The organism is Flavobacterium sp. FlaQc-52 (assembly GCF_044007495.1).
Taxonomy (GTDB): domain Bacteria; phylum Bacteroidota; class Bacteroidia; order Flavobacteriales; family Flavobacteriaceae; genus Flavobacterium; species Flavobacterium cupriresistens.
Genome location: NZ_JBIPCV010000002.1, coordinates 230,687 through 287,578 on the forward strand (window position 1 = coordinate 230,687; position 56,892 = coordinate 287,578).

58 protein-coding genes (2 of these 58 only partly in view) are annotated in these 56,892 nt (G+C 33.6%); 30 read left to right on the forward strand and 28 right to left on the reverse strand.

Translation table 11 applies throughout. From position 1 onward, the window contains the following. The 13 genes from ychF to ACHRV5_RS04785 form a co-directional block, all read left to right on the forward strand. A protein-coding gene (gene ychF / locus ACHRV5_RS04725; RefSeq protein ID WP_047776258.1) for a redox-regulated ATPase YchF crosses the window boundary here: on the forward strand, positions 1-69 show its end. 1,026 nt of this gene lie to the left of the window's left edge; the window shows 69 of its 1,095 coding nt (coding positions 1,027-1,095); the start codon falls outside the window, past its left edge; it ends in the stop codon at positions 67-69. Positions 70-434: 365 nt separating this feature from the next. Further along, a complete protein-coding gene (locus ACHRV5_RS04730) occupies positions 435-1,100 on the forward strand; it encodes a hypothetical protein (RefSeq protein ID WP_395425959.1) in 666 nt (221 codons plus the stop codon). A 253-nt stretch (positions 1,101-1,353) separates the two neighbouring features. Beyond that, positions 1,354-2,268 carry a YihY/virulence factor BrkB family protein gene (locus tag ACHRV5_RS04735; RefSeq protein WP_395425960.1) on the forward strand — a complete coding sequence of 305 codons (915 nt, stop codon included), beginning with the start codon at positions 1,354-1,356 and terminating at the stop codon, positions 2,266-2,268. A 160-nt stretch (positions 2,269-2,428) separates the two neighbouring features. Next, positions 2,429-2,953, forward strand: coding sequence for an NADPH-dependent FMN reductase (locus ACHRV5_RS04740; RefSeq protein WP_047776252.1), 525 nt, complete (start codon positions 2,429-2,431; stop codon positions 2,951-2,953). 3 nt (positions 2,954-2,956) lie between these two features. Further along, positions 2,957-3,937: a transglutaminase domain-containing protein gene (locus ACHRV5_RS04745; RefSeq protein WP_395425961.1), complete on the forward strand. Its 981-nt coding sequence runs from the start codon at positions 2,957-2,959 to the stop codon at positions 3,935-3,937. Positions 3,938-3,979: 42 nt separating this feature from the next. Then, positions 3,980-4,963: a transglutaminase domain-containing protein gene (locus ACHRV5_RS04750; RefSeq protein WP_395425962.1), complete on the forward strand. Its 984-nt coding sequence runs from the start codon at positions 3,980-3,982 to the stop codon at positions 4,961-4,963. A 74-nt stretch (positions 4,964-5,037) separates the two neighbouring features. Next, on the forward strand, positions 5,038-6,213 hold the full coding sequence (gene pncB, locus ACHRV5_RS04755; RefSeq protein WP_395425963.1) for a nicotinate phosphoribosyltransferase: 1,176 nt from the start codon (positions 5,038-5,040) through the stop codon (positions 6,211-6,213). A 163-nt stretch (positions 6,214-6,376) separates the two neighbouring features. Further along, positions 6,377-8,248, forward strand: coding sequence for a DNA topoisomerase IV subunit B (locus ACHRV5_RS04760; RefSeq protein WP_047776245.1), 1,872 nt, complete (start codon positions 6,377-6,379; stop codon positions 8,246-8,248). A 232-nt stretch (positions 8,249-8,480) separates the two neighbouring features. Beyond that, positions 8,481-9,605, forward strand: coding sequence for a DUF3696 domain-containing protein (locus ACHRV5_RS04765; protein WP_395425964.1), 1,125 nt, complete (start codon positions 8,481-8,483; stop codon positions 9,603-9,605). Continuing rightward, positions 9,595-10,638, forward strand: coding sequence for a hypothetical protein (locus ACHRV5_RS04770; RefSeq protein ID WP_395425965.1), 1,044 nt, complete (start codon positions 9,595-9,597; stop codon positions 10,636-10,638). The genes ACHRV5_RS04765 and ACHRV5_RS04770 overlap by 11 nt, the downstream gene beginning before the upstream one ends. Further along, a complete protein-coding gene (locus tag ACHRV5_RS04775; RefSeq protein WP_395425966.1) occupies positions 10,635-12,287 on the forward strand; it encodes a DUF262 domain-containing protein in 1,653 nt (550 codons plus the stop codon). The genes ACHRV5_RS04770 and ACHRV5_RS04775 overlap by 4 nt, the downstream gene beginning before the upstream one ends. 19 nt (positions 12,288-12,306) lie before the next feature. Continuing rightward, positions 12,307-15,030, forward strand: a complete 2,724-nt coding sequence (locus ACHRV5_RS04780; RefSeq protein ID WP_395425967.1) for a DNA gyrase/topoisomerase IV subunit A — start codon at positions 12,307-12,309, stop codon at positions 15,028-15,030. Between the two features lie 361 nt (positions 15,031-15,391). After that, positions 15,392-16,138, forward strand: a complete 747-nt coding sequence (locus tag ACHRV5_RS04785; protein ID WP_395425968.1) for a JAB domain-containing protein — start codon at positions 15,392-15,394, stop codon at positions 16,136-16,138. A 543-nt stretch (positions 16,139-16,681) separates the two neighbouring features. On the opposite strand, the gene ACHRV5_RS04790 is transcribed toward ACHRV5_RS04785, so the two are convergent. The 12 genes from ACHRV5_RS04790 to ACHRV5_RS04845 all read right to left on the reverse strand — a co-directional run bounded on the left by ACHRV5_RS04790 (position 16,682) and on the right by ACHRV5_RS04845 (position 26,804). Further along, complete coding sequence (locus ACHRV5_RS04790; protein WP_395425969.1) at positions 16,682-18,475, reverse strand: cytochrome-c peroxidase; 1,794 nt, start codon at positions 18,473-18,475, stop codon at positions 16,682-16,684. A gap of 69 nt (positions 18,476-18,544) precedes the next feature. Beyond that, the gene (locus tag ACHRV5_RS04795) at positions 18,545-20,026 is read right to left on the reverse strand and encodes a hypothetical protein (protein ID WP_047776242.1); all 1,482 of its coding nucleotides are present in this window, start codon (positions 20,024-20,026) and stop codon (positions 18,545-18,547) included. Positions 20,027-20,807: 781 nt separating this feature from the next. Next, positions 20,808-21,578, reverse strand: coding sequence for a TerC family protein (locus tag ACHRV5_RS04800; protein ID WP_047776241.1), 771 nt, complete (start codon positions 21,576-21,578; stop codon positions 20,808-20,810). 17 nt (positions 21,579-21,595) lie between these two features. Next, complete coding sequence (locus tag ACHRV5_RS04805) at positions 21,596-21,967, reverse strand: DNA topoisomerase IV (RefSeq protein WP_230001510.1); 372 nt, start codon at positions 21,965-21,967, stop codon at positions 21,596-21,598. A gap of 177 nt (positions 21,968-22,144) precedes the next feature. Continuing rightward, a complete protein-coding gene (locus tag ACHRV5_RS04810; protein WP_395425970.1) occupies positions 22,145-22,720 on the reverse strand; it encodes a DUF1572 family protein in 576 nt (191 codons plus the stop codon). A 2-nt stretch (positions 22,721-22,722) separates the two neighbouring features. Further along, positions 22,723-23,295, reverse strand: coding sequence for a pentapeptide repeat-containing protein (locus ACHRV5_RS04815; protein ID WP_047776237.1), 573 nt, complete (start codon positions 23,293-23,295; stop codon positions 22,723-22,725). Continuing rightward, positions 23,283-23,597, reverse strand: coding sequence for a type II toxin-antitoxin system RelE/ParE family toxin (locus ACHRV5_RS04820; protein WP_395425971.1), 315 nt, complete (start codon positions 23,595-23,597; stop codon positions 23,283-23,285). Before ACHRV5_RS04820 ends, ACHRV5_RS04815 begins: the two co-directional genes overlap by 13 nt. Further along, positions 23,582-23,812 (reverse strand): hypothetical protein, encoded by a 231-nt coding sequence (locus ACHRV5_RS04825; RefSeq protein WP_395425972.1) that lies wholly within the window; start codon positions 23,810-23,812, stop codon positions 23,582-23,584. Before ACHRV5_RS04825 ends, ACHRV5_RS04820 begins: the two co-directional genes overlap by 16 nt. A gap of 27 nt (positions 23,813-23,839) precedes the next feature. Further along, positions 23,840-24,061, reverse strand: a complete 222-nt coding sequence (locus ACHRV5_RS04830) for a DUF6095 family protein (RefSeq protein WP_047776235.1) — start codon at positions 24,059-24,061, stop codon at positions 23,840-23,842. Between the two features lie 215 nt (positions 24,062-24,276). Next, positions 24,277-25,089, reverse strand: a complete 813-nt coding sequence (gene murQ, locus ACHRV5_RS04835; RefSeq protein WP_395425973.1) for an N-acetylmuramic acid 6-phosphate etherase — start codon at positions 25,087-25,089, stop codon at positions 24,277-24,279. A 191-nt stretch (positions 25,090-25,280) separates the two neighbouring features. Beyond that, entirely contained in the window at positions 25,281-25,949 is a 669-nt protein-coding gene (locus tag ACHRV5_RS04840) for a ZIP family metal transporter (protein WP_047776231.1), read from the reverse strand. A 90-nt stretch (positions 25,950-26,039) separates the two neighbouring features. Next, positions 26,040-26,804 carry a bifunctional 2-polyprenyl-6-hydroxyphenol methylase/3-demethylubiquinol 3-O-methyltransferase UbiG gene (locus ACHRV5_RS04845; RefSeq protein ID WP_047776229.1) on the reverse strand — a complete coding sequence of 255 codons (765 nt, stop codon included), beginning with the start codon at positions 26,802-26,804 and terminating at the stop codon, positions 26,040-26,042. Positions 26,805-26,963: 159 nt separating this feature from the next. On the opposite strand from ACHRV5_RS04845, the gene ACHRV5_RS04850 reads away from it, so the two are divergent. Continuing rightward, positions 26,964-28,127 (forward strand): class I SAM-dependent RNA methyltransferase, encoded by a 1,164-nt coding sequence (locus ACHRV5_RS04850; protein WP_395425974.1) that lies wholly within the window; start codon positions 26,964-26,966, stop codon positions 28,125-28,127. 151 nt (positions 28,128-28,278) lie between these two features. Then, positions 28,279-28,515, forward strand: a complete 237-nt coding sequence (locus tag ACHRV5_RS04855; RefSeq protein ID WP_047776321.1) for a hypothetical protein — start codon at positions 28,279-28,281, stop codon at positions 28,513-28,515. 264 nt (positions 28,516-28,779) lie between these two features. Here ACHRV5_RS04855 and ACHRV5_RS04860 read toward each other — a convergent pair whose 3' ends face one another. From ACHRV5_RS04860 to rlmD, 3 genes are read right to left on the reverse strand one after another with little or no spacing between them, the layout of a single operon-like run. Further along, on the reverse strand, positions 28,780-29,586 hold the full coding sequence (locus ACHRV5_RS04860; protein WP_047776226.1) for a DUF6048 family protein: 807 nt from the start codon (positions 29,584-29,586) through the stop codon (positions 28,780-28,782). Beyond that, positions 29,558-30,085, reverse strand: coding sequence for a DUF6452 family protein (locus tag ACHRV5_RS04865; protein WP_395425975.1), 528 nt, complete (start codon positions 30,083-30,085; stop codon positions 29,558-29,560). The genes ACHRV5_RS04860 and ACHRV5_RS04865 overlap by 29 nt, the downstream gene beginning before the upstream one ends. A gap of 11 nt (positions 30,086-30,096) precedes the next feature. Then, positions 30,097-31,509: a 23S rRNA (uracil(1939)-C(5))-methyltransferase RlmD gene (gene rlmD / locus ACHRV5_RS04870; RefSeq protein WP_047776222.1), complete on the reverse strand. Its 1,413-nt coding sequence runs from the start codon at positions 31,507-31,509 to the stop codon at positions 30,097-30,099. Positions 31,510-31,730: 221 nt separating this feature from the next. Here rlmD and ACHRV5_RS04875 point away from each other — a divergent pair, with 221 nt between their 5' ends. Further along, positions 31,731-32,717, forward strand: coding sequence for a sensor histidine kinase (locus tag ACHRV5_RS04875; RefSeq protein WP_395425976.1), 987 nt, complete (start codon positions 31,731-31,733; stop codon positions 32,715-32,717). Here the strand turns inward: ACHRV5_RS04875 and ACHRV5_RS04880 are convergent, their stop codons facing one another. The 3 genes from ACHRV5_RS04880 to epsC form a co-directional block, all read right to left on the reverse strand. After that, on the reverse strand, positions 32,718-33,161 hold the full coding sequence (locus ACHRV5_RS04880; RefSeq protein ID WP_230001526.1) for a hypothetical protein: 444 nt from the start codon (positions 33,159-33,161) through the stop codon (positions 32,718-32,720). 212 nt (positions 33,162-33,373) lie between these two features. Beyond that, the gene (gene cysM / locus ACHRV5_RS04885; protein ID WP_395425977.1) at positions 33,374-34,261 is read right to left on the reverse strand and encodes a cysteine synthase CysM; all 888 of its coding nucleotides are present in this window, start codon (positions 34,259-34,261) and stop codon (positions 33,374-33,376) included. 1 nt (position 34,262) lies between these two features. Further along, positions 34,263-35,054 carry a serine O-acetyltransferase EpsC gene (epsC, locus tag ACHRV5_RS04890; RefSeq protein ID WP_047776320.1) on the reverse strand — a complete coding sequence of 264 codons (792 nt, stop codon included), beginning with the start codon at positions 35,052-35,054 and terminating at the stop codon, positions 34,263-34,265. Between the two features lie 192 nt (positions 35,055-35,246). On the opposite strand from epsC, the gene ACHRV5_RS04895 reads away from it, so the two are divergent. After that, a complete protein-coding gene (locus ACHRV5_RS04895) occupies positions 35,247-35,948 on the forward strand; it encodes a DUF1003 domain-containing protein (protein WP_395425978.1) in 702 nt (233 codons plus the stop codon). A gap of 20 nt (positions 35,949-35,968) precedes the next feature. Here ACHRV5_RS04895 and ACHRV5_RS04900 read toward each other — a convergent pair whose 3' ends face one another. Beyond that, on the reverse strand, positions 35,969-36,247 hold the full coding sequence (locus ACHRV5_RS04900; RefSeq protein WP_395425979.1) for a DUF2752 domain-containing protein: 279 nt from the start codon (positions 36,245-36,247) through the stop codon (positions 35,969-35,971). Positions 36,248-36,352: 105 nt separating this feature from the next. On the opposite strand from ACHRV5_RS04900, the gene ACHRV5_RS04905 reads away from it, so the two are divergent. Together ACHRV5_RS04905 and ACHRV5_RS04910 are read left to right on the forward strand one after the other, a co-directional pair. Next, the gene (locus ACHRV5_RS04905) at positions 36,353-36,538 is read left to right on the forward strand and encodes a hypothetical protein (protein WP_230001531.1); all 186 of its coding nucleotides are present in this window, start codon (positions 36,353-36,355) and stop codon (positions 36,536-36,538) included. Then, positions 36,528-37,079, forward strand: a complete 552-nt coding sequence (locus ACHRV5_RS04910; protein WP_395425980.1) for a Smr/MutS family protein — start codon at positions 36,528-36,530, stop codon at positions 37,077-37,079. The genes ACHRV5_RS04905 and ACHRV5_RS04910 overlap by 11 nt, the downstream gene beginning before the upstream one ends. 145 nt (positions 37,080-37,224) lie before the next feature. Here the strand turns inward: ACHRV5_RS04910 and ACHRV5_RS04915 are convergent, their stop codons facing one another. Then, the gene (locus ACHRV5_RS04915; protein WP_395425981.1) at positions 37,225-38,211 is read right to left on the reverse strand and encodes a hypothetical protein; all 987 of its coding nucleotides are present in this window, start codon (positions 38,209-38,211) and stop codon (positions 37,225-37,227) included. A gap of 83 nt (positions 38,212-38,294) precedes the next feature. On the opposite strand from ACHRV5_RS04915, the gene ACHRV5_RS04920 reads away from it, so the two are divergent. Continuing rightward, positions 38,295-39,419: a cysteine desulfurase family protein gene (locus ACHRV5_RS04920; RefSeq protein WP_395425982.1), complete on the forward strand. Its 1,125-nt coding sequence runs from the start codon at positions 38,295-38,297 to the stop codon at positions 39,417-39,419. Between the two features lie 359 nt (positions 39,420-39,778). On the opposite strand, the gene ACHRV5_RS04925 is transcribed toward ACHRV5_RS04920, so the two are convergent. Then, entirely contained in the window at positions 39,779-40,351 is a 573-nt protein-coding gene (locus ACHRV5_RS04925; RefSeq protein WP_047776201.1) for an L-threonylcarbamoyladenylate synthase, read from the reverse strand. 54 nt (positions 40,352-40,405) lie between these two features. Continuing rightward, positions 40,406-41,482, reverse strand: a complete 1,077-nt coding sequence (locus ACHRV5_RS04930; protein WP_395425983.1) for a DegT/DnrJ/EryC1/StrS family aminotransferase — start codon at positions 41,480-41,482, stop codon at positions 40,406-40,408. 255 nt (positions 41,483-41,737) lie between these two features. On the opposite strand from ACHRV5_RS04930, the gene ACHRV5_RS04935 reads away from it, so the two are divergent. The 7 genes from ACHRV5_RS04935 (at position 41,738) to ACHRV5_RS04965 (ending at position 47,590) form a co-directional block, all read left to right on the forward strand. After that, on the forward strand, positions 41,738-41,968 hold the full coding sequence (locus tag ACHRV5_RS04935; protein ID WP_047776198.1) for a phosphopantetheine-binding protein: 231 nt from the start codon (positions 41,738-41,740) through the stop codon (positions 41,966-41,968). Between the two features lie 5 nt (positions 41,969-41,973). Further along, entirely contained in the window at positions 41,974-43,026 is a 1,053-nt protein-coding gene (locus ACHRV5_RS04940) for a 3-oxoacyl-ACP synthase III family protein (protein WP_047776197.1), read from the forward strand. Between the two features lie 3 nt (positions 43,027-43,029). Continuing rightward, complete coding sequence (locus tag ACHRV5_RS04945) at positions 43,030-43,767, forward strand: SDR family NAD(P)-dependent oxidoreductase (protein ID WP_395425984.1); 738 nt, start codon at positions 43,030-43,032, stop codon at positions 43,765-43,767. A gap of 6 nt (positions 43,768-43,773) precedes the next feature. Then, complete coding sequence (locus ACHRV5_RS04950) at positions 43,774-44,862, forward strand: aromatic ring-hydroxylating dioxygenase subunit alpha (RefSeq protein WP_395425985.1); 1,089 nt, start codon at positions 43,774-43,776, stop codon at positions 44,860-44,862. Further along, positions 44,852-45,862: a 3-oxoacyl-ACP synthase III family protein gene (locus tag ACHRV5_RS04955; protein ID WP_047776191.1), complete on the forward strand. Its 1,011-nt coding sequence runs from the start codon at positions 44,852-44,854 to the stop codon at positions 45,860-45,862. Before ACHRV5_RS04950 ends, ACHRV5_RS04955 begins: the two co-directional genes overlap by 11 nt. Next, positions 45,862-46,497: a sialic acid O-acetyltransferase gene (locus ACHRV5_RS04960; protein WP_395425986.1), complete on the forward strand. Its 636-nt coding sequence runs from the start codon at positions 45,862-45,864 to the stop codon at positions 46,495-46,497. The genes ACHRV5_RS04955 and ACHRV5_RS04960 overlap by 1 nt, the downstream gene beginning before the upstream one ends. A 121-nt stretch (positions 46,498-46,618) precedes the next feature. Further along, positions 46,619-47,590 carry a glycosyltransferase family 2 protein gene (locus ACHRV5_RS04965; RefSeq protein WP_395425987.1) on the forward strand — a complete coding sequence of 324 codons (972 nt, stop codon included), beginning with the start codon at positions 46,619-46,621 and terminating at the stop codon, positions 47,588-47,590. Positions 47,591-47,790: 200 nt separating this feature from the next. Here the strand turns inward: ACHRV5_RS04965 and ACHRV5_RS04970 are convergent, their stop codons facing one another. Further along, entirely contained in the window at positions 47,791-48,807 is a 1,017-nt protein-coding gene (locus tag ACHRV5_RS04970; protein ID WP_395425988.1) for a glycosyltransferase family 2 protein, read from the reverse strand. A gap of 127 nt (positions 48,808-48,934) precedes the next feature. On the opposite strand from ACHRV5_RS04970, the gene ACHRV5_RS04975 reads away from it, so the two are divergent. Continuing rightward, positions 48,935-49,798 (forward strand): hypothetical protein, encoded by an 864-nt coding sequence (locus ACHRV5_RS04975; protein ID WP_395425989.1) that lies wholly within the window; start codon positions 48,935-48,937, stop codon positions 49,796-49,798. Between the two features lie 2 nt (positions 49,799-49,800). On the opposite strand, the gene ACHRV5_RS04980 is transcribed toward ACHRV5_RS04975, so the two are convergent. Continuing rightward, the gene (locus ACHRV5_RS04980; RefSeq protein WP_395425990.1) at positions 49,801-50,877 is read right to left on the reverse strand and encodes a glycosyltransferase family 4 protein; all 1,077 of its coding nucleotides are present in this window, start codon (positions 50,875-50,877) and stop codon (positions 49,801-49,803) included. Between the two features lie 86 nt (positions 50,878-50,963). Here ACHRV5_RS04980 and ACHRV5_RS04985 point away from each other — a divergent pair, with 86 nt between their 5' ends. Then, complete coding sequence (locus ACHRV5_RS04985; RefSeq protein ID WP_395425991.1) at positions 50,964-51,731, forward strand: Kdo domain containing protein; 768 nt, start codon at positions 50,964-50,966, stop codon at positions 51,729-51,731. Here ACHRV5_RS04985 and ACHRV5_RS04990 read toward each other — a convergent pair. From ACHRV5_RS04990 to ACHRV5_RS05005, 4 genes are all read right to left on the reverse strand, one after another. Beyond that, positions 51,712-52,500: a glycosyltransferase family 2 protein gene (locus ACHRV5_RS04990; RefSeq protein WP_395425992.1), complete on the reverse strand. Its 789-nt coding sequence runs from the start codon at positions 52,498-52,500 to the stop codon at positions 51,712-51,714. The genes ACHRV5_RS04985 and ACHRV5_RS04990 overlap by 20 nt on opposite strands. A 4-nt stretch (positions 52,501-52,504) precedes the next feature. Then, positions 52,505-53,572: a glycosyltransferase family 9 protein gene (locus ACHRV5_RS04995; protein ID WP_395425993.1), complete on the reverse strand. Its 1,068-nt coding sequence runs from the start codon at positions 53,570-53,572 to the stop codon at positions 52,505-52,507. Between the two features lie 116 nt (positions 53,573-53,688). Next, positions 53,689-55,464, reverse strand: a complete 1,776-nt coding sequence (locus tag ACHRV5_RS05000; RefSeq protein WP_395425994.1) for an LTA synthase family protein — start codon at positions 55,462-55,464, stop codon at positions 53,689-53,691. A gap of 200 nt (positions 55,465-55,664) precedes the next feature. Beyond that, the gene (locus ACHRV5_RS05005) at positions 55,665-56,480 is read right to left on the reverse strand and encodes a 2,3,4,5-tetrahydropyridine-2,6-dicarboxylate N-succinyltransferase (protein ID WP_047776174.1); all 816 of its coding nucleotides are present in this window, start codon (positions 56,478-56,480) and stop codon (positions 55,665-55,667) included. A 280-nt stretch (positions 56,481-56,760) separates the two neighbouring features. Between ACHRV5_RS05005 and ACHRV5_RS05010 the strand changes: the two genes are divergently transcribed. Continuing rightward, positions 56,761-56,892, forward strand: partial view of a PAS domain-containing protein gene (locus tag ACHRV5_RS05010; protein ID WP_047776165.1) — the beginning only. 495 nt of this gene lie beyond the right edge of the window; only the first 132 of its 627 coding nucleotides appear in the window; its start codon is at positions 56,761-56,763; the stop codon falls past the right edge of the window.

Below are 56,892 nucleotides of genomic sequence, written 5' to 3' on the forward strand. Positions count from 1 at the left end.
TTCAAAGTAGAAGGAAAAGAATATATTGTGAAAGATGGTGATGTAATGCATTTCCGTTTCAACGTATAATTTTTTTGAAGATAGAATAAAGAGAATAGAATAAAGAATATAGATTGAACCGCTGAAGAAATTTAGCGGTTTTTTTATGCGCCAAATCTAAATCTGCAAGATCTGCTAAATCTGCGTGCACAAAAAAATGCGCTTTTTCTAACCATATAAGTGATGTAAGTTCATTTAAACTTTGCGCATAGTCTGTGAAGCTTTTTGATATGAACTTACATCACTTATATGGTTTTAAAAAAAGTTTTTTATATTCATTTTGAGTGAATTGTTAAATAGAATTTATTAGATGTTGTTCTTTTAATGAGTTTGGCTTGGTTTTAGCAAACAGATTTTTAAGCTAATCTATAAATAAAACCTTAAAAATACTCCTGATGCAAAAAAGCGTTTTAATTCTAATTCTAACCTTAGTCGTTATTTCTTGTAAAAAGAGTGAATCGCCAGCAGGGCCAAGTATATTTTTCGAAGAACCACAACCTGTTAATGAGTCTGAATTAGATCATTTTCCTTCAAAATTCAGAGGTTTGTATATGGGTAAAGATTCTACTTTTATTAGAATTAATGACGATGTAGCTCAATATGAATATTTTTACAAGTATAAAATTCATAAAAATGAACTTGATTCAATGAAAACAGAATTTAATCTAATAGACGGGAAGTTAATAAGTAAATGGGGAAACGAAACATTTGATGTTTCATCACAAGGTGATTCTTTGTTAATGTCTCAAAAAGTGATTGACACACTTTTCAGATTCTCCTATTATCAAAAGGCAAAACGAATAAATGGCAACTTAGTATTGAGTACAAAAGACTCTATTTTTTGGACCGTGCAAAATCTAAGCATCGAAAAAAACAGACTAAAACTTAAAGACATTTGTTTATATACTGATATTAGGAAAATGGATTCTGTTACTTTAATTAAATCAAAAATGCTGGATTCAACTTCTCATTTACTTAAGCCGACCCGAAGAGAATTTGGGCGTATTTTAAGAATCAAAAACTTAGGCTATTTACAAGAATTCAAAAAAGTAAAAAATTAAATACAAGAAGTCTGCGTGCAAAAAAAATGTGCTTTTCTAACCATATAAGTGATGTAAGTTCATATTAAAAAGCTCTTCAAACTATGCGCAAAGTTTAAATGAACTTACATCACTTATATGGTTTAAAAAAAAAGCTTCCCGTCTTAATTTACCTTAAACTAACATGGGAATCTGATAAACTTCTAAGGAAATATCGAAACGTAATTTTTCTGTTGAATCCTTAAATTTGAGAGTATGTCTAAAACCGGAACTCGTGAAACGTCAAAATATATTTTCAAAATCATGGAATTTACTTAAGGATACTTTCCTAGAATTCAACGAAGATAACGCGATCAAGTTAAGTGCGTCACTGTCTTATTATACATTATTTGCATTACCACCTTTGTTGATCATCATTATAACGATATGTGGTTTCTTTTTTGGAGAAGAAGCCGTAACGGGAGAACTTTATGGACAAATCAACCGATTAGTAGGAAATGATGCCGCCATTCAGATTCAGGAAGCGATAAAAAATGTGCAATTGTCAGACAGTAATGTCTTTATCACGGTTTTTGGAGTTGTGATGCTACTTATCGGGGCCTCGGGTGTTTTTGCGGAGATTCAGAGTTCGATTAATTTTATTTGGGGACTAAGAGCTAAACCTAATAAAGGGCTAAAGAAATTCATTCAAAACAGGATCATGTCGTTTTCTATGATTGCTTCTGTGGGGTTTTTAATGCTGGTCAGCTTAATGCTAAATACTGTTTTAGACCTTTTAAACAGCAGGTTGAAATTATATTTCCCCGAAAGTACGGTATATCTTTTTTATGTTATAAATTTAGTCCTTGTTTTGGCGAGTATCACGTTGCTTTTTGCCATTATTTTCAGAACGCTGCCCGATGGGGTCATAAAATGGAAAGACGCTTTTATAGGAGCCTCCTGCACAGCGGCTCTCTTTATGATCGGTAAATTTGCGATTGGATTTTATTTAGGAAGTTCAACTATCGCCAGCGTTTACGGAGCTGCAGGTTCTGTAATTATTATTTTGGTCTGGGTTTATTACTCGGCTATTATTTTATATTTTGGAGCTGAATTTACGAAAGTATATGCAAAATCATACGGCGGACAGATTGTGCCAAACGAGTATTCGGTCGAAATAAAAAAAGAAATTTTCGAAATCAAAGAATGATAATAACATGTTTTTTTTAACCATATAAGTAATGTAAGTTCATATTAAAAAGCTTTTCAAACTATGCGCAAAGCTTTAATGAACTTACATTACTTATATGGTTTAGAAAATGAGTACCATAAATGTTTTAAAACACAAAGAAAAATTAATATTTATACATATGAAAATTATAGCGTTTGGAGGAAGTAACAGTCAGCATTCAATCAATAAAAAATTGGCAACATACGCAGCCGGTTTATTCGAAAATGCAGAAATTGAAGTTTTAGATTTAAATGATTATGCAATGCCCTTGTTTAGTGTCGATCTGGAAAAAGAAATAGGACAGCACGAAATTGCTAAATTGTTTTTGAGTAAAATAGAGAGTGCTGATACTTTGGTCATTTCTCTGGCAGAAAACAACGGAAATTATTCGGCAGCTTTCAAAAACCTTTTTGATTGGAGTTCCAGAATTATGAAAGAAATTTTTCAGCAAAAGCCAATGTTACTATTAGCGACCTCACCGGGAGCAAGAGGAGGAGCATCTGTTTTAGAAATCGCAAACAATGCTTTACCAAGGTATGGAGCGCAGATAAAAGCGACTTTCTCCTTACCGGCTTTCAATGCTAATTTTGATATCGAGCAAAATAAAATTTCAAATACAGAGTTAGATAGAGAATTAAAAGAGAGTATAAAAGCCAGTTTCTAGTCCATGATATTAAAAAAAAATACCATTTTTGTTCTTTTTCTAAGTGTCCTTTTTTTACAATCCGCTTACTCGCAAAAGTATAATGCGGTTGACAATATTGTTTTAAAATACCCAAAGCAATTTAGCAGTACTGAAAAATTAGCAGAAAGAATTGAGAAAGATTTTACTTCAGATTACGACAAAGCAAGAGCGATCTACAGTTGGATTGCTTTTAATATAAGTTACGATTTAGCAACGTATCTGAATCCTCCAAAAGCACGAGGTTTTAGCTATACGACTGAATTAGATAAACAGCAAAAAATAAAACTTCAGAATGATAAAGATCTTCAAAAAGTGTTTAAAACCCGAAAAGCAGTTTGCGAAGGGTTTACACTTTTATACAGTCATTTGGCAGGATTGGTTGGTTTAAAGTGTGAGATTGTCCGCGGAGATTCTAAAACCAGATTGAATGATATCGGACGACAAAACACCACCTCTAACCACGCTTGGAATGTTGTTTTAGCGGATGGAAAATGGCGATTGGTAGATGTAACCTGGGGAGAAGGATATTACGATCAAAGCAAAAGAAAATTGGCCAAAGATTTTACGGATATTTATTTTGATACCAATCCAACCTATTTTTTTGCCAAACATTTTCCTGATTCAGGTACTTATCTTGGGGATCAATTAAGTAAAAGTGATTTCCTGAATGCACCTCTGATTTATAACAAAACGATTGAAGGAGACTACGAAATTATGGCACCTCAATCGGGTACTATTACAGTGAAAAAAGGCGATAAGGTTACTTTTAGAATTAAAAACATTTCAAAAACAGCGGTACTTTTTTATCTGAATCAAAAAAATCAGGCGGTTCGAATCGAAAACTCAAAAGAAAGAGGAGAAAGTTTAGAATTTCAGGTTACATTTGACCAGAATATCGGCCAATACCTTACTTTTTATCTTGACAAAAGCAGTATTGTTTCCTTTAAAGTTATTCAAAAATAAATAAAACTTAAAACCAGATTTCCCAAAAATTACCTTAATTAAATGCCACAAAAAAAACTCCTTATCTTATTCCTTTTTGCGAATATGATTTTTTCACATGCCTCTTATTCCCAAAATTACAGCGCTATTGACAGTATTGTATTAAAATATCCGGATTTTGGAAACACAACAAAATTAGCAGAAAGAATTAAAATAGATTTTACTTCAGAACATGATAAAGCAAGAGCAATATACAGTTGGATTGCTTTAAATTTAGAATATGATTTAGAGACATTTTTAAATCCACGCGATAAAAAAAGTTTTTCAGCCAAAGAGGATGCTGATTGGGCTAAAAAAAAACAATTAAACGATGCTAGTACTACTCAAAAAGCCTTTAGATCCCGAAAAGCGGTATGCGAAGGATTTGCGAATTTGTATGCACATTTGGCTGCATTAACCGGATTAAAATGTCAGGTAGTAACCGGGGACTCAAAAGTAGATTTACCGGATATTGGAAGAAGAAATTATCTTTCGAATCATGCTTGGAATACGGTTCAGGTTGATGGAAAATGGATCTTAATTGATGTTACCTGGGGACAGGGGTCTTATGATTTTAAACGTAAAGTACTGGTAAGGAAATTTACGTCTATTTATTTTGACATGGAACCAAAATATTTTAACGCCAAACATTATCCTGAAGCTGCGATGTACAAAGGAAATACAGGAAACAAAAATGAGTTTCTGAATGGTCCACTTATTTATAACGAATTTATAAAAGAAAAGTGTGAAATCTTAATGCCATTTTCGGGCGTAATCAATGCTAATGAAGGAGATAAGATTACTTTTAAGATCAAAAATGTTTCGAAAATTGATGACCTTTATTATCGTGACAAAAAGGAAGAAAAGGTTAAAATTGAAAATATTAAAGAAGAAAATGGGATATTAGAGTTTCAAATTACTTATAATAGAAAACAGGGGCGTTTTATTACTTTGTATCTTTTTAATGAAGGTTTTGCTTCTTTTAAAGTAGTTCCAAAAACGATTTAGACTTTAAGGAGATTTCGAAATATTATTTTAATAGCGTATCTTAGCAAGAAGTATAAAAAAATAGTTTTGGACTTATGGAAACAACTTTTCTGAAATCAATTTTAGATAATGATTTCTATAAATTTACGATGCAGCATGCTGTAATTAAACTTTTTCCAAAAGCAAAGGTACGTTATGCTTTTATCAATCGTGGAAAGCATGTTTTTCCGCCCGGTTTTGCTGATTTGCTTCGACGTTCGGTTGACGCGATGGCAGATTTGCGATTGACGAAAGAAGAGAAGCGTTATTTGTCACATCATACCCATTACCTTGATCCCACCTATTTGGATTTTTTGCAAGGATACAGTTTTGATCCGTCAGAAGTCGAAATTAGTCAGGAAGGATTAGAATTAAAAGTTACTATTGAAGGCTATTGGTACCGTACCATTTTGTGGGAAGTTCCTTTGATGGCTCTGATATCGGAACTTTTTTACAAAGCCAATCTTCCGATTCGATTAAACGATGATGCCATAAAAAGCCTGACCAAAGATAAAATAGATAATTACAATACACTTGGAGTGGCTGTTTTGGAATTTGGGACACGCCGCCGCCATTCTTACGAGGTGCAGGAGTTGGTAAATGAAACGCTGAATAGTTTTGGTAATCAAAGTTTTATTGGAACCAGTAATGTGCATTTTGCAATGGTTAACAATAAACGACCACTGGGAACACATGCCCACGAGTGGTTTATGTTTCATGCAGCACAATACGGCTTTAAGATGGCCAATTCAATGAGTTTGGAGCATTGGACACAGGTGTATGGAGGAGATCTCGGAATTGCGCTTACAGATACGTATACGTCGGATATATTTTTCAACCAATTTGATAAAAAATACTCCAAACTTTTTGATGGCGTTCGGCATGACAGTGGTGATCCCGTAGAATTTGCTCAGAAAGTAATCGCGCATTATACCAAAATGGGAATTGACCCCAAGTCAAAAAGCATTGTTTTTTCAGATTCTCTTAATTTTGATAAAGTAAAAGTGATATCCGATTTTTGTAAAGACAAGATCAGAATGTCTTTTGGAATCGGAACTAATTTTACCAATGATGTCGGCCTTCCGTCTATGAATATGGTGGTCAAATTAACCGATACCAAACCAGATAACACACATTGGCAGGGAGTTGTAAAACTTTCTGACGAAAAAAATAAAAATACAGGAACACCCGAAATGATTGCTTTGGCAAAAGAAGTACTGGGAATTAAATAGTATTTTTTGTTGTAACGTTGATTTTTTATATTTTTAAGGTCCGTATTATTTTAAAATCAATTTAAATAGTTTTAAAAAGCCGTTTTTATTGATAACTTTAAAATGATACGCTTTCATTTTTTACCCAGAAATGGTACATTAGCCAAAAATCCTAAATTCATTTATGCTAGAGCAAAATCAATATAACGAAGATAACATTCGATCACTCGATTGGAAAGAACATATCCGTATGCGTCCGGGAATGTATATCGGAAAATTAGGTGATGGATCTTCACCAGATGATGGTATTTATATTCTTTTAAAAGAGGTTTTAGACAACTGTATCGATGAATTCGTTATGGGTGCCGGAAAAACTATTGAAGTGACGATCAAGGATAAAACGGTTTCTGTTCGGGATTACGGACGTGGAATTCCGTTAGGTAAAGTAGTCGACGTAGTTTCGAAAATGAACACTGGAGGAAAGTATGATTCTAAAGCTTTCCAGAAATCAGTGGGTCTGAATGGTGTCGGAACAAAAGCGGTTAATGCTTTGTCAAGTAGTTTTCGTGTAGAATCGGTTCGTGATGAAAAACAAAAAGCAGCAGAATTTTCGGCAGGGAATCTTGTTTCAGAAGAAGATGTAATTGATACAACAAAACGAAAAGGAACAAAGGTTTCTTTTACACCGGACGAAACGATTTTCAAAAACTATAAATTTCGTTTAGAATATGTAATCAAAATGGTCAAAAACTATTGTTATCTGAACAATGGTTTGACGATTATCTTCAATGGTGAAAAATACCTTTCAGAAAACGGTCTTAGAGATTTGTTAGAAGAAACCATCAGTGAAGAAGATCTAGAATATCCGATTATTCATTTGAAAGATCATGATATTGAAATCGCTTTAACACACAGTAAAACACAATATAGCGAAGAATACCATTCTTTTGTAAACGGTCAGAATACCACACAAGGAGGTACGCACTTAGCCGCTTACAGAGAAGCTGTTGTAAAAACCATTAGAGAATTTTACAACAAAAACTTTGAAGCATCTGACGTTCGTAAATCGATTGTGAGTGCGATTAGCATCAAGGTAATGGAACCTGTTTTTGAGTCTCAGACCAAAACCAAATTGGGTTCAATGGACATGGGTTCTGATGATGGAACGCCTGCAGTATCGGTTCGTACTTTTGTAAATGATTTTGTGAAAACCAAATTAGACAATTATTTACATAAAAATACACCAACGGCAGAAGCCTTATTGCGTAAAATTTTACAAGCAGAACGCGAACGTAAAGAACTATCAGGAATTAGAAAACTGGCCACAGATCGTGCTAAAAAAGCCAATCTTCACAATAAAAAATTAAGAGATTGTCGTGCACATCTTCCTGATACAAAAAATCCAAGAAACTTAGAAAGCACTTTGTTTATTACCGAGGGAGATTCGGCATCGGGATCGATTACCAAATCGCGTGATGTAAATACGCAAGCCGTTTTTAGTTTACGTGGTAAGCCTTTGAACTCATACGGAATGAGCAAAAAGATTGTGTATGAAAATGAGGAATTCAATTTACTGCAAGCCGCTTTAGATATCGAAGACGGTCTAGAGAAATTAAGATACAACAATATCGTAATCGCAACCGATGCCGATGTCGACGGTATGCACATCCGTTTGTTGTTGATTACGTTCTTTCTTCAGTTTTTCCCCGAATTAATAAAAGAAGGGCATTTATACATTTTGCAAACGCCACTTTTTAGGGTTAGAAATAAAAAGGAAACGATCTATTGTTATTCGGAAGAAGAAAGAAAAGATGCGATTGAGAAATTAAAACCAAAGCCGGAAATCACGCGATTTAAAGGTTTGGGAGAGATTTCGCCCGACGAGTTTAAAAACTTTATCGGAGATACCATTCGCCTTGACCCGGTTATGATGGATAAAAATACTTCGATTGAGCAATTATTGTCTTTCTATATGGGTAAAAATACACCGGACAGACAAGAGTTTATTATCAAGAATTTGAAGGTGGAGTTGGATGCGATTGAAGAGGAAGCTTAAAAAACAACATATTATTGTCAAACAATCTGCAAAATAAAGATGTATTTCAACAAGTAGTCGACTTGCTTTAAAACGCTAGACGGCAGGTTTTATCAGGACTTATACAACGATTGAATTAAGAATTTGGAAAAGGATTTTCGATAGATAATTTGGAAAGAATAAGGAAGTTTTATTTGACTTACTCAATTTCCGCAGTCACTGACTGCGGAATTTAACTATTAAAATAAATAAAATGATAAACAAAATATCGTTTAAAAATTATAAGCTTTTTAAAGAAAAGCAAACGCTAGAAATAAGACCGATTACTATTTTAATTGGTAAAAACAATAGTGGAAAAAGTGCTGTTTTGAAATTACCTGTTTTAGTTTCAAATAGCTTGGAAGGTTTGCCAATAAATTGGAAATACAAAATTGGTGATGATAGTGAAAATTCTATTGAATTAGGAACTGATTTTAAAGACTTAGTTTATAATAGAAATGTAATAACACCAATTGTTTTTGAAGTATCTAATGATAAAGACTCTATTGAAGTTACTTTAAATAAAGAAGATGGTGTGTTAGACTATAAACTAAATGATAATGAAATAGATGCTTCATCTAATTTTAAAGGATTTTTATTAGAGGGTAATAAAATTAATAATTTAAACATAGCTATTGATTATTTAGGTGCTATTAGAATCGAACCAGAATCTGATTATGTTTTTTCAAATTTAGATTATGAAAAAATAGGTATTAAAGGTCAAAATGCATATCCTATCTTAATTAATGATTTTATGAATACTGGTCAATTAGCAGTTCAGGTAAGCGATTGGTATAAAAATAATTTTGAAAATTGGGTGTTAAAGGTTATTGAAAATAAAGAAGGTACCGAAACTAAATATGAAATTGCTATTTCAAATTCTGTGTTAAATGCAATAAATATTAAGCAAACTGGACAGGGAATTCACCAAGTATTCCCCCTCATAGTTCGTTCTTATTTAAAAGATACAGAACCAACTTTAATTATAATTGAAGAACCAGAAACGCATTTACATCCTGCTGCACATGGAAATTTAGCAGAAAGATTTGTAGATTCTTTTTTAGAGGATAATAATAAAAATTATTTAATAGAAACTCATTCTCAAAATTTTGTATTAAGATTGAGAAGATTAGTAGCAGAAGGTAAATTAAAACCTGAACAATTAGCTATTTATTATGTAGATTTTAATGACGAGATAAATGAAAGTACATTAGAAAAAATTAATGTGGATGAATTTGGAAGAGTAGAATGGTGGCCAGATGGGGTATTTAGTGAAACATTGTCAGAAACAATAGGTATAAGAAATGCTCAATTAGATAACTCAAAGTATGGTAATTGAAATTGATAGAAATGTTTTTAAAGAAAGAAATTTTAAGGGTTTGAATTTTTTTCTTCAAATGTGTACTTATAAAAGTAGATATAAAGTCTATACTGAAATTAATGAAGAATTATTGACTTCAAATGAATTTAAAAGACTTGATTATGAAGATCAATCTCTATTACAAGACAATTATAATAATTTCATAACAAATCAATCAATAGCTTCTGATATTTTTTTAATATCAAATTATTTTATTACAACGGAAATTAATGAGGAAGTCAATAATTTTACAATTGATGAAGCAATACGTTATTTTATTCAACCAATAAGTATCGTTTTAGAAAATAGTAAAAATGACGCATACTTTATTAATGCAGTTTTTACACATTTTGCTACAGATAATCAAATACAAAATCATTTAAATAATAATTGGATTCAATTTGAAAATGCTGGTGGATGTGATAATATTATTAACTTCTTGGAAGGTAAAAAGCAATCTTTTAACTCACTACCCAAAAGTGATAAGAGTAAATATTTGAGATGTTTTGTCCTAATGGATTCAGATAAATTACATTTTTCTTATGAACTCAAAGAAAATAAGATAAAAACATTAAATTATTTAGATAATAATAATATTTCATATCATATATTAGAAAAAAGAAGTATAGAAAATTATGTTCCAAAAGAAGTATTTATAAACTTAGATAATAGGTATAATACTTGGCTTGATGCATTTCAAGCTTTATCAGAGGAGCAAAAGGATTTTTTTAGTATTGAAAATGGTTTATGCGGTGTAGATAAAAATCAGAATCCGAAAAAAAGTGAAGAACAAATTAATTTAGATACGAATAATTTGTTTAATAATATATTAATAGGATCCCTAAAAACTAATATCTTAGTTAATGGTCTAAAACATCAGGGTTATGGAAGTTTTAAGGAAAACTTCCCTAAGTTGTTTGAGTCACCAAATACTAATACTATTACTTTAAAAGGAAGAGCAAATTCTATGGAGTTAGAAAATATTGTTCAAAAAATTAAAAATTTATTATGAACGAACAGATAAAAATAAAACCGGATAAAGATAAAATATCGGAATATATTAAAAGTTTTGAAAAAGGCTTATTACAAGTGCCTGCTTTTCAAAGAGATTTTGTTTGGACTAATGAAAAAAAATTGGATTTATTTGATAGTATTAAGAAAGGCTATCCAATCGGTTCTGTCTTACTTTGGCAACCTTATTTTGAGAAGGAAGAATTTTATGATAATTTTAGTGGAGATAAGTTAGGGTCATATCCAATTCCTGAACGTAACTCAAATTCTTTTTTTATTTTAGACGGTTTTCAGCGTTTGTCTACTTTAATTGGCTGTTTGTTACATCCTGAAAAGGCAAAGCAAAAAGGTATTTTAAGAGATGAGAAAGAATGGCAAAAAGAGTTCAATATAGTATATAATTTAAAGGAAGAACAATTCGAAATTAATAGAAATTTTAAAGATTTTTTTCAAGTTCCTATATACAAATTAGTTGATGGAAAAGAGTTTTATCAGTTTCAAAAAAATCTTTTTGATGATGATGAAGTAAATTCTAAATATATTGAGAGGTATGAAGAAATTAGTCTAATTTTTCAAAATTATGAATTACCTAATATTAATGTTTTAGGTGGTTCAATTACTGAAGCAATAGATATATTTCAAAGATTAAATTCTACAGGAGCTCCTATAACTACTGACTGGGTTATTAATGCCAGAGCGATGGGGAAAAATATTAATTTTAGATTGGGTGATAAAATTGATAATTTACTCGAAAATGAATTAACCATTTATAATTTTCAAAATATAAAACGGCAAGTGATATTACAGTGTATAACTAATTCGTTTGGAGGAGTTTATTTTGATCAAATTTCTAAAAATGACAATAAAAAACTTGAATTATTAGTTGATAGACCTGACTTTATTCCAGTTACCGAAAAAACTTTTTTGGCTATTGAAAAAGCAGTTAAATTTTTATTTGAGGGATTAATTGTTTTGAATGCAAAATATATCCCATATAACAATCAAATGATTTTTATAACAGATTTTTTTAATCAAATAGATGTACCCACTCATAGGCAAATTGAGGAATTAAAAAAATGGTTTTGGATTACTTCTTATTCTAATTATTTTACAATATACAATTTAAGTAAACAAAGAATTGCGTATAATAGATTTCAGGATTTTATCTTAAATGAAGATGTTAACCCAATATTTTACGATACTAAGGATAAATTCGAAACTTTAGAATTTCCAGATAAAATTGAAATGGGTAGTGTACGAAAAAAATCGCTTGCATTGTTTCTTATTAATTATTCAATTAATGGAAAAAATATTTTGAATGGAAAGTTTTTAGATGTTAATGAAATTGCAGGAGTCAAAAGTTACAAGCTATTTAAAGATTATAATTCCTCAGAAAACACTGTTTTTGTCGTTGAAAAATATAATTCTAGTGATAATTTTCCAAAGTCATTAAAAGATCTCTCTTTTATGCTTCAAACTAAAAATGAAGGAAAATATTCTGAATATTTTATAAATGAAGAAATGCGAAAAGAATATAGAAATAGTAATTTTCATATTGTTCTTGAACTTAGAAAAGAACTAATAAAACAAGAAGAAAGAAAATTTGTTGAGAGCTTAGATATTAATTACGCGGATTTTCTTCCTTGGTAAATTATACTCAAAATAAACTATGAAAGACGAAGAAGACGATAACATAATTCCGGACGGGGAAGATAATAATTGCGAAGAAAACTCAGCTGATGATAATCAGGATGGGGATTCTGACGAAATTATTGATGTAGATGCCAAACATTTCGAAGGCCAGCATTTTTACGAAAATCAGGAAGAGGAAGGTCAGGATACGATTACGAAAGTAACCGGAATGTATAAAGACTGGTTCTTGGATTATGCGTCGTACGTAATTCTGGAACGTGCAGTTCCTGCTATCGAAGACGGATTTAAACCGGTACAACGTCGTATTATGCACTCTTTGAAGGAGCTGGATGATGGTCGTTATAACAAAGTTGCCAATGTGGTTGGTCACACCATGCAGTATCACCCACACGGAGATGCGAGTATCGGTGACGCTATGGTACAGATTGGTCAGAAAGATTTATTGATTGACTGTCAGGGAAACTGGGGAAATATATTAACGGGTGACGGTGCTGCAGCTTCGCGTTACATCGAAGCGCGTTTGTCTAAATTTGCTTTGGAGGTTTTATACTCTCCAAAAATTACCGATTGGGGTGTTTCGTATGACGGACGTCGTGCTGAACCGAACAATCTTCCGGTAAAATTCCCATTACTCTTGGCACAAGGAGCAGAAGGTATTGCGGTTGGACTTTCAACGAAAGTTTTACCTCATAACTTCAATGAGTTAATCGATGCTTCGATCAAGATTTTAAAAGGAAAACCGTTTACACTTTATCCGGATTTTATGACACAGGGTATTGCCGATGTGTCCAATTATAATGATGGACTTCGTGGGGGTCGTGTGCGTGTACGTGCTAAAATTGCCCAGTTGGATAAAAACACATTGGTGATTACACAAATTCCGTTTTCGACCAATACAACGACTTTGATTGACAGTATTTTGAAAGCCAATGATAAAGGTAAAATCAAAATCAAGAAAATCGAAGACAATACAGCAGCAGATGTTGAGATTTTAATTCACCTTTTTCCGGGTGTTTCTCCGGATAAAACAATTGATGCTTTGTTCGCCTTTACGGCTTGCGAAACTTCTGTAGCGCCTTTAGGTTGTGTAATTGAAGACAATAAACCTTTGTTTATCGGAGTTTCTCATATGTTGAAAATTTCAACAGAGAGAACGGTCGATTTACTGCGTCAGGAGTTGGAAATTCAATTGGAGGAATTAAAAAACAAATGGCATTTTGCTACTTTAGAAAAAATCTTCATCCGTGAAGAAATGTATATTGACTTTAAGCTGTATGGTGATAAAGAAGGATTATACAAATATATGTACGATCGATTTGAGCCTTTCAAAAAAGCATTCGTCAGAGAAATCAACGACGATGATTTGCAACGACTGACTCAAATCCCGATGATTCGTATTACGCGTTTCGACTCTGACAAAGCCGATGATCTTATCGCTAGGTTAGAAGACGAAATGAAAGAGGTAGAACATCATTTAGAAAACCTGATAGATTTTGCCATTGCCTACTTTACGAAATTAAAAGAGAAATACGGAAAAGGTCGTGAACGCCAGACAGAACTTCGTATTTTTGATAATGTTGAGGCTACAAAAGTAGTTTTAAGAAACACAAAACTGTACGTAAACCGCGAAGAAGGTTTCGTCGGAACCAGTTTAAAGAAAGACGAATATGTAGCGGATTGTTCTGATATTGATGATGTAATTGTGTTTTTGCGTGATGGTACATTAATGATTACAAAAGTCGATTCCAAAACATTTACAGGAAAAGATATTATACATGTTGCCGTTTTTGATAAAGGAGACAAACGTACAATTTACAACATGATGTATCGTGATGGTAAATCGGGTCCTTCCTATATAAAACGTTTTAACGTGACTGGAGTTACCCGTGACAAACCTTACGATTTGACAAATGGTACAAATGGTTCGCAGGTCGTCTATTTTTCACATAATCCAAACGGAGAAGCTGAGGTGGTGACTATTTTATTGCGTCAGATTGGAACCATTAAAAAATTGAAATTTGATATTGATTTTGCAAATTTGGCGATTAAAGGACGCGCTTCAAAAGGGAATCTGGTTACTAAATATCCAATTAAAAAAATCGAATTAAAAGAGAAAGGAATTTCAACTTTACTACCAAGAAAAGTTTGGTTCGACGATACGGTAAAACGTCTGAATGTAGATGCACGAGGCGAACTGCTAGGCGAATTTAAGCCAAGTGATAAGATATTGGTCATTAGCCAGGCAGGTAAAGTAAAAGTTATCATTCCGGAATTGTCTACGCATTTTGATGAAGATATGATTGTTCTGGAGAAATGGAAACCTAAGAAACCGATCTCAGCGATTTATTATGATGGGGAAAAAGAGCGTTATTTCCTGAAACGTTTTCTGGTAGAAACCGAAAACAAGGAAGAAAGTTTTATTACCGATCACCCAAATTCGCAATTAGAAATTGTATCGACAGACTATCGTCCGCTTGCGCAATTGGTTTTTGCAAAAGTAAAAGGAGTTCAGAAGGAAGATTTACATATTGATGTTGAGGATTTCATTGCTGTAAAAGGATTTAAAGCATTAGGAAATCAATTGACCACTGATAAATTGAAACAGGTTAATTTATTAGAGCCATTGCCTTATGAAGAACCTGTAGAAGAGGTTGTAGAAAGAAAAGTGAGTTATAATGACGATGGTTCAGTTGAAACCGAATTAGATGACGATGGCCAGATTGGTCTGGTTCTGGATTAAGATAATTAGTGTAAACCGTCTCAGTTTGAGGCGGTTTTTTTTTCTTATAATTGTCAATTCCGGCACGATGAATCACACAAGAAACTCCGTACAGTTTGTCATCCTGAGGAACGAAGGATCTACGCTTGCTGAATCGATACCGTTGAACTTCACTTTACGGAATTACTTGTGAAGATACTTCGTTCCTCAGTATGACAAAATTGTGAAAAATAGAAGCGGAGCATTTAGTGTGATTTCTCGTGCCTCCGAAATCTGATTTATTAGATGAAACAGTAATAAAATCTATTCCTACAATACAGATGTTGATCAACCAAAATTGATTATGTTTGTGTAACTTACTGAATTTTAAAAGTAATAAAAAATGAATGTTAAGCTAACAGATAAAGATAAAATTAGTGTAACGAATCCTGATGAATTATACGAAATCATGCGACAGATTTTGTTTCGTGATAATAAAATAGACTGTGAGAAGGAACATTTCTGGATGATAGGGCTAAACATGGCAAATACAATCGTGTATATAGAATTGGTAAGCATGGGGAGCGTAAAAGCTTCACAAGCAGAACCAATGAATGTTTATAGAGTTGCGGTATTAAAAGGTGTTACAAGTGTGATCGCTGTGCATAACCATCCGAGTGGTAATTTGACTCCATCTGAAGCCGATAAGGATACTACAGACCGATTAATACAAGTGGGGAAAATTTTAGATATAAAATTTTTAGACCATTTTATTATTAGTGCAGAAAAATATATTAGTTTTTTGGATATTGGATTAATGGCTCAATTAGAAAAAAGCCTGAAATATGTTGTTCCGTATAAAATAGAAGAAATAATCCGTAAACAGGAAATGGAAATCAGATTAGGGAAAGAAAAAGCGGATAAATTAAAAGAAACGACGAATCAATTAAAGGAAACAACGAATCAATTAAAAGAATCGGCAAAAGAATTTAAGGAAACCGCAAAAATAGAAAAGTCTTTAAGGATTGAATTTGAAATGACGGTTATTTCCAATTTACTAAAACAGAAGATGACAATAGAACAAATAGCAGTTATTTTGAATCTTACTACAAAGGAAGTAGAGCAAGTTACTAAAAAGATAAAATCATAAAAATCCATTTTTGATTTAGAGTAAGGTTTGAATAGCCTCCTGCTTTAGCTGGAGGAATCAGATAAAGTATAGATTTCAAGGCTTTAGCCAAAACTGCAATTTTGGCTAAAGCCTTTTTTGTATGCATTTTGGAACCTCCAGCTAAAGCAGGAGGCAATTTACAATATAATTTTTGGAGTCATTTTTTGGCCCGACCTGTCATTCCGATTTCTATAATAAAAAGCGAGCGTTAATTTCGAGGCACGAGAAATCATAGAAGAAACTCCGTACAGTTTGTCATCCTGAGGAACGAAGGATCTACGCTTGCTGAATCGATACTGTTGAACTTCACTTTACGGAATTACTTGTGAAGATACTTCGTTCCTCAGTATGACAAAATTGTGGGAAATAAAAATGGAGCACCTAGTGTGATTTCTCGTATCGAAATGGTAAAAAAAGCGAGCGTAAATTTGCGAAATTTGAGCTGTTCAGAAAAAAGAAGTAATAAAAAAGGATGTTTCGCTAACTGTGAGACATCCTTTTTATTGGTGATAAGGTGTTATTTTAGTTTTGTTGGTATTTTTTATCCGTTAGTGTTTTCATGAATGCAACCAACGATTGTTCTTCTTTTTTAGTCAGTTTTAGTGCATCAAAAGGCAATGTTTGGTTGTCTACTGCATAACCCAATCCTTTTCCACCACCTTTATTGTAGAAGTCAACAACTTCTTCTAAAGTTTTAAAAACACCATTGTGCATATAGGGTCCTGTTACAGCAATGTTTCGAACTGTTGGTGTTTTGAAAGCTCCAACCAACTGAGGCATTTTATTGTATAAATATCTGCCGGTATCGGGGCTCAATGCTTTTCCTGAGACGTCATTTGGAGTTCCTATAACTTCGTGTTCGGTTTTGGAATAATTTGGTGGTACTGTTCCGTTAAACAGAGGTGTGAAGTGGCAGGTCGCACATTTTGCTTTACCCATAAAAAGATTCATACCTTCTATTTCCTGATTGGTCAGTGTATTTTCTTCGCCTCTCATATAAACGTCAAATTTAGAATCAAAAGCATTAAGCGACCTTACGTAACTGGCAATTGCATTTTGAATTTGCCAAGCTTCCGGTTTTGCTGTTTTAGGGTAAGCCTTTTTGAAAAGTTTTACGTATTCGGCATCCAGTAAAATCTGAGCATGAATATCTTTTAAAGAGCCATGCATTTCGTCTTTATTTTCAATGACATCCACACTTTGTTTTTCTAAATCTAATTGGCGCATATCCCAAAATTGTGCATTCTGCAAAGAAGCATAGGTCAGGGTAGGCGTGTTTCGCATCAAGTTACTGCCATTTAGTGAAACATTTGTTTTTAGGCCATCGGTAAAGGCTTTTTCAGGATGATGACAGGTAGCACAGCTTCGGTCATTATTTTTGGAAAGCGTTTTATCATAAAATAACTTTTCTCCCAATGTTGCTTTGTCAGCGGTGAAATTATGAGCATCCGAAAGAACAAATCCGTTTACGTCAAAGGCCTCTTTATCAAAAAAAGTGGCTGCAGTGGGTTTTAACGGACTACTTTTTTTAACATTTTGAATCTTTTCTTCTTTCTGGAAAGTTTTTATTTTTTTTGAAATCGGATTCAGATATTGAGTTATAAAAACGGCTCGGTTGAAGGCATTAAAATTGTTGTTGTTTTTACAATATTTTTGTGCCTCTGTGATTAATTTTTTTAAATCTGCCAACGTTTTACTATTGCCATCAATTCTTTGAAGTAGACTTGGAATACCGATTAAACTTTCACCAGCTTCAGGAATTGAGGTCTGTAAAATTGGACTATCAAAACCGGTAATACCTAAGGCAATTACTCTAAAAACATTTTGCTGAACAGCATCTAAGACATAATCGTTACTAATTGTAATGACTTCAAAAGTGCTTTTCAACTGTTTTATGTTGGAGGCGAAAATGTTTAATTCTCGAACTAAATCTTCCTTGTTTGTAACTTCATATTCCGGATAAATAAGTTCTTCCATAACCTGAAAACCATGTGGTTCGAAGGATTTGTTTTCTTCCAGTTCCATTTCGTCTAAGGCTGGGCCGTTCATAAAACGAGCGGTTTCAGGAATGAAGTATTCAACTGCCCATTCTACTTTTTTATAGGCAAGACGGGATTTTTTAAACTGTTCTACAATTTCTTTTTGGGATTGGTCTGTGGTAACTAATTTTTGAAATTGTACAATTTCATTGTTTAATTTGTTTAAATCAATGATCAAATCCTGATTGATGGTAGTTTGAGAATCTTGATTTTCTTTGCATGAAATGGCCAGGCAAAAAAGTATAAACAGAGGAATAAAGTATTTTAATTTTATCATAGTACGTAAAAAGATTACAACCCTTATCAAAAAAAATAAGGGTTGTAAATTTAATTTAGGTTGAAATTATTAGCGTTGTACGTTTCTAATAATAACAGTTTGTCCACCTTCTTTGTTGGTGTTAATACCCGAACCATCTGCATTTTTGAATGCATCAAGTTGCCAAGTGTGCGAGTGAATATTTACTGTAAAAGTGTTTGGTACACCAATTAAATCAGAGATATCTTGCATGGCACCAAATTCCCAGCTACCAAGTCTTGTCTCTCCAGTTTGATTGTATAAGGCATTCCAAGACGCGTCTGTTCTTTTGTGATTCATGTTTAACCAAGGCTTGTTTTGTTTTGAAGCAATATTATATTGCCAGATGTACGAATCGTGTTTTGCATCAGCATAATAACTATCACCATCTTCCTGAATGTAAACGTAATTTTCAGTAACACAAAGGTTGTCCGGATTGATGATTCCTGTTCCCGGAGTACTATCTCCTTCAACAGCTAATTCTAAAGTTCCTTTTAAAGGATCAGCAGCATCCATTTTTAGTTTGTAAACTCTTCCCCACATCGTATAACCGTCAACAGGAGCGTTTGAAGTAGCTTGTCCGGTTGCTGTAAAGTAAACCTCTCTGTTATTGCTGGCACTTCCTTTTCTGTAGTCAACATCTTCTACTCTTGAAAAACGAATAGCTCCTAATGCATTTACAGTAGTATTAATTACAGCTCCTGTCAGGTTTTTTGCATTTGGAATTTCAACAAAAGAAACAGGGTAAGAATTGTTTAAAGTCATGGCAGTTTCTACCTGATTTCCGTCATTTCTTTTTAAAGCATATAATTTTCCGTTTGATAAATCTCCTACAGTACTCATATACATGATCAATTGTCCCGCACTTGCATGTGAAGTTGCGTAAGATTGATCTTCCCCAATCATGATAATTGTTTTTCCAGGATACGCTTCTTTTGGTAATGGAACAGCATTTTCCATACTTGCTTTTCCTAAAGCAGGTAAAACTCTGTCGGTTTTGCTTTTGTCTGAAGATAATCCTAGCGGATTAATTCCATGAACCATACTTTCCTGACCACTTTCTCCGGCAGTTAAAAAGATTGGGCCAAATCCGTGAATTTCTGGAGTGGCTAAAGTTGCTGAACACAAACGTGTTAAACCTCCAATTCCGTCTACTAGATAATCTCCTTTTACTGGTTTAAAAGTTTTGTCTAAATAAACTCTTGAGACAGATTGTAATATTTCGTGGTTGGTAATTAAGATATAACCTTCTCCGTTTGGATTTTTCATGAACCCGGCTCCATCTGGCTGTGCTCCATAAACAAATTTCGGAGATTCCGGTAAAACGTCTGCACTACTGATCAAGGTACTAATCTGAAGGTTTTCGAAACCAGTCATCGGAAAAACAAAAGCAGGGACTTTTGAGTGTGATGTGAAATCGATAGAGGACTTTACCTCGTTAGAAGCACCTTTGTTGTCATCATCCTGACAACTGATTGCAGAAAGACCTGTAATACCAAGCAATGCTAGCGATCTTAAAAAATTAAATTTCATAATATTTTGGTTTTTTTATTTTGAGCAAAGCTATTCCTCAAAAACAAAATACATGTTACGTCAGTTTTTTATAATTGCTAATAAACTATAAGGTATATATTATTAAATCGTAAATATTGGAAGTTAATTGTAAATTTTATGCGTGTGGGGAAGTTATCATAAAACTGCGAAAAAAAATAGAAGTATGCTACCATAGTAAGGATGCGAAATTGAAAAAATAACCCTAAAAAAAAATCCATCCAATCCGTTTAATCTGTGGCAAGAAAAAGTAGCCACAGATTAAAGGATTAAAATGATTTACAAAATCTGTGCAAATCCTTTTAATCAGTGGCAAAAAAATAATTCGTGCCAATTGGTGAAATTCGTGGCAAAATGATGAAGAAGGCCATGAAAACGAGGAATCTAAACAACTTGTTTTTAATAACTTAAAAAGAGTTAGATAGGATTTTAAAGATTAAAAATGATTTTGTCTCTTTTGAGCTAAAAAGTTTAAACGGTAAGGTATGCAAAGTTTAATTATAGTATTACGGCACTTTTTTAACTTTATATCTAATTTTTCTGCACGCAGATTTACTTCGCCAGTTCGCTATCGTTCGGGCAACAGACTGCACAGATTTTTTTTAAAAGGTAAATAAGATCAGCCTAATCTGCTAAATCTGCGTGCAAAAGAAAAAACGCAAAGTTCGCAAAGCTATAACTAAACTTTGCGAACTTTGCGTAAACCCTTTGCGCGCTTTGCGGTTAAAATTCCCCGAAAAGAAGCTTATTTTTAAGAAAGATATTATTGTTTCTTTCGAATCTTCATATTGACAAATTCAACAGCCAACGAAAATGTTATAGCAAAATACAAATACCCTTTCGGAATTGCGCCAATGTGTTCCCCTGCAAGTGTGGCTTCAGATAAATGCATGCTTTCGGTAATCAGCATAAAACCAATCAGGATTAAAAAAGACAATCCTAATATTTGTATAGAAGGATTCTGATTAACAAAATTTCCAACCGGAACCGCAAATAACATCATTACCGCCACCGAAATAATAACGGCAGTTACCATAATAGTCAAAGCGCCATTTACGCCATTTGTCATCCCAACCGCAGTCAGGATTGAATCAACCGAAAAGATTAAATCGATTAATAAAATTTGTAGAATAACATTGGAGAAGGATTGTTTTGCTGCCGTCTTGATGTTTTTTTCCTCTTCGCCTTTATGATCTACTTTCTCGCTGATTTCTTTGGTACTTTTATAAATAAGAAACAATCCTCCGAAAAATAAAATCAGTGCTTGTCCTGTAAAATCTGCATTTAACCAACCCCAGTTTATGCTGAACAGAATGGCTTTCATCGCAATTAGATAAGAAATCCCCATCAACAAGGCAATACGCATGAACATGGCTAAAAACAAACCAATTCTAGTGGCTCTTTTGCGATTTTCTTCCGGAAGTTTACCCGTTACAATGGAGATAAAAATGATATTATCAATTCCCAGAACAATTTCAAGAAAAGTAAGCGTTAAGAGTGCAATCCAGGCATCGGGGTTTAAAAATACTTCCATTTTTAAGAGCTTTTAATTTATTCTATTTTGTGAACTGTTCCGCGTTGTTTTTCTTCAGACCCCACCATTCCAAATTCAAATGTATAGGAATCCTTTGTAGTGTTTAGGATTTTCATACTGATTGCTTTTTCTTCCGCCATATTTTTTGGGTGTTTCTTTTGCAGAATGTACTCACAATCACTTACCCAACGTACGGTTGATGTATCTGTTTTACCGTCAAAGGTTTCAATTTCTATAGTGTCTTTGCGTTCAAATATTGTGGTTTTTTTTACGCCGTTTACTTCAAACTCAAATTTGAATTTTCCGTTTTTGAAGTCCTTGCAGTTGTGTTCTGCGTTGTAACATGATACTAATGCTAATAACGGAAGTAAGAATATAATTTTTTTCATTTTTTTGTTTATGTTGTTTTTAGTGTCGTGCTGAGCGAAGTCGAAGCAGTTTTAGTAGGTCTTCGACTTCGCTCAGACTGACATTCAGGTTCGCTCAGACAGTCATTCAGGTTCGCTCAGACAGTCATTCGATTTCGTCCAGACCGACATTCGACTTCGTTTAGACGGATAATACGATTATTTGAATTTTTTTAACTCGTCATCCGTAAAGTTCTTAATTTCTTTTTCTTTGGCAAACTTTTCAGCATTGTAATTTCCCGATTTATTCTTCGGAATTGATAAACTGTTCCAGTCGTCTTTTTTTAATTGTTTGGCATAAAAAACAATTTGTCCGATATGATAAGGGTAATGTGCCAATTGTCGATTGATGGCTTCAATGACCGTATGGCCTTCGTTCCTGATATAGATTATTTGGGAAAGTTGTTCGGGTTTTAAATTTTCTAAAGTAGTCAGAAAACAATCCCATCCTTTATTCCAAACCGCTAAAACTTCTTCTTTTGATTGTAAGTCATTTTCAAATTCGGCATCACGATTGCGCCACTCTTTTTCCCCATCAGTAGTTAGGAAATCAGTCCAACGTGATAACATATTGCCCGAAATGTGCTTTATGATTGTAGCGATACTGTTTGTATCTTCATTTACGGTAGTAAAAAGCTGTTCGGGTTCCAATTGGGCCATTGCTTTTTCGCCTAAGATTTTGTAATATAAAAATTGCTTTTTAACACTTTCTAAATACGATTCGGTTGCATCCATAACTAAACAATTTTAATGTCATATTTGTCTAAAAGGCCTTCAATTCCCTGAGTTGCAAATTGTGCTTTTCGCATCGGATTGAATTCAGGATCAATTTTGTAATTATAAGCTGTTCTAAAGTCAACCGCCGCTAATTGAGTTTCGTTAAAAATAGCGCCTTCAAGATTGCAATTATCAAAAGAAGAGCTTGTGAGATTGGTTCCTATAAAAGTTACTTCTCTCACCGAACAGTTTATAAACTTAGTTTTCGGCATTTTTTTGTTCGAAAAAATAGCGTAGTCTAAAGTGCTTTCCTCAAAGTAAACCTGAAATAAAAAGTCATCACACTCATTAAAAGCAATTCCTAAAAGTTTACAATTCTTAAAAGTCACATTTTTTAAACTCGTTCCGGCCAAACTGGTCATCGACAGGTTACAGTCTATGAATTCGCAGTCTAAAAAAGTATTGTAAGCAAAATTACTGTTGGAAAAATCACAATTTTTAAAAACACAATCTTCAAACTCCCGATTGTTTATTTTTTTATCAATATAAATGACTTTGTCAAATGTTTTCTGAATGTGTATTAGACTTTCCATGAATATTTTTTTGATTTCCGGGCAGTATGTCTTACCCGTAAAATTTGAATTACTTGATTGGTAATTTGGTATGAAACGCTGAAATTATAGATCGTATAAACTCTGAAACTACCATCATTATTGGTTTTTTGCTTGTCAAGTTTATAAATTTCAGATTGTGTTTTTAGTATATCGGTACTGTCAAAAATAGAATTAATTACTTTGTCGGCAATTTGGAGTGATTTACTCTCAAAGAAAATATAGAAATGAATATCTTCTAATTGTTGTAGAGCGTTACCTGACCAAATTATTTTCTTCCCCACTTTTTGGCTATTTCTTTGGCTTCGTCTTCAGAATGGAAATTCCCTTTTTTAATGTCTTCTAAAGCATTTTCTATATCTAAATTGTAGGCAGTATCAGAATCAACAGTAGTACTATTGACAGATTGTAAAAGATGTTTTAGTTTCTCTACAAAGGAAGGATCTTTGACCTTGTCAATTTCTTGATGAATCCAATTTATTTCTGCTTGCATATCCATAATAAAGAGTTTTAGTAAAGATATAAATTAATCATTAAACAAACCTTTCATGATGATTTTCAATCCATAAAAAATTAAAAACATGGCACTTAAACAAGCTACAATTCCGATTCCTAAAACCAAATAGTGCCAGTTGGTGTGCTGATTCATAAAAGCGTTATAAATTAAGGAGGGTCCAATGAATAGTAACGGTAATGAACCTGTCACGTATTTGATGCCTTTTCCGAGTAGTTCTTTATTTGTTGACATTTTTTTTTAAGTTTCAGGTTTAAAAGTGTTTCAGGTTTAAAGTTGTTTCAGGTTTCAGGTTTCAAGTTTGTCGCAATCTTGTCAATTTCGACGGAGGAGAAATCACAGAAGAAATTCCGTTATGAAAATCGCTAATCTTTGTCGAATATTGGATGTGATTTCTCCTTCGTCGAAATGACAAATCGATAGTCCTTTCACCAAAAACATTTCACATTTTACAAATTATAGTTGTCAACAGCATTTCTGACACTTCCATATTTTTTCAGCAAATCAGAGGCTTCTTCATAAGTGACAGGGATTTCTCCCATAATCATCTTGACACCGCGATCGACCAATTTGATGTTGCTGAGCTGCATATCGACCATTTTGTTTCCTTTTACTTTACCAATTTGGATCATGGCCGCAGTCGAAATCATATTCAGAACTAATTTTTGTGCAGTTCCGGCTTTCATTCTGGAGCTTCCGGTAACAAATTCAGGTCCTACAACCACTTCAATTGGAAATTGTGCAGTTAAGGCTAATGGACTTCCTGCGTTACAGGTAATAGAACCTGTAGTAATATTGTTCTGATTGCAGGTCTCCAAACCTCCAATTACATAAGGTGTTGTTCCGGAAGCAGCAATACCGATAACAATATCATTTTTTCCAATATTATTTGCTTGTAAATCAATCCAGGCTTGTGCTGCATCGTCTTCGGCATTTTCTACAGCGCGACGAATAGCGGTATCACCACCGGCAATAATTCCGTTTACTAGATCAAACGGAACTCCAAAAGTAGGAGGGCACTCAGAAGCATCAACAACGCCTAAACGCCCCGATGTTCCGGCTCCAATATAAAACATTCTTCCGCCTAGTTTTAACTTGGCTACAACTTGTGCTACAAGAGCTTCAATTTGTGGCATCGCTTTTTCAACGGCGTGCGGAACGGTTTTGTCCTCGTTATTGATATTCGCAAGCAATTCATGGACAGACATTTTTTCTAAATGATCATATTTTGATGCTTGTTCTGTAGTTTTTGTAAAAATCATGGTATCTTTTATGTGCTGTGTTACAAAGCCTCAAAGTTACAAAGTTTTAAGGCTTATAACAACGAAATATATTTGTACCAATTAGTTTTTTGTGAGGAATTAGAAGCAACCTGCTCCTGTATGTTTATGAAATGTCGGTATTGTAAGCGATTTATCAAATAAAATCTCTTGTCAAGATCTGTTGCTGTTAATTATAAGAAAAAAGCCAACAGAACCCCAAGAACGATCATCGACACTTTAGCGACATTAAATTTATGTCCTTCACTACTTTCAAAAATAATAGTAGAGGAGATATGAAACAAGATACCGATAACAACTGCTGTAATCTCTGTATAGTATTCGTTTAAAATCGGCAAATATTCTGATGCGATTGTGCCTAACGGCGTCATAACTGCAAAAGTTAGCATAAAAGCAAAAATGGCTTTTTTATTTAAACTTGCGTTTAGGAAAAATGTCGTTAATATAATGGCAATTGGCAAATGATGAATTGCAATTCCAATCGCTAAATCATGATGATGGCTGACTGGGAAACCTTCTAAAAAAGCATGAATACACAAACTTATAAAAAGCAACCACGGGATTTGGTTCATTTTTTCGTGCCCGTGAACATGACCATGTTCTGCGCCTTGTGAGAAAAATTCCAGAATGATCTGGAACAGGATTCCCACCATGATAAACAAACCAATATTATGATTGTGTGACGCGTAAACTTCCGGCAACAGGTGCATAACCGTCAAGGATAGTAAAAACGAGCCGCTAAAAGCTAATAAAAGTTTTAGATTGGATTTGTTTTTTGGCTTTAAAAACAAAGCTACAATATAGCCCAGAAGTACCGAAAATAAAGGTAATAAGTAGTTCATTTTTTGTTTAATCGTTTGTTAAGTTTAATCGTTTAACTGTTGAGTTGTTTAATCGATGCAACGGTTAAACAAAGTGGCAATTAAACCATTTTATTTAAAAATCATGATTAATCGTTCGCTTTCAGTCTTATGAAACTTTTTTAGTTTATAATCTCCAAAAGTATCTAAAAGAAAAATACCTGCTTCATTCATTAACTCTTCGAAATCCTTTAATGTCAAGGCTTTTACTTTTTCAGTAAAATGAAAATGCTGGCCTTTATCTTCAAAATCTATTTCTTTAAAAATATGTCCGTCTTGTAGATATCTTTTGATTTTAAAATCGATATCGTCTACTGTTTTAATTTCTTCTGGAACCAAAGTTTCTAAGACCTGAGTTACATTCATGAAATCAATTACAGCAAAACCATATTCGGATAAGCTTTCTTTTATGGCTTTTAAGGTGGTTAGATTGTCGTCATCACTTTCGAAATAACCAAAACTGGTAAACAAATTGAATATCGCATCAAATTTTTCTTCAAAAGGCTCACGCATATCGTGTACCTTAAAATGAAGTGTCTCATTACTGTTTTTGCTTGCTTCAGCAATACTGTTTTCAGATAAATCGGCTCCTATTACGTTAAAACCTAATTGGTTTAAGTAAATAGAGTGACGGCCTTTCCCGCAGGCAAGATCGAGTACTTTTGCTTTTTCAGGTAAATTTAGATAATGTGTAAGATTATCCATGAAAATCTGAGCTTCGCGGTAGTTTCTATCTTTATAAAGAATGTGGTAATAGGGAGTGTCAAACCACGAAGTAAACCAATTTTCGGTGTTACGTTCCTGATTCGGTGTGGATGAGTTCGATGCGTCAGACATTTATTCTATTTCAATTAATTCAAAAGTCCCGCAAATTTAGTGTATTTTTGCCGAAAAATAACTATTTAGCAATGATACCTCGTGAATCATTGTGTGTAAGGTGAAATTTTTAATGCAGATTTGAGATTGATAAGAAATCTGTTTTAATTTAGAGAAAAAATGGAAGAAAATTTTAGAATGATAGCCAAATGTTTTTTTGGTTTTGAAGAAATATTGGAAAATGAGTTGCGTGCGCTTGGTGCTCAGGATGTAGAAAAAGGAGTGCGAATGGTTAGTTTTAAAGGCGACAAAGGATTTATGTACAAAGCCAATTTGTCGTTGCGTACTGCTCTTAAAGTTTTGAAACCTATATATTCTTTCAGAGCCAATAATGAACAGGCATTGTATAAAGGAATTTCAGGTGTAAACTGGTCTAAATTATTGAATGCCAATCAGACTTTTGTTATTGATGCTACAGTACATTCTACTTATTTTAATCACTCTGAGTTTGTTTCTCAAAAGTGTAAAGATGCGATTGTAGATCAATTTAGAGAGCGAACAGGGCAACGTCCGAGTATTGATAAAGCTTTTCCGGATTTAAGAATTAACATTCATATTGACAAAGATCAGGTTTCGGTTGCGTTGGATACTTCAGGGAATTCATTGCACCAACGTGGTTACAGAACTGCTACGAATATTGCACCGATTAATGAGGTTTTGGCAGCAGGAATTTTATTGTTGTCAGGTTGGGAAGGACAAAGTCATTTTCTGGATCCAATGTGTGGTTCGGGAACGTTTTTGGCAGAAGCTGCTATGATTGCTTGTAATATTCCGGCAAACATTAATCGTAAAGAGTTTGCTTTTGAGAAATGGAAAGACTGGGACAACGATTTATTTGATGAGATTGTAAACAGTCTGATGAAAAAGACAAAAGAATTTCATTACACCATAAAAGGTTTTGATAAAGCACCAAGTGCAGTAAATAAAGCTAAAGATAACATCAGAAACGCTAATTTAGAAGATTACGTTACGGTTCAGGAAAATAACTTTTTTGATAGCGAAAAAGCGGTTGAAGGTAAATTACACATGGTTTTCAATCCTCCTTATGATGAACGTTTGGACATTCATATGGAAGAATTCTATAAAAATATTGGAGATACTTTGAAGAAAAGCTACCCGGGAACAAACGCCTGGTTTATTACAGCCAATCTTGAAGCACTGAAATTTGTTGGATTAAAACCGTCCAGAAAAATCAAACTTTTCAACGCAAGTTTAGAAGCGCGTTTGGTGAAGTACGAAATGTACGAAGGAAGTAAGAGAACTAAGTTTCAGGTTAATGAATAGGAAAAAGGTTCTAAGGGACTAAGTTTCTGAGGTGCTAAGCTTTTCTATACAATTTAAAATAATAATTATAAGGTTCTAAGATGTTGAGTAGTCAGATTAAAAAAAAATCTTAGAAACTCAGTATCTCAGAACCTTAGCAACTTAAAAAAAAATGACAAAACTACAAGTAAGAGGTTTTTTATATCAGTTGGGATGTTTCGCTATTTTGTTTATAGCGGGAAGGTATTTGGTAGCAAGCTATACCGGATTAACGGGACTTTGGATTCCGGTGACCTCTTTTATTGCCGCAACTTTGATTTCGCCTAAATTTCAAGCAGTAAAAACCAAAGACGGTGAAAAGCTTTTTATGAAATGGATTTTTATAAAAGGAATTAGAGAAATAGGGTAGGTTTTTCTTAAGTTGCTAAGCTTCTAAGTGACTGATTTTCTAAGAAAAAAACTTAGTGACTCTGCGTCTTTGCGAGATTCTAAAAACGAGACAAAGTATATCATAACTTTTAGTTTTGATTCGTCTGAGATTGAGTTTTTCTCATAAAATAAAAGCCCAAAATTCAAGAATTATTAAGTTTAATTCATGAATTTTGGGCTTATTTTTTTTAGTTAAAAAACTCAGAAACTTAGCGACTTAGGAGCTTAGCAACTTAAGAAAAACCTATTTCTTCGGAATGTCCTTAATCTCCGGAATGATTACTTTTTTCTTGTAAAGCGGAATAAAATAAGAAACAGTATAATTAAAACCTACTCCAAAATTTCCGTCATAGGTTCTGTTGAAACCGGGAATGTAAAGATTTTCAAAATTCCCTGGTTCTTTATTGCTTACTAAAAGTTTTAGCTGAACACCAAAACCAACGAATACGTTATTGAAAACTTTTGCTTTAACTCCCATAGCAACTTCGAGCCAGGCAGCGGTAAGACCATTGTATTTTTCACCTGAAACAATTGATTCTTGTGATGACCAGTAAGGATCTCGATTATAGATTTTATAAGTATTTAATTGTTGGCTAAAAGTACTAAAACCACCTCGTAACCCTATAGTGATAAGGTTTTCCATATCAAGCCAGTTTTGATACGTATTGTAGTCAAAACCTCCTTTTATATACGTTCCTGTTGCGGTGGAGTTTACTCTGTCGTCATCAGTGGTTTTGTCTTCAAAACCAAGTTCTGCCGCTAAATAGTATTTTTTCGTTAGACGAAAATCACCTGTAAATTCAACACCTTTATAATCTTTGTCGTAAAAACCACGTGTTAGTTTGTAAACATCAACACCAACGCGCAGACCGTATCGATCTGTTTTTGGTGGGATTGTGTCCGTTGTAACCTGCTGAGCAGCTGGTTTTTTGATTTCCGATTTTGGTTTTTCCTGAACAGTTTCTTTTGTTTTGGTTGTTTCTTGCGCCTGAACCATAAACATTGAAAACAAGAGAGGAATACTAAAAAAATACTTCAACATGTGTCTCATTTTCGTATTCAATGTTAGTTTTTTTTATGTTAATTTGTTTCATCCAAGGGGTGTCAGCATCAGGGATTATTCGAATGAAAGCTTCTAGATTAAAAATAGTTTTAACACCACAAGCTCTTGAAACATAAATGTTTTGACGCGTGTACTTAAATTCCAGTACATCCGTATTAAACTCAGGAGAATTCGGATTTCCGGAGTCATATATAAACGTATAAGTTGTCGTGTCAGCATCTGTTCTTAAAGGAATAGATATAGTGTTCGCACTGGTTATGTACATTGCATCACCAATACCGGTTTTGTTGAAAACAATACCTCTATCTTGATCTTTACCAATTACTTTAAGGTTTTTTACATTCTTTTTTATAGATGCATTGGTTATGTCATAAAAGGAGATTACTAAACGTGGCGTTGTTGGTGTATCTGCATCACAAATGTCATCTTTCTCGCAGCCGGATAAACCAAAAGCAAAAAGCAATAAAAAAGAGATTATTTTTTTCATGTATATTTTTGTTATCTAAGTTCTAAAAGTACAACATTTTCAACATGATGCGTTTGCGGGAACATATCTACCGGACGAACACGCGTTACCTTGTATTTTTCATCCATCAAAGCTAAATCACGTGCTTGCGTAGCTGAATTACAACTTACGTAAACAACTTTTTTAGGTGCAATTTTCAAAATCTGATCAATAACGGCAGCGTGCATACCATCTCTTGGCGGATCTGTAATAATTACATCAGGTTTTCCGTGTTGTGCAATGAAAGCCTCATTAAACACTACTTTCATGTCTCCAACAAAAAACTCACAATTGGTAATATTATTGCGTTCTGCATTGGCTTTAGCGTCCAAAATAGCTTCAGGTACACTTTCTACCCCGATTACTTTTTTTGCCTTTTTAGAAACAAACTGAGCAATAGTTCCGGTTCCTGTATATAAATCATAAACCGTTTCGTTGCCGGAAAGACCTGCAAAATCACGTGTTATTTTATACAATTCGTAAGCTTGGTCAGAGTTGGTTTGGTAAAATGATTTCGCATTAATGCTAAATTTTAAACCTTCCATTTCTTCGAGGATATAATCTCTTCCTTTATATAATTTAACATCCTGATCGTAGATGGTATCATTTGCTTTTCCATTAATTACATACTGCAAAGAAGTAATCTGTGGAAACTTTTCATATAAATGATCTAATAACAATTCTCTGTTCTTTTGGTCCTCTTCAAAAAACTGAATTAAAACCATGATTTCTCCTGTTGAAGCCGTGCGAATCATAAAAGTACGCAATAAACCGGAATGCTCTCTAGGATTGAAAAAAGCTAAATTATGCTCGTTGGCAAATGCTCTGATTTCGTTACGGATAGCATTTGAAGGATCTTCCTGAAGGTGACACTTGGTAATGTCAAGGATTTTATCCCACATTTTTGGAATATGGAATCCTAAGGCATTTCTGTTTCCTAAATCTTCCGTACTATCAATTTCTTTCTCCGTTAACCAACGACTGTTAGAAAACGAAAATTCCATTTTATTTCTGTAGAAAAACTGTTTATCTGAACCCAAAATAGTTTCGAATTCAGGAAGCTCCACTTTTCCAATACGTTGTAAATGATTTTTTACTTCGTTTTGCTTGTAATACAGCTGTTGACTGTATTTCATGTTTTGCCATTTACATCCTCCACAAACACCAAAATGATCGCAAATAGGATCAATGCGATGCTCTGATAATTCATGAAATTTTACTGCTTTACCTTCATAATAGGCTTTTCTTTTCTTAAAAGTTTGTACATCAACTACATCACCAGGTACCACATTCGGAATAAAGATCACTTTTCCGTCAGGAGCCTTTGCTACTGATACTCCCTTTGCTCCAGCATCAAGAACTTGAATTTGATGAAAGACAACTTTGTCTGTATTTTTTCTTCCCATAGCGCAAAAATAAGGGTTTGTAAACTTTTATAAATTTAAATTTTAAAATATTTTACCATTTTTTTTAAATTGTTAGTTTAATCGACTTTTAAAAGTAACTTTGTTTTAGCAATAATCCCAAAAGCTACATTTTTAACCTATAGTTTTGTTATCTTTTTATGAAGTTGTATCACAATCTTTCACAAATTAGCTTTTTAAAGAAGAGTTACGCATTCAAATTCTTGTTTGTAGCTTTTATAGGTATACATATTCCCCTTATCGGTATTTTGTTTTTTGTGCTTTATTTTGACACTTCTATTTCACCGGCTTCTGTTTTGGTTTTTTCTTTAATAATGACCTTACTGGCAACCGCGATAACACTCTTGGTTTTAAAGAATCTAATTGAGCCGATAGCAAAGGCTTCAAAATCTTTAGACGATTACAGAAATAACAGAAGATTATCGGTTTTGCCAACGGAATACAGTGATGAGGCGGGTTTGCTAATGTGTAATATTCAGGAGTCTATTTATGAAGCGGAAAGTTATATAAATGAAAAACAGGATTTAATTTATATGCTTTCGCATGATTTAAAAAACTTTGCAGGAAATCCTCAGGGTTTAGCCAATCTGATTATAAGCGAAAATCCGTCAGACTCGGTGAAACATCTGGCCAGTTTGATTTGTGAGTCCACTAATTTGCAATTTAGATATATCGATAATTTTATAAAATTGTTGAATGAACAGGATCAGATTGTAAAAATGAATCAGGAATTAAAAACGATTGTTTTCCCTAATATTTTGCCTTTTATCAATGAGCAGGTTGAACAACGACTGATTGATAAAAATATTAAGCTGACTTTGAGTTTAGAGTTATCTGAAGCTAAACTGAGAATCGAAGAAGGTTTGTTGGTTCAGGTTTTAGTGAATCTGATCAGTAACGCAATAAAATTTTCTTACTTTGATAGTGAAATTAAAGTGAGAATCTATTTTGAAGATGAAGAATTGATCATTACGGTCACTGACAAGGGGATTGGTTTTGACAAACATCAAATTGATGAATTGTTTAAAAAGTTCACCACAATGAGCCGATTAGGGACAGCAAAAGAATCCTCAACCGGAATTGGGCTTTATCTCTGTAAAAAAATCATAGAGAGAAATAGAGGTATCTTAAGTGCTACCAGTGAAGGGAAAAATAAAGGAGCTGAATTTAAAATCGTTTTTGAACTCTAATCAGGATCTTTTCTTGATGATTTCGTAATTGATAATGGTGAAAAAATAGAAACAAGTATCTGCTGTTATTTTTCCCAGAATAATTCCGAAGAAATAGTTTCCGCATAAGATTGGCATCCAATACATGCAAAAAGGGCGAACGACTAAAAAGTCTAAAAACGCCGGATATCCAAACTCTAAAACTAAATTTTTGACAAGAGATACCATCTCACCAAATGTGGTTGTTTTGTTTTGAAGTTTATTCTGCTGTGCAATTTTTCTATAAGAAGAAACCAGAATAGTCCCGTAAAAAGCAAGGTATTCGGCAAAGGTAATAAGGTAGGCTGTTGTTAATCCGCTGTAGATTGTGCTGAAGAATGAGGTCAGAAGTGCTGCTGTTGTACTTGCTAATTCAGCATATTTATACCTGTTAAACCATTCTTTGAAATTTGATTTTGTAAGCATTTTTGTTTGAAGTGACTAAGTTCCTGAGGAGCTAAGGTACTGAGTTTAATTTTGGAATGGAATTTTTTGTTTGAAGTGACTGAGTTTAGTCCTAATAATGGAAGATTCTGTTTAATTTGAATAAGATTCTGAGAGGCTAAAATGATAAATTTTGATTTACAATGAAAAGAAAATTTTTTGACTTAGCATCTCAGAAACTTAGTCTCTTTTTCTTAATCAAATAAATCAGAAGAAAGATAGCGATCCCCACGATCGCAGATTACAGCTACGATAACTCCCGATTCTAATTGTTCTGCTATTTTTAGAGCTACTGCAACAGAACCTCCGCTGCTCATTCCTGCAAAAACACCTTCTTCTAGGGCTAAACGTTTGGTCATTTGACGCGCTTCTTCTTCGCTGACATCAATCACAGTATCAACTTTTGAAGCATCAAAAATTTTAGGTAAGTATTCTTTTGGCCATTTGCGAATTCCCGGAATTTGAGAACCATCGCTTGGTTGTGCACCAATGATCTGAATGTCCTGATTTTTTTCTTTTAAATAAGTCGAAGTTCCAATGATTGTTCCGGTTGTTCCCATTGCCGAAACGAAATGGGTTACCGTTCCTTCCGTATCGTTCCAGATTTCAGGTCCCGTAGTTTTATAGTGTGCTTTCCAGTTGTCTTCATTGGCGAATTGATTTAACATCAAATAACCGCCTTCTGCGACCTTTTTGTCGGCGTAGTCACGCGAACCGATAATTCCTTCACTGGCAGGTGTTAAAATCACTGTAGCGCCATAAGCACGCATGGTCTGTGTTCGTTCTTTTGTAGAATCTTCCGGTAATACTAATTCTATTTCTATTTGAAACAATTGAGCGATCATCGCAAGCGCAATTCCCGTATTTCCACTGGTTGCTTCAATTAGTTTGTCTCCTTTTTTGATGTCGCCTCTTTCAAGTGCCGATGCGATCATGTTATAAGCGGCTCTGTCTTTTACGCTTCCGCCGGGATTATTTCCTTCTAATTTTAATAGCAGTTTTACATTTTTATTTTTAACCAAATTGACTGTTTCCATCAATGGTGTATTTCCAATTAGGTTTAGCAGTTTCTGTGGACCCATATTATCTTTTTTCTTTTATTTTAATTTCTGTAGTGGTGGTATTTGTTACAATAGAATCGGCAGGAATCGACTTGGTGATCCAGGCATTTCCTCCTACAATACTGTTTTTGCCAATAACGGTTTCTCCTCCTAAAATGGTCGCATTTGCGTAAATGCAAACATTTTTTTCAACGGTTGGGTGGCGTTTGGCATTTTTCATTTCTTTGCTTACACTCAAAGCACCTAAAGTAACACCCTGGTAAATTTTGACATGTTTTTCGATAACGGTGGTTTCTCCAATAACAATACCGGTGGCATGATCAATAAAAAACGGTGAAGCAATAGTAGCGCCGGCATGAATGTCGGTTCCGGTAATTCGATGTGCGTATTCACTCATTAATCTCGAGAAGAGTAGCAAGTCCATAAGGTACAATTCGTGACTTAATCGGTAAATAGCAATGGCGTAAAAGCCTGGATAAGCTAAATAAACCTCGTCAATACTGTTAGACGCAGGGTCATTTTCTAAAATATACTCCGCATCCTCATTTAGTTTTTCTAAGACGCCCGGAAGTTTTTCCAGAAAACGTTCCCAGATCGACTCGCACAAGTTTTCCGGTTTTTTGCAGGCCAGAATAGCAATCTCTTTAAATCGTACTTCAAGTTCCTGGATACTTTGATCTAATGCTGCATTAGAATCAAAAAGAGTGTAAAAAAGCTTTTCGGTAAAGTCTTCCGTTTTGGTTTTGATCCCGTAATTTATATTTAAATGACTTTTTAACGCTTTTATATTTTGTATGATAAGTTCTTTTGACACAATTGTAAAATTGAATGAATATTTTTGAAGCCTTAAAAGTAAGGTGTTTTTTGGAAACAAAGGCATGATTTGCCTAAAGAAATTTTGTTTTGCGAATTGGATTTGTGATAAATAAAGAAAAATAACAGACTACTAATTTATTGTGATTCGGAATAAGTTAAATGCTTAAATTAGCAGTTAAAACACATTAAAATGAAAAACAATCCGACTTTTAAAAGTGCTATTTCAAATTTGTCTTTCCCTGCAAAGGATAAAATTTCGGGAAAATCGATTCATGATCCTATTTTAGGCCTTATTGTAAAAGATTATCCGACTTTTTGCGATAGTGATTTCATAGCGGTTAAGGAATTGAATGCCTATCGTCAGAAATACATCTCCAATTATTTATCTACGGAGATTGGAGCCCTTTCGGATCTTGAAAAGAATGTTATTGAGTCATTAAAAGAAGATAAATCAATAGTGAGTATTGTTGAGGATGAAGATGAGAACAGAAGTTTTGGACAAAAAATAGCCGATAAGGTGGCTGATTTTGGAGGGAGTTGGACGTTTATAATCTCATTTCTGTTTTTTATCATCGTTTGGATTGCTTTGAATGTCTGGATTTTGGTGAATAAAGGTTTCGACCCTTATCCTTTTATTTTGCTTAATTTAATTTTATCCTGTATTGCCGCATTACAAGCTCCGGTAATTATGATGAGTCAGAACCGTCAGGAAGAAAAAGATAGAAATCGTGCCAAAAAAGATTATATGATTAACTTAAAATCGGAATTGGAAATTAGAATGATTCACGATAAAATTGATCATTTGATTATGCACCAACAACAGGAGTTAATCGAAATTCAGAAAGTACAAATCGAAATGATGGATGATATTCTAAACCAGATTAAAAAATAATTGGAGTGTAATATTTGGATTTAAAAGTGTTTATACCAATATCCCGCAACCATAAAAAGGGCATTTAGGATTCCGGAAATCCAAAGTAGTTTGGTGTAGTTTTTTGATTTGTCGAAATAATACAAAAGAATAAAACCCAAAAAAAGAAGCGTAGAATAGAGTGCTGGATACATCTTAAAAGCGGCTAAAAATTCACCCTGAAAAAGTAAGAATAAAGCACGTTGAAAACCACAGCCTAAACACTCTATTCCAAAGAGCGTTTTGAAAGGGCAGGGGAGCATATAATGTTCTAAACTCATGGGTTTTAATTTTTACAATTTTACAAAAAATATATGATAATGTTTCCGGAGGTAAGAACTGCTATTTTAAAGTTTCTTACTTTTGAGTTCTTATGATTTAAAAATATGAAAGCTTTTAAAATTTTAATAATGCTACTTGCCATATCGGTCGCTTTATATGAGCAGGTTTCGGCAGAGAAAAATGTCTATATCATGATAATTGCCATTGTGGTTTTCATGTATGGAATGATGCAGTTGAGTGCAAAAACACCAAGTAAAAACCAGGATAAAGAAGAAGAAGATGTTAAGTAAAGGAGATAAGGTTTCTGTTTTAGACGAGGCCATAAACGGAGTAGTGGTTTCAGTTAAAAACAAGGAGGTTTTGATTGAAACGGAGGATGGATTTATGATGACATTTTTTGTCAATGAATTGCTTAAAATGCAAGATACCAGTAATTTAATGAATTCTATTAAAAGAATTAATTTAGATGAGATTACAAAAGAGAAAACAGAGCCAAAACCAAGAAGTTTTGTGAAAGAACGCAAAGATAAACGCGAAATTTCGGCTCCGGAATTTGATTTGCATATCGAAAAACTGGTTCCGAACAAACGCGGAATGTCCAATTATGATATTTTAACTTTGCAGACGGAGACGGCAAAAAGACACATCGAATTTGCGATTAGAAACCGGATTCCGAAAATAGTTTTTATTCACGGAGTTGGTGAAGGAATTTTAAAATCAGAACTTGACTTTTTGCTGGGTCGATATGACGGAGTAGATTTTCAAGACGCCAATTATCAAAAATATGGCTTAGGAGCGACCGAAGTTTATTTTAGGCAAAATACCAAGTAAAGTACTTTTTGGGTGTGAGATCACCCAGAATATACGGTAAAAAAAAGTCCGTTTTCAGAACTAATTTTGAAATTAAATTAGCATGAAAACGGACTTCTTTTTTGTAAGAAAAAAAAACTTTTTTACAAACAGGAATTAAGGTTGGTTATTTCGTTAATAGTTCCCCCAATACATAACTGGTTCCTAAATTAACAAAGTTGTTTCCTTTTTTTATAGAAGTATTTTTAAGTACAATTGTGTGTTTGAACTGATTGTTTACAGCTGTAGTTGTGGTTACCTCTATAATACCACTTGTATTAGCTACACCATCGACTCCGGTCCAGGTTTCTTTTACTGTAGGTGTAGTTGGTATAGTTGTACCGCAAAAGTAATCGTCACTAACTGGAGGGCCAGTAAATAATTTATACAAAAGCTTGTTTACACTTGACCCGATTAACCCTCTTCTTGGGGAATTTGCAGCTGTTACTTCATTTTTAATTAATAGTGGGTCAATGGCATCAATTGTCATTGCAGATTTGGTATTGTAGGTGTAGATTTGTTTTGAAACAGGACATTGTACTAGTGGTCTGGTGAAGGCTAAATCCAGTTTATCCACATCAGCTACGGTTGTTGTAAAATCACCAAAAACAACCTGAGGTTGTGTGATATCCAGACTGGATACCGAATAGGTTATATTTTTAATGACAATATTATGACTGTATCCTGTAATTGTGATAGCATTGGTGGTTGAGTTTGTAGATGTTATTGCTGTAGTCGCAATTTCAATTCTTCCGGATTTTGCATACCATTCATTAATCACATTAGGTGTTGTGGGAGGAATGAAGTCGCATATGTTTGGTATTCCTACAGGTCCGTCGTAACTTCTATAGTAAAGCTTAAATTTATTATCATCGATCTGATATGTATTTGGTTTACCAGGAAGTGTTGGTTCGTTTTTGAAGGTGTCTTTGTCTAATTGTAAAAGCAGTGATTCCTGACTTTTAATTTTATAAACCAATTGATTGTTACTACTAGGACAACTAGAAGCTTGTTTGATGTCGCTAAAATCTAATGTTTCAACAGTTACATCACCATCATCGCAGCCGTTTAATATAAGGGCGAATAACAGAAGGCATGCATATTTTCTCATCATAAATATATTTGGGTCAAAAATAGTGAAAAATTTGGCAATTGATATTTAAGAATTCACAATTGATATTTCTTAACTTTGCCGCAATGAAAAAAGTATATCTCGATAACGCCTCGACAACTGCTATGCGTGCTGAAGTTATTCAGGAAATAACAAAAGTCATGACTGATGATTTTGGTAATCCATCTTCAACTCACAGCTTTGGACGAAACGGTAAAACAATTCTGGAGCTTTCCAGAAAAAGTATTGCCAAATACCTAAACTGTTCTGCACAGGAAATTATTTTTACCTCAGGAGGAACTGAGGCCAATAATTGGATCTTGCGTTCTGCAGTAAAGGATCTTAAAATAGAGCGTATTATTACGACCAAAATTGAACATCATGCTGTTTTATATACCGCCTTGGCTTTGCAAGCGGAGTATACTATTCAGGTTGATTATGTGAAAATCAATCCCGATGGAAGCATTGATTTGACTCATTTGTCCAATTTGTTGTCTGAAGAAAAGAAGACCATCGTAAGTTTAATGCATGTAAATAATGAAACCGGTACTATTTTGGATCTGGATAGGGTAAGTGTTATTTGCAAGCAATACAATACTTTGTTTCATTCTGATATGGTGCAATCTGTTGGCAAAACAGAAATAGACCTGCAAAAAACGCCTGTTGATTTTATTTCGGCTAGTGCGCATAAATTTCACGGTCCCAAAGGAGTCGGATTTGCTTTTATTCGAAGAAATTCGGGATTACAGCCTTCTATTTTTGGAGGAGAGCAGGAAAAAGGACTTCGCGCAGGTACAGAAGCCGTGCACCAAATTGCCGGAATGGCAAAAGCGTTGGCGCTCTCTTATGAAAATTTAGATCAGGAAAGAACATACATTTCAGATTTGAAAATGTATCTTATTGAGCAGCTTGAAATTCATTTCCCAGGCTTTAGAATCAACGGTAAAAAAGAAGATTTTTACAATATCATCAATATCATTCTTCCTTTTTCTTCCGATAAAACCGCTATGCTTTTGTTTAGTTTAGACATGAAAGGAATCGCAGTTTCCAGAGGAAGTGCCTGCCAATCCGGAAGTATTAAACCTTCCCATGTTTTAAAAGAAATGCTTTCAGAAGAAGATTTAAAACTACCAAACTTGCGAATTTCATTCAGTCATTACAATGCCAAAGAAGATATTGACTGGCTGATTGAGAGTTTGAAAACGGTTTAGTTTTTTTTAAAGTTTCTGAGGTTCTGAGAGGCTGAGTTTCTGAGTTTTTAGGTTTAGAGGCCTAAAGGTGCAAAGTGTGTAGATATAGCGAACTTTGCGTAAAACCTTGTCTTTACTTTGCGATTAAAAGGCTCGGAAAGATTTTCTTTTGCACCCAGATTTGGCAGATTGTACAGATTTTTCATAAAAAGTAAATAAAATCAGCCTAATCTGTCAAATCTGCGTCCAAAAAGAATAGGTATAAAATTAAAAAGAAGTCGTAATGCTACAATTAAACTTTACGAACCTTGATTAAATCATGTCATTGCATTTTTCAAATCAACAATTTAACCAAGACCATTTTACATTTCACACAAAAACTATTTGCGAATAACCTTCACCTGAGAATCGTTTGTTAATTTGATAATCGTTGATGGTTTTCCGGCAAGTTTATCCTGATTTAATTTTACCACATAATCAACACCTTTTACAATTTCGGGACTGATATCCTTAAAAGCGATGGGTGTTGGTTGTCCTGAAATATTAGCAGAAGTAGAAACCAATGGTTTTTTCATTCGCTCTAATAGTTTAAAACAAAAAGGCTCTTTTACGAGGCGGATTCCAAGCGAATTATCAGCTGCAATTATATTTGCAGCAACATTTCTCGGTTCATCTAAAATTAAGGTAGTTGGTTTTTCAGACAAGTCTAAAAGCTGCCAGGCAACTTCAGGAATGTTTTTAAAAACGTTGTACATCATTTTTTCTCCATTCATCAAAACAATCATACTTTGTGTTTCTGCACGTTGTTTGAGTTTGTATATTTTGGCAACTGCTTCCGGATTGGTGGCATCACAACCAATTCCCCAAACCGTATCGGTAGGGTAAAGGATGATTCCGCCTTCTTTAATAACTTCGTAGGCGTTGATTATTTCCTGATTGATATCCTGACTCATAATTGAAAAATTTACTTTGTAATTGTAATACTTCGTAAAAAACGATACCGCTTTTTATGAAGTTAATTTGTTTATAATAGCGACAATCTTCTCCAGATCAATGGTAGAAAGACCAACGTATAACGGCAGGCAAACTACTCGGGAGGCGATAGATTCTGATACCGGCATTTCAGCACCATTAGTATAAGTAATGGTATTTAAGGAAGGGTAGAAATAACGTCTTGGTATAATGTTTTCCTCTGCTAATGCCTCCTGAACTTTTAATAAGACAGCTTCAGATTCGAAAAGTAAAGGATAATAACTATGATTCCACTCTGTATTTTCTCTTATTTTTATGCTTTTAAGGTTTTCGAAATTCAAATGGGTATTGTAAAAATCAGTTACCTTTTTTCTTTCCGCAATAATATGCTCCATATAAGGAAAAAGAGCCAATCCCATGGCCGATTGCAGTTCTGAAATCTTAGCATTAATTCCAAGGCCGTGAAAGGCTAATGGTCCGTTATGTCCAAAATTATGACTGTAAAACAATTGCTGCTGTGTTGCATCGTCATTACAGAACATGGCACCACCTTCTCCGGTATGAAATAATTTGGTCGCGTGAAAACTGCAAGTGCTTACATCTCCAAAGTTAAATACTGATTGTTTGTTGTAGGTCACTCCAAAACAATGTGCAGCATCATAAATCACTTTCAGGTTGTGTTTTTTTGCAATAGTTTCTATCGCCTCAATATGACATGGATTTCCAAAAACATGAGTAGCCAGTATAGCAGTTGTTTTTGAAGTTATAGCAGCTTCAATTTTAGTTTCGTCTATCGTTAAGTATTCCGGATTGATGTCAACAAAAACAGGAGTGCAATTTTCCCATACAATAGCAGCCGAAGTAGCTACGTAAGAAAAAGGTGTAGTGATTATTTCTCCGCCTTTGCCAAATAGTTTTAAGGCAATTTGCAGCGGTATTGTACCGTTGTTAGTAATTGTAATATGAGGAACGTCCAGATATTTTTTAAGTTTATCTTCAAGTTCTAATGTGAGTTCACCACGATTTGTGAGCCAAACTTTATCCCAGGCACGCTTTACATAAGAATTGTATTCTTCTTGTGGAGGTAGAAAAGTTTTGGTAACAGGAATCATTTTATTATGGATTTAGTAAGTTTAATTAACCTTTAAGGGCAAACTATTGTTATATTTGCGGGGTAAAAATAACAAAAGAATGCTGATTTATCAGCATAAGCGGGAATTATAAAAAAGAGAACCTTTATTAGATGTACTTGAGGCTTTGAAAAACAATATTTTAAGAATCGTTTTCTTAGAATAAAGTAAAGGATTTCTCTTTTGTTTGGTACAAAAATAAAAACAGAATTAAAATAATACAAATTTAGGAATACTATGGAGATTAACACTTTTTTGCAAAATTTTGCAGACATTTTAGATGATACAGATGCAACATTAATAAAACAAGAAACTGTTTTTAGAGATTTGGAAGAATGGGATTCTCTTACGGCTTTGTCGTTAATCGCAATGGCAGATGAAGAATACACAGTGAAATTGACGGGAGATGATATTAAATCTTCCAATACATTAAATGATATCTTCGAAATAATCAAAAATAAAGGGTAATTGAAATGGCTACTTTTTCAGTAAATAATATTGCAATAAAAGGTATATCATGTTGCGTTCCGAAAAATACGGAGCGCAATATAGATTTAGATATATTGGCAGAAGATGAAATTCAGAAATTTATAGATGTAACCGGAGTGGAAGAGCGACGTGTTGCCGCTAAAGAAATCTGTACTTCTGATTTGTGCTGTGAGGCTGCTGAAAAAGTAATTAAAGACCTGAACTGGCAAAAAGAAGAAATAGAAATTTTAGTTTTTGTTTCGCAGACGGCCGATTATATTTTACCAATTTCTGCGGCGATACTTCAGGACAGACTGGGATTGCCAACAAGCTGTATTGCTTTTGATGTGCCTTTAGGATGTTCTGGTTATGTTTACGGCTTGTCGATTTTGGCAAGTATGATGAAAACAACAGGTATTAAAAAAGGATTATTGCTGGCAGGAGATACAATCAGTAAGATTGTTTCAAAAACAGACAAAAGTACGTTGCCTCTTTTTGGAGATGCAGGTTCAGCAACAGCATTAGAACTTTCGGATAATGCAGAATTGTTGTTTGATTTAGGTTCTGACGGATCGGGTTATAAAACCATTATTGTTCCTGACGGAGGATCAAGAAACAGAATCAACTCTGATTCACTACAAGTACAAACAATCGAAAAAGGAATAGAAAGAAGTTCTTGCGATTTGGTTTTAGACGGAATGGATGTTTTTAGCTTTGGCATTACACAAGCACCAAAAACGGTCAACAAACTTATCGCTGCATTTGAACTTGATAAAGATCAGATTGACTATTTTGTTTTTCATCAGGCCAATATGATGATGAACAAAATGATCGCAAAAAAATTAAAACTACCACTAGAGAAAGTCCCGTATTCTTTGAAAAATTTCGGAAATACGTCTTCTGCAACCATACCACTGACTATTGTTTCTGAGTTAAAAGAAGCAGTTTTAAATAAACCGTCAAATTTAATCATGTGCGGCTTTGGTGTAGGTTTATCATGGGGTACAATGTTAGCAAAAGACTGCAAAATAGAATCTCTAGAATTAATTGAATTATAAATTATGATTACATTAGAAGATAAAAACATATTGGTTACCGGTGCCTCTTCAGGAATAGGAAGACAGATTGCTATTACTGCTTCTGAGTTGGGTGCAAAATTGACCATTATCGGAAGAAATGTTGAAAAATTAAATGAAACATTATCTTTATTAAAAGGAAATGATCATAAAGTACATATAATCGATCTTTCTGATTCTGCTAATTTAGCAACCTTAATAAGCGAAAGTACTCCTTATGACGGTGTTGTTTTTAATGCCGGTGTGGTAGAATATTTACCGGTTAAATTCTTAAATGAGAATAAAATAAATGCTGTTTTTGGTACCAATTTTGACAGTAATGTGGTGCTGAGTCAGAAATTAATGAAAGGTAAATTATTGAAAAAAGGAGGGTCATTAGTATTTGTATCGTCCATTTCTTCAAAATTAGGAGTTCCGGGTACCGCAATGTATACCGCATCAAAAGCAGCTTTGAGTGCTTTCTCAAAGGTTTTAGCTTCAGAATTGGCTTCACAAGGGATAAGATCTAATAGTGTGAGCCCCGGAATTATAAAAACGGCAATGACTGAGCAGGCAAGTGATGTAGTATCTGATGAAGAATTAAAGAAAGCAGAATCGGAGTATCCTTTAGGTTATGGCGAACCGGCCGATGTTGCGGGATTAATCATGTATTTGCTAAGTGATGTAAGTAAATGGATGACAGGCTCTGATCTGATTATTGATGGAGGATTTACACTGAAATAAAAGAATATGAATTCAAATATACCTGCTGTACATTATTATGACAATGCTATTTTCGCCAAGGAAAGCGAAATGCTGTTTAATAAAGTGTGGCATTTTGTAGGGTTTAAATCTGATTTTGAAAAAGACAATGACTTTGTTACACTAAAAATCTCAGATACCCCAATTGTGGTTCAAAATGTTAGAGGAAACATTAAAGCTTTTTTGAATGTTTGCTCGCATCGGTTTTCGATAATTCAGCAAGAACAATCAGGGAACAGACCTTTAATGTGTCCGTATCATGGCTGGGCATATGATAAAGACGGGATTCCAAGTGGAATTCCGAAGAAACCCTTGTTTAAAAAGTTTTCTAAAGAGGAGCTTTGCGAAATGAAACTTAAAGAATTTAAAGTTTCATTTTGTGGTAATTTATGTTTTGTTTCCGCAAATGAAAATGTAGAACCTCTGGAAGATTTTATAGGTGTTTTTTATAATGAATTGGAAGAAATGTCTTTGTCTTTAGGAGATAAAATAGATGTTAATACAATGGAAATTAGATCTAATTGGAAAGTTATTGTTGAAAATACCTTAGAAAGTTATCATGTAGGTTTGGTTCATGCCGAAACGCTTGCCAAGTTAGAGCCATCCGGATTAGACTTCGAATTTGACGAAAACAACTCCAGTTGGACCAGTGAATTGAATATTGCAAGAGATAAAGGAGGTTATAAAAAAATAGATACTTATTTTTCACCAAGAGCTTACGACATTGGAGGGTATAAGCACATATTGATTTTTCCAAATTTATTGATCTCAACTACACACGGTATATCGTATAATTATTCTGTTATTGAGCCAGTTTCGCCGGATATTTCAAAATTTACAAGTTATGTTTTTACAGCATCAACTGAAAATACTAAGGAAAAATCGATTTTGATTAAAGGTTTTGAAGAATCATTAATCAACTTCAACCGACAAGTATTTGATGAAGATAAAACAGTTTGTCAACTAGTTCAGCAAGGAGTAAGACACACGAATTTGTCCGGAAAACTTTCGGATGAGGAAGAACGTGTACATCATTTTCAAAAAACGTATTTAAAATTTTTACAGCATGAAAGCTAATATTCAAGCTATTTCGTATTATTTGCCAGAAGAAATTTTATCTAATGATTTGATTAATCAGGAATTTCCGGAATGGGACATTGAGAAAATCAGTTCTAAAACGGGGATCAATGTCAGACATATTAGTGCCAAAGACGAATTTTCGTCCGATATGGCTGTAAAAGCTGCCGAAAAATTATTCAAAGAGCACAATATCGATCGATCAAAAATTGATTTTTTATTATTTTGCACACAAAGTCCGGATTATTTTTTGCCAACAACCGCCTGTATAATTCAGGAGAGATTAGGTCTTGAAACCACAATTGGCGCATTAGATTATAATTTAGGATGTTCCGGTTTTGTATATGGTTTAAGTCTCGCTAAGGGTTTAATTGCGGGCGAAATGGCTAAAAACATTTTGCTGATCACTTCAGAAACCTATACCAAGTTTATACATCCAAAAGACAAAAGCAATAAAACGATTTTCGGAGACGCTGCTGCTGCAACCTTAATTTCCAGTGAAAAAGGGTTTTGCTCCATTGGTAATTTTGTTTTTGGAACAGACGGTAAAGGCGCTGAGAACTTAATAGTAAAACAAGGCGGAATGCGTTTTCCGGTTTTAGAGGACAATGAAGATATAAGTGATGAATTTGGAAATGTTCGAAACGATAAAAATTTGTTTATGAACGGCAGTGAGATTTTTAATTTCACAGGTGAATTTGTTCCGAAATTGATTCAGGGAATGCTTGAAAAAGCAAGTTTAAGTCAAGATGATATTGATTTGTTTGTTTTTCATCAGGCCAATAAATACATGCTGAATTATCTTAGGAAGAAAATAAAAATAACAGAAGATAAGTTTTATATCAGTATGCAACATTGCGGTAATACTGTTTCATCAACAATTCCGATTGCTTTATATGAAGCCTTAAAAGAAGGAAAGTTGGAGCATCGTAAAAATATGGTATTGGCTGGTTTTGGAGTTGGATATTCTTGGGGAGCCTGTAATTTAATAATAGAATAATGAAAAACTTAATAATAATAGGAGCAAGAGGTTATGGACGTGAAGTTTATAATTTAGCCCTACAGTGTGAAGGTTATGAAAAAGACTATGTAGTAAAAGGTTTTTTAGACGATAAAGCGGATGCCTTAGTTGGTTTTGAAGGGTATCCTGAAATTATCGGCACTGTTGAAGATTATGTAATTGAGGAGAATGATGTCTTTTGCTGCGCTTTGGGTAGCGTAAAATGGAAAAAGCATTATATCGAGTTAATCATTGCTAAAGGAGGACAGTTTATTAATTTAATACATCCTACCGTAATTATTCATACCAATGTAAAACTGGGTACTGGACTGATCTGTTTTATGTATTCTAATATTAGTAACGATTCGGTTTTAGGTGACTTTGTAACGATACAAGGCTTTGTCGCTATCGGACACGATTCTAAAATTGGAAAATGGTGTCACCTGAACGCTTACAGCTTTACGGGCGGATACGCAATGCTGGAAGACGAGGTTTGTCTAAATACAAGAGCAACAGTTTTACCAAATGTAATTATCAGAAAAGGAGCAACGGTCGGAGCAGCCAGTTTGGTAATAAAAAATGTAAAAGAAAATACTACGGTTTTTGGCGTTCCCGCCAGAAAGATGGATTTTTAATTCAATTAAAGAGCCTCAGGAGAATTTATAAGATCACAAAACAGCTATGAAAACGGAGCTGTAATTCTTTATGTATAATGCCTTGTGTTTAAGCTTAAATAAAAAATAAAAAATATCTAGTATGAAAGATCAAAATGCTATTATTTCAAATTGGATAAATAATGGAGGTGAGCCTTTAGTAAGTATTGTTTGTACTACTTTTAATCATGAGGATTTTATAGGTGAGACTTTAAAAGGTTTTTTGATTCAGGAAACGAATTTTCCTTTTGAAATAATTGTACATGATGATGCCTCCACAGATCGTACTGCCGTTATTGTTAAAGAATTTGCAGATAAATATCCGTTAATCATTAAACCGATTTACCAAACAGTTAATCAGTATTCCAGAAAAGACATTAATATCTGGAGCGACATTACATTTCCTGAAGCAAAAGGAAAATACATGGCGCTGTGCGAAGGAGATGATTATTGGATCGATGCTTTAAAATTGCAAAAACAAGTTGATTTCTTAGAAAACAATGCGGATTATGTCATCACATGGACGGACTTTTTTACGAAAAAGGAAAGTGAAATGGTTTCGAATGACTTTAAAGAGGCACTACCGGATATCTATACAATTGACTTTGATAATTTATTTGATCCTTATTGTACCTATACTTTAACATCATTGTTTAGAAAAACGGCTGTTGATCCTCTTGAGTATAGAAAATTTGTTCATAGTAAGGATAATACGCTTTATGCGTTGGTGTTGTGCAATGGAAAAGGAGCTTATATGAATTTCCAAAGTTCCGTTTATAGATGGCATGCAGGAGGAATATACTCTTTGCAGAAGCCTTTTGTTCAGCGTTATTCTTCCTATCAGAATGTTAAAGAAATTTACGAATTCATTCCTCAGTCGCGAACGGCAAATATTAAGCGTGTTGTGAAATCATTATTGAAAGCCTCAGCAAATGAAGCTTTAAAAACGGTGAACGATAAAACAATTGATAACACAAATCAAAAGACTGCAATTAAAGAGTTCTTAAATCAGGCCTCTATTGGAACTCGAATCAAATTTTTTATACGTTCTGTAAAGAATAAAATACTAAAGTAAATTGATTCGACCGCATAGAAGCATAGGTAATAAAGACTAAAAAGGCGTTTTATTTAGAATACATTACATTAGACTATGTAAATAAAAAAAAGGTGTTTTTTTTGAAACACCTTAAATCGTCAATTCTAAAACTATGTTTCTATGTGTTAAATAGTAGTTATCTGAATTATCTCCAACGGATTACTGAAGTGGAAAAAAAACTACTTTTTCCAGCCAATTAAAGATTTGAAAAATAAAATAATTTTATCAAGACCATTTATTTTTCCAAACAACTTTTTGTCGGTTTCTTTTAACTGATTGTAGAAAGCCAAGTTATAATTACCGGCATTTCTTATTGTACGCAATAAGGTTTTGGTAATGTGGCTTTCAAGTAATTCGGAATTGTAATTGTTAAGTTTGTTATTTTGTTCAATCAAATGTTTTGCTGCTGCAATAACCTGAAGTATTTCTTCTGAAGACAACCCTTTTTTTAACGATACTGCATTTAAGTAAGAATCAATTTTCGGGTCTGAGCTTTCAATTCCAAATTGGCTCAATTGATTGATTTTAACCTTTCTTACTGATCGGTTTACATTGTCAATTTTGGTTTTGCTGATGTTGTTATCGTGCTGTCTGTAGTCTAGTAAGGATTCGGGGATGTTGTAAAAGGCCGTTTTAGCCGATAATCTGCTCCATAAATCATAATCTTCCACAGGTACATATTCGTTGTCGAATTGAGCGTTGTTTAAGGCTGTTTTTCGAAGCATCACAGTTGGATTTCCTATAACGCAGCTGTGTAGAAATGAAATTTTTATAGCGTCAGGTTTCTCGCTGTGTTTTATGAGTTTGTTCTTTTTTGATCCAAAAAAAGTAAACCAGGTTCCGCATACTCCAATCTCGGGATTGTTTTTTAAAACCGCAATTTGTTTCTCAAAACGTGTTGGCAATGCGATATCATCTGCATCCATCAAAGCGATGAAATCTCCCTTAGCGATTTTCAGACCTTCATTTCTAAGATTTGCCGGACCAACGTTAATGTCTTTGTTGATTATAATAATTCTCGAATCGTTTCGTTGATAATTAGAGATTACTTCCAGGCTATTGTCGGTAGATTTATCGTTAAGAATAATTAGTTCAAAATTCGTGAAAGTCTGCTTTAGAATGCTTTCGATACTTTCAGCTAAAAAATTACCTGCATTGTAAACGGGCATTATAACAGAAATTTCGGGAGTTGCCATAAACTTAGTTTTTTATTAAAATGGCAAATATATAATATAAACTTAGTCTATTTTGTATAATTTAAAAGTAATTTTGTATGATAATTTGCGAATGTTTCTATCTTTGTTTTTTTTAACAAAATTTTAAATGAAAAGAATACAGGTTGGTTTTTTGGTCTCTTATGATTACGAATTGCTTAAGAATGCTATACCTCAGGTATATAAGGAATCCGACTCAATTTTTTTAGCAATTGATAAGGATAGAAAGACTTGGAAAGGGGAGTCTTTTACGGTTGAAGACAGTTTTTTTCAGTGGATTAAATCAGTTGATGTTGATTCAAAAATTCAAATTGTGGAAGATAATTTCTATTGTCCGGAATTAACAAGTATGGAATGCGAAGTTCGCGAGCGTAAAATCCTTGCAGAAAAAATGGGAATTGGAAATTGGCTGATCCAATTGGATGCCGATGAATATTTTTTGGATTTTAAAGAGTTTGTCTCTTTTCTGAGATCTAAAAACCATTATTTGGATAACCCTAAAAAACAGCAGGTTCAGATTTCTCCTTTTTTAATTAATATGTACAAATGGGTTGAGAATGGGGTGCTGTATGTTGAGAAACCAACAAAAATCATGGTGGCTACCAATTATCCAAGTTATAGAGTCGGACGTCAGACCCGTAAAAGAATTATTTATTACAAAGGAGCCGTCCTTCATGAATGCCTTTCCAGAACAAAAGAAGAGCTGCAAATGAAGTTCAATAACTGGGGACACGATACCGATATCAATAAATACGAGTTTCTTGAAAAGTGGGAAGCTGTAAATGAGAGCAATTATAAAGAGATGCGCAATTTCTTCTATATAGAGCCTGAAAAATGGAAAAAACTGGCTTTCGTAAAAGGGACCACATTTAAAGAAATTGAGCAAAATTTAGATTTCCTAAATGTACTTCCAACATTTTCGTACATCTCAAAGAAAAACTTCGGACAATGGTTCAAACATTTATTTAAGTAATTCTATTTTAGAATATCCTTATAAATTTTCAAATAATCAGCAGCAGCAACTTTCCAATCGAAACTTGCTGCTCTTTTTTTCATCTCTGTTTCGATTAGGTTTTTGTTATTTTCAAAATGATCCAGTCCGTTTAGTAATATCTCTTTCATGTATTCGGGATCAAAATCGGACCAATAATTAGCCATTTCGCCACCAATCTCAGGTAAAGAAGTTTTATCAGATAAAAAGACCGGTTTGCCAAAACTCATTGCTTCAATAGGAGGTAAACCAAATCCTTCTCGTATAGACGGGAAAAGAAATGCAGTACAGTTTTTCATGTAAAATTGTTTTCCCTCATCACTGATTTTACCCGTTAAAAAAACCTGATTTTGAAGTTCGTTTTTCTGTATAAGGTCTTTTACCACCTGTCCGTATTTCCTGTCGTTATTTCCGGAAATAATCAAATTAAAATCTTTCATTAACCTCATCATGTTAATGATAGAGGTGTAGTTTTTTCTTTCTATAAAATCTCCTATAGTGTAGAAAAAGGGCTTGTCCAGAGGAACTGCACTTACAAAACCCGAAGTGTCTAATAAAGTAGAAATAGGATTTCCGTTGTGTATAACATGTTCGGAAACATTCGGTACATTAAAATAATCATGAGTCTGCTTTTTTGCAAATTCAGAAATATAAGTAATGGCGGTTGCTTTATTTAATTTATCAATAAAAAGCCGATTTTTTCTATTACTCATATCAGAAGATACCTCTTCTACAAAATTAACATCATGAATAGTTAAAAGATATTTAGAAGGTGTTCTGGGTTCTAATTTAGAGTTTTGATTGACAGAATGCCATAAATCAAATTTAGAAAAAGGTCTAAAAGCTTTATGTCTGTGTAATGTTCTGTATTTATGGTATTGGAATAAATCGCCAAATTCGTCTTTTAGTAGTTGAGGATTTCCTGCGTTGAGGTGTAGCTCTAAATTTTCAAAATTGTGATGCTGTAAACCTTTAATCAATTCGTAATTAAAAGTACCTAATCCGGTTGCTCTGTTATTAATGTTATGTGTCTCTAAAAAAACACTTTTTGTCTCTGACATTAATTCTTTTTTTTTACGAAAATACAATAATAATTTGAAGTCTAATATTCTATATGTATTTTTGTGAGTCAATAAAATATAACTAAATGAATTTCAAGGTAAATCCAATTTTTAAAAATAGTACCGAGTCAATATTTAAGAATATTGAGACATTTAGTACATCAGGAACTCTTTTTGGGAATGGTGATCGAAATAAAATAAAGCTTTTTAGTTTAAATGAGGAGACCATTAATATCAAATCATTTAAAATCCCCAATATTGTTAATAAAATCGCCTATAAATACTTTAGGAAATCCAAAGCCAAGCGCTCTTTTGAATTTGCTACTATCTTATTAGAAAAAGGGATTGGAACTCCTACGCCCCTTGCATTTCTTGAAAATTTTAGCTGGGTTGGATTAAGAGACAGCTATTATGTAAGCCAGCATTTGGTAACGGAATTGACTTATAGAGAACTGGTAGAAATCGCGGATTATCCGGATTATGAGAACATTTTGCGACAGTTCACTAAATTTACTTTTGATTTGCATGAAAAAGGAGTAGAGTTCTTAGATCATTCACCCGGAAACACTTTAATCAAGAAAAAGGAAGCCAATCAATATGATTTTTTTCTGGTCGATTTAAATCGAATGAATTTTCATGAAAATATGAGTTTTGAACAACGTATGAATAATTTCAGACGTTTAACTCCAAAGAAAGAAATGATTGCGGTGATGAGTAATGAATATTCAAAGTTCTATACCGCTAAATCTGAACTGGAGATTTTTGAGCAGATGTGGCAAGATACAACGCAGTTTCAGGAAGAGTTTGCAAAAAAGAAAAGACTTAAAAAGAAACTTAAATTCTGGAAGTCTTAAGTGATGTCATTCGGATTTTTTTAAGTTCCTGAAAACGTATCGCCACACTCATGGCATTAAGATAACAAATTATGATTCCTTTTTTACCGTCTAAAAAACCAAAGCGAAGCAAGTATTGATTCAGAAACTGGTAAAGCGGACGGATATAAAAATGAAAAAAGTTAGGATTGGTTTTCTTTAACAGTTCTTCCTGCGCCTTTAACTTCCCGTAAAAAATCATTTTTTGCTTGTAGTCCTCGTAATTGGAATACGAATGATGAATCAGTTTGTGTTTTAATTTGCCGGTTTTTCCGTTTACAATTAATTTCTCGTGAACAATCTTTTCGATGTTATAAATGGCATTTTCTTTTTTGAAAAGACGAATGATTTTATCTGTTTGCCAGCCACTAAAACGTAATTTTTTATTTTCGAAAATGAAATTGCGATACATGAAATAGGCAGGACAACTGTCGGCTTCATTAATTATAGCGTTGATTTCCTGCTGCAATTTCGGAGTTATTCTTTCGTCCGCATCAATAAAAAGAATCCATTGATTGGAAGCAAGGCTCAGTGCATAATTTCGTTGCAAAGCAAAGTTGTCAAACACATGTTGAAAAACTTTTACATTTTTAAAGCTTGAGGCAATTGCTACTGTTTGATCCGTGCTAAAAGAATCAACAACGATTATTTCATCTGCAAAAGACAGATTGAGAAGCGCTTCTTTTATATTTGACTCCTCATTATAAGTGATAAGCAAGGCCGATAAAAGTTGTTTTTCAGGCAATATCATTTTGTTACTTGCTTATGTTTTGATTTAGAAACAATTTGATTCTATCGCTAAAAAAATCAGGTTTAAACTCCTCATATAAAGATAAGGCATCTTTTTTGAGCATTTTTTCCGTTTTGTCCAAAAACAAGTCCGGTCGGAAATCTTTAAGATGCACCGAGAGATGATGGATTCCATCTTCAAAAGTGGCCCATATTTTTTTCTCAATCCAAGGAGAGAAAATAATAAAAGAGGGTTTTTCTAAGGCTTTGGCCATATTGATTGCACCCCCGTCATTTCCGATAATTAAATCACATTGATTCATAATGGCAATAAAGGACCTTAAATCATCGCCTAGTAAATCAAAATAAATTTTCTCCTGAGTTGAGGATTTGCAGGCATTAAATACGGTTTTGGCGCTTTCAAGTTGCTTTGGGAAATAATTAAAAAGAATATTTACATCCTCCTGATCCGCAATATAATCGACAACTTTGGCCATGAAATCTAAAGGATATGTTTTTAGTTTTTCACTTCCTAAAAGACTCATCATAATTGTTTTTCGGCCTTTTTGGACTTTATGTTTCTCAAAAAGCGCAATGGCATCTTGGTTTTCCTTGTCCGAAACAAATAATTTCGGAATAGGATCTGTTTTTATTTGTAAATCAATCGGTTCCAGTAAAGAAAGGCGTCTTTCAATCGCCAGACCCAGATTGGTTTTTGGATAAGATTCAAACGGAATATTGTCTGTGTAAAGAAAATTTCTGCCCGGTTTTTTGTACGAGATTTTTCGTTTGGCATTGCTTAAGAGAACCAACACCCAGCTTTCTAATTTGGAGTAGGCATCAATTAATACATCATATTTTTCATTTCTGATCTGTAAACCAAGCTGAAGTAATTCTTTTTTGCTTTTTCGATGTTTTTCTTCAAACAGGATAATATTATCAATACTTGAATTGCCTTCGAGAACAGGAGTTGTTGAGCTGTAAACCAAATAATCAATCTGGGCGTCAGGATAAGCAATACGCAGATTGTTGCAAATGATACTGCTAACCAAAACATCACCAATCATTTTTTGCTGAATTACAAGTATCTTCATATAGAAAAATAGATTTTTTTTTGAGAATACAAATTGAAGCAAAAAATTCCAAATTCCAATTATTTTATTGATTGGAATTTGGAATTTTATTTGTCTTTTGAAAAGTAATTTTCTTTTTAAATTACCAATTGATTATTTGTTACTCTTTCGTTAAAGGATTGAATATAGGTTTTTAAGAATTTTTCTGCTTTTTGGGCTCGGGCTTTATCAATTTTCATTAAATTATTGTTCAATAAAACATCCTTTTTCCAATTATACAGTCCAATTACCTTATTGTCTGAAAATGAAACATAGTAATCGTCCTCAATATAATGATAAGTTCCCTGAAGATAGTACACAACAAAATTTTCTTTTGATTTGTAGCTTTTTCCAAAACTCACCATATCGGTTTTGATATGCAGATAATCCAAAATACTTGGCATAATATCAATTTGTTGGAAATTTTTCTCGCTGACACCTGTTAATGCCGGATTTGAAGGATCAAAAAATAAGATTGGAATTCTGAATTTTCCAATATTAGTTTGATCTGTTTCCCGATCTCCGCCAGATGAAGTGTGATCTGATGAGATAACAAACAATGTATTTTTGTACCATTTCTGTTTTTTCGCAGTATCAAAAAATTTACGAAGAGAATGATCCGCGTATGCTATACTTTCGTGTATGTCAGTTGTTCCTTTAGGGAATTTATTTTGATATCTTTCCGGTATAATGTAAGGGATATGCGAAGAAATAGTAAATATGGAGCTGAAAAACGGCTTTTTAAATGTACCTAGTTTCGTAGCGTAAAACTGCAGGAATTCTTCATCAAATATGCCCCATTTTCCATCAAAAGCGTCCTTTCCTTGGTATTGATCTTTCCCGTAATATTCATCAAAGCCTGCCGCTTTTGCGTATTTGTCAAAGTTTTGGCTGCCATTAAAAGCACCATGAAAAAAAGAAGTAGTGTATCCTTGTTCTTTAAAAATCAGAGGTAGACTATGTACTTTGTTTAAAGCATAACTGGACGATATATAAGAATCGTTCATTAAACTCGGGATGCTTGATATGATAGAAGGAACAGCATCAATTGATACTTTTCCGTTTGCAAATCCATTTTTGAAATAGTATGATTTTGTAATAAGGGAGTCTAAAAATGGCGTTTGACCTCTTCCGACATTTTCATTTCCAAAGCTTTCTAAAATTATAATGACAACATTCTTTCGTTGCGGTGCCTGATTTGATTTTATGGAAATGATTGGATTGTAAGTCTTAGACAGTTCCTTGCTGTCGTAATAGTGTGTAAAAGTATTGCCTTCTTTTTTGAATAAAGTTTTTAAAATAGAAAAAGGAGTATTTAACACTAATCCTGCATTGTTGACTTCACCATATTCAATAGCGTCTACAATTCGGAGTGGCTTTTTTCGAAACCCGCCGCGGCCAATAATTAAAATGACAAGCAGCAATGCAATCCCGTAAGAGCATTTTTTCAAATAGTTCTTTTTGGTTAAATTGTTGATAACAATTTTATCTTTTGGATTTGGCATCAACATCCAAAGTACAATGCTGGTCATTAAAAAAGAAACACCAACATACCAATATTCTTTTAAATAGGAAGGAATTAATCGGATAATATCATTTTCCATACCCGTAGCAGTAATCAGTCCAAAAGTACTCCTTCTGCCCGTAAAGCGGTAATAGATAATATCAATAAAGTTGGTCGAAATAAGCAGAAGATTAACTGCGAAAAAAGTAATTTTTAATGTCGTTTGGTATAACGGCTTGTATTTAAAATTACCCGGAACTATATGTAGTATAAGGAAAATACAGTTTATGTAGGCTATAACAGCTAAGTCAAAAAGCAATCCTCCGATAAAAATTTTAAAGGTAAATTGTTCAAACAGTTCTATATTCATAATGAAAAATAGAAATCTGCTAAGTTGGTAGGTCAGTAATATTAAAGTAAATCTTTTTAAAAATAAAATTACGTTTTGATTAATATTGTTCATTTAAAAATTTTAGGTTTTTTTTAAAAATGGGATTTTAATTTTTGCGCAAAAGTATAAACCCAATTTTAAAAAAAACCTAAAAAAATTAATATTTTGTTAACATTAATTTAAACAGCTACATCGTATTCGCGAAGTGCATTGTTTAATGAAGTTTTCAAATCTGTAGAAGGCTTGCGTGTACCAATGATTAGGGCACAAGGAACCTGAAATTCTCCAGCAGCGAACTTTTTAGTATAACTTCCCGGAATTACAACGGAACGAGCCGGAACATAACCTTTTCTTTCAACTGGTTCGTCACCCGTAACATCTATAATTTTTGTTGATGCAGTAAGACAAACATTAGCACCAAGAACGGCTTCTTTACCAACATGTACACCTTCTACTACAATACAACGAGAACCGATAAAAGCACCATCTTCAATAATTACCGGAGCAGCTTGTAAAGGCTCTAAAACACCACCAATACCAACACCACCACTCAAGTGAACATTTTTACCGATCTGTGCACAACTACCAACAGTCGCCCAAGTGTCAACCATAGTTCCTTCGTCAACATAAGCTCCGATGTTTACATAACTTGGCATTAAAATAACACCGCTTGAAATGTAAGCTCCGTAACGTGCAACTGCATTTGGTACTACACGAATTCCTTTTTCAGCATAACCTCTTTTTAGTAACATTTTGTCGTGGTATTCGAAGATACCCGCTTCTAATGTTTCCATTTTTTGAATTGGGAAATACATTACTACTGCTTTTTTTACCCATTCGTTTACCTGCCATCCTTCACCAACCGGCTCAGCAACACGTAATTTTCCTGTATCTAATAATTCTATAACCTCTCTAATGGCATCAGTTGTAGTAGTTTCTTGTAATAAAGCTCTGTTTTCCCAAGCTTGTTCGATTATCGTTTGTAAAGAATTCATAAGTTTTAATTTTTGGCAAAGATAGCGTATTTGGCTAAAAGCAAAAAGGTAAAACCAGTTGAAAATGTTACAAGTGTAACATTTTGTTTTTAATTTGATAAATAAAATTGGGCGTTTAAATAATAATAAAAAGAAAGAGTTCCTAAACGTTTTTTTACTGTTATAATATGATAAAAGTCAGATTTTGTGTTTTTACTTCTTGTTAGTTTTGTATCCTAATTCGGACAATATAAAGTAAGAATTGTCAGTGCCAATCCAAAACAAATTAATCTACTAAGATATGAATAGCGAAAATCAGCTCCAAAACCGAACCATAATAGATAAAGAAGTCTCGTGGGACAAAACTCAGGTGATTATGAGTAAAACCAATGCATTTGGTATTATCGAATATGCAAATGAAACTTTTATAGAC

What these genes read in the sequence shown, in the direction of transcription:
- ACHRV5_RS04730 (WP_395425959.1), top strand. Translation starts at nt 435, where the DNA reads ATGCAAAAAAGCGTTTTAATTCTAATTCTAACCTTAGTCGTTATTTCT.
- ACHRV5_RS04740 (WP_047776252.1), top strand. Translation starts at nt 2,429, where the DNA reads ATGAAAATTATAGCGTTTGGAGGAAGTAACAGTCAGCATTCAATCAAT.
- ACHRV5_RS04745 (WP_395425961.1), top strand. Translation starts at nt 2,957, where the DNA reads ATGATATTAAAAAAAAATACCATTTTTGTTCTTTTTCTAAGTGTCCTT.
- ACHRV5_RS04750 (WP_395425962.1), top strand. Translation starts at nt 3,980, where the DNA reads ATGCCACAAAAAAAACTCCTTATCTTATTCCTTTTTGCGAATATGATT.
- pncB (WP_395425963.1), top strand. Translation starts at nt 5,038, where the DNA reads ATGGAAACAACTTTTCTGAAATCAATTTTAGATAATGATTTCTATAAA.
- ACHRV5_RS04760 (WP_047776245.1), top strand. Translation starts at nt 6,377, where the DNA reads ATGCTAGAGCAAAATCAATATAACGAAGATAACATTCGATCACTCGAT.
- ACHRV5_RS04765 (WP_395425964.1), top strand. Translation starts at nt 8,481, where the DNA reads ATGATAAACAAAATATCGTTTAAAAATTATAAGCTTTTTAAAGAAAAG.
- ACHRV5_RS04770 (WP_395425965.1), top strand. Translation starts at nt 9,595, where the DNA reads ATGGTAATTGAAATTGATAGAAATGTTTTTAAAGAAAGAAATTTTAAG.
- ACHRV5_RS04775 (WP_395425966.1), top strand. Translation starts at nt 10,635, where the DNA reads ATGAACGAACAGATAAAAATAAAACCGGATAAAGATAAAATATCGGAA.
- ACHRV5_RS04780 (WP_395425967.1), top strand. Translation starts at nt 12,307, where the DNA reads ATGAAAGACGAAGAAGACGATAACATAATTCCGGACGGGGAAGATAAT.
- ACHRV5_RS04785 (WP_395425968.1), top strand. Translation starts at nt 15,392, where the DNA reads ATGAATGTTAAGCTAACAGATAAAGATAAAATTAGTGTAACGAATCCT.
- ACHRV5_RS04790 (WP_395425969.1), bottom strand. Translation starts at nt 18,475, where the DNA reads ATGATAAAATTAAAATACTTTATTCCTCTGTTTATACTTTTTTGCCTG.
- ACHRV5_RS04795 (WP_047776242.1), bottom strand. Translation starts at nt 20,026, where the DNA reads ATGAAATTTAATTTTTTAAGATCGCTAGCATTGCTTGGTATTACAGGT.
- ACHRV5_RS04800 (WP_047776241.1), bottom strand. Translation starts at nt 21,578, where the DNA reads ATGGAAGTATTTTTAAACCCCGATGCCTGGATTGCACTCTTAACGCTT.
- ACHRV5_RS04805 (WP_230001510.1), bottom strand. Translation starts at nt 21,967, where the DNA reads ATGAAAAAAATTATATTCTTACTTCCGTTATTAGCATTAGTATCATGT.
- ACHRV5_RS04810 (WP_395425970.1), bottom strand. Translation starts at nt 22,720, where the DNA reads ATGGATGCAACCGAATCGTATTTAGAAAGTGTTAAAAAGCAATTTTTA.
- ACHRV5_RS04815 (WP_047776237.1), bottom strand. Translation starts at nt 23,295, where the DNA reads ATGGAAAGTCTAATACACATTCAGAAAACATTTGACAAAGTCATTTAT.
- ACHRV5_RS04825 (WP_395425972.1), bottom strand. Translation starts at nt 23,812, where the DNA reads ATGGATATGCAAGCAGAAATAAATTGGATTCATCAAGAAATTGACAAG.
- ACHRV5_RS04830 (WP_047776235.1), bottom strand. Translation starts at nt 24,061, where the DNA reads ATGTCAACAAATAAAGAACTACTCGGAAAAGGCATCAAATACGTGACA.
- murQ (WP_395425973.1), bottom strand. Translation starts at nt 25,089, where the DNA reads ATGATTTTTACAAAAACTACAGAACAAGCATCAAAATATGATCATTTA.
- ACHRV5_RS04840 (WP_047776231.1), bottom strand. Translation starts at nt 25,949, where the DNA reads ATGAACTACTTATTACCTTTATTTTCGGTACTTCTGGGCTATATTGTA.
- ACHRV5_RS04845 (WP_047776229.1), bottom strand. Translation starts at nt 26,804, where the DNA reads ATGTCTGACGCATCGAACTCATCCACACCGAATCAGGAACGTAACACC.
- ACHRV5_RS04850 (WP_395425974.1), top strand. Translation starts at nt 26,964, where the DNA reads ATGGAAGAAAATTTTAGAATGATAGCCAAATGTTTTTTTGGTTTTGAA.
- ACHRV5_RS04855 (WP_047776321.1), top strand. Translation starts at nt 28,279, where the DNA reads ATGACAAAACTACAAGTAAGAGGTTTTTTATATCAGTTGGGATGTTTC.
- ACHRV5_RS04860 (WP_047776226.1), bottom strand. Translation starts at nt 29,586, where the DNA reads ATGAGACACATGTTGAAGTATTTTTTTAGTATTCCTCTCTTGTTTTCA.
- ACHRV5_RS04865 (WP_395425975.1), bottom strand. Translation starts at nt 30,085, where the DNA reads ATGAAAAAAATAATCTCTTTTTTATTGCTTTTTGCTTTTGGTTTATCC.
- rlmD (WP_047776222.1), bottom strand. Translation starts at nt 31,509, where the DNA reads ATGGGAAGAAAAAATACAGACAAAGTTGTCTTTCATCAAATTCAAGTT.
- ACHRV5_RS04880 (WP_230001526.1), bottom strand. Translation starts at nt 33,161, where the DNA reads ATGCTTACAAAATCAAATTTCAAAGAATGGTTTAACAGGTATAAATAT.
- cysM (WP_395425977.1), bottom strand. Translation starts at nt 34,261, where the DNA reads ATGGGTCCACAGAAACTGCTAAACCTAATTGGAAATACACCATTGATG.
- ACHRV5_RS04895 (WP_395425978.1), top strand. Translation starts at nt 35,247, where the DNA reads ATGAAAAACAATCCGACTTTTAAAAGTGCTATTTCAAATTTGTCTTTC.
- ACHRV5_RS04900 (WP_395425979.1), bottom strand. Translation starts at nt 36,247, where the DNA reads ATGAGTTTAGAACATTATATGCTCCCCTGCCCTTTCAAAACGCTCTTT.
- ACHRV5_RS04905 (WP_230001531.1), top strand. Translation starts at nt 36,353, where the DNA reads ATGAAAGCTTTTAAAATTTTAATAATGCTACTTGCCATATCGGTCGCT.
- ACHRV5_RS04910 (WP_395425980.1), top strand. Translation starts at nt 36,528, where the DNA reads ATGTTAAGTAAAGGAGATAAGGTTTCTGTTTTAGACGAGGCCATAAAC.
- ACHRV5_RS04915 (WP_395425981.1), bottom strand. Translation starts at nt 38,211, where the DNA reads ATGATGAGAAAATATGCATGCCTTCTGTTATTCGCCCTTATATTAAAC.
- ACHRV5_RS04920 (WP_395425982.1), top strand. Translation starts at nt 38,295, where the DNA reads ATGAAAAAAGTATATCTCGATAACGCCTCGACAACTGCTATGCGTGCT.
- ACHRV5_RS04925 (WP_047776201.1), bottom strand. Translation starts at nt 40,351, where the DNA reads ATGAGTCAGGATATCAATCAGGAAATAATCAACGCCTACGAAGTTATT.
- ACHRV5_RS04930 (WP_395425983.1), bottom strand. Translation starts at nt 41,482, where the DNA reads ATGATTCCTGTTACCAAAACTTTTCTACCTCCACAAGAAGAATACAAT.
- ACHRV5_RS04935 (WP_047776198.1), top strand. Translation starts at nt 41,738, where the DNA reads ATGGAGATTAACACTTTTTTGCAAAATTTTGCAGACATTTTAGATGAT.
- ACHRV5_RS04940 (WP_047776197.1), top strand. Translation starts at nt 41,974, where the DNA reads ATGGCTACTTTTTCAGTAAATAATATTGCAATAAAAGGTATATCATGT.
- ACHRV5_RS04945 (WP_395425984.1), top strand. Translation starts at nt 43,030, where the DNA reads ATGATTACATTAGAAGATAAAAACATATTGGTTACCGGTGCCTCTTCA.
- ACHRV5_RS04950 (WP_395425985.1), top strand. Translation starts at nt 43,774, where the DNA reads ATGAATTCAAATATACCTGCTGTACATTATTATGACAATGCTATTTTC.
- ACHRV5_RS04955 (WP_047776191.1), top strand. Translation starts at nt 44,852, where the DNA reads ATGAAAGCTAATATTCAAGCTATTTCGTATTATTTGCCAGAAGAAATT.
- ACHRV5_RS04960 (WP_395425986.1), top strand. Translation starts at nt 45,862, where the DNA reads ATGAAAAACTTAATAATAATAGGAGCAAGAGGTTATGGACGTGAAGTT.
- ACHRV5_RS04965 (WP_395425987.1), top strand. Translation starts at nt 46,619, where the DNA reads ATGAAAGATCAAAATGCTATTATTTCAAATTGGATAAATAATGGAGGT.
- ACHRV5_RS04970 (WP_395425988.1), bottom strand. Translation starts at nt 48,807, where the DNA reads ATGGCAACTCCCGAAATTTCTGTTATAATGCCCGTTTACAATGCAGGT.
- ACHRV5_RS04975 (WP_395425989.1), top strand. Translation starts at nt 48,935, where the DNA reads ATGAAAAGAATACAGGTTGGTTTTTTGGTCTCTTATGATTACGAATTG.
- ACHRV5_RS04980 (WP_395425990.1), bottom strand. Translation starts at nt 50,877, where the DNA reads ATGTCAGAGACAAAAAGTGTTTTTTTAGAGACACATAACATTAATAAC.
- ACHRV5_RS04985 (WP_395425991.1), top strand. Translation starts at nt 50,964, where the DNA reads ATGAATTTCAAGGTAAATCCAATTTTTAAAAATAGTACCGAGTCAATA.
- ACHRV5_RS04990 (WP_395425992.1), bottom strand. Translation starts at nt 52,500, where the DNA reads ATGATATTGCCTGAAAAACAACTTTTATCGGCCTTGCTTATCACTTAT.
- ACHRV5_RS04995 (WP_395425993.1), bottom strand. Translation starts at nt 53,572, where the DNA reads ATGAAGATACTTGTAATTCAGCAAAAAATGATTGGTGATGTTTTGGTT.
- ACHRV5_RS05000 (WP_395425994.1), bottom strand. Translation starts at nt 55,464, where the DNA reads ATGAATATAGAACTGTTTGAACAATTTACCTTTAAAATTTTTATCGGA.
- ACHRV5_RS05005 (WP_047776174.1), bottom strand. Translation starts at nt 56,480, where the DNA reads ATGAATTCTTTACAAACGATAATCGAACAAGCTTGGGAAAACAGAGCT.